Here is a 41117-nt window from a genome sequence, read left to right as displayed (position 1 = left end):
GCCCATCGCGCCGCCGCCGACCGGAGCGGCGCCGCCACCCGCGGGGGCACCGCCTCCCGCCGCGGCGCCGCCACCGGCGGACGCAGCCGCCGCGGAACCGCCGCCCTCGGACCCGCCGACGCCGGCCAGCGCGGAGCCGCCTCCGCCTCCGCCGCCGTCGCCGCTCAGCAGTGCCGCGATCCGGTTGCCACCGCCGCCGCCTCCGCCGCCGTCGCCGCTACTGACGCTCTGGTACGGGCCGCCGCCGTCACCGCCGCCCCGAGGCAGGGCGCCGCCGCCATCGCCGCCGCCGGGGTTGGAGCCACCGCCCCCACCACCGGCCGTCTGCGAACCACCGCCGCCGCCAGAGTTGTTCCCCCCGCCGCCGCCGGGGTTGTTGCCGCCACCGGGGTCGTTGCCGCCGCCGGGGTTGTTCCCGCCGTACGGGCCGTTCCCGCCGCCCGGGTTGTTGCCTCCGACGGGGTCGTTTCCGCCACCGGGATTGTTGCCACCCGCAGGGTCGTTGCCGCCCCCAGGGTCGTTACCGCCGCCCGGGTCGTTACCGCCACCGGGGTCGTTCCCACCGCCGGGGTCGTTCCCACCGCCGGGGTCGTTGCCGCCGCCCGGGTCGTTGCCGCCGCCAGGGTTGTTCCCGCCCATGTTGGTGTCGGGCAGGTGCAGGTCGAGGCCGTTCTTGCCGCCGCCGACCGCGCCACCGAACGCGCCGGACGTCGCCGCCTTGGCGAGGCCCTCGGCCGTCAGGCCCTCGCCGGAGATGGCGGCCGAGGCGACCGCCGAGCCGACGCCGCTGATGGACTCCGCCAGGCCCTCGCGCAGCGCGCCGCGCCCCATCGCGCCCAGCGCCGAGTCGGCGGCGTTGTCGCCGAGGGCGCCGGTCTTGCCCAGGCCGTGCCCGATGCCGCCGGACAGGGCGCCGCCGATGGCGCCGTCCAGGGCGGCCATGCCGGTCTTCTTCCAGTCCACGCCGTCGCGGTTGCCCTGCGCGATCTGGAGGCCCTGGATCGCGAGGTCGAGGCCGACGCCCTCGATGACGCCCATCAGGATGCCCCGGGCGATGGCCTTGAGCAGCGTCTGGCCGATCGTACGGCTGGCGATCTGCGCCGCCACCTGCGTGGCCGGGATCGCGGCCGTGGACGCGCCGAACGTCGCGAACGCCGCGTTGATCAGCATGATGATCTCGATCGCCGTGATGATCAACAGGGCGATGAACATGTACTTGGCGTACTCGATCTCGAGCGCGCCGCCGTCGAGCGCCTCGGCGAGCTGGTCGCACGCCTCGATCAGCTTGGGGAAGATCATCGGGTCGACGTCGACGTACTTCTCCCAGTTGGACCGGAAGGAGTCCGCGCCGTCGCCCTCGACGGTGGACAGGACCTTGGTGGCCGCCACCGTCAGCTCGTCCACGATGCCGTCGATGTTCACACCGGCGTCGCGCCAGGCCTCCGCGCACCGGCGCATCGCCGTCTCGTCGCCCTCGGGCCAGTCCGAGCCGACGATCCAGGAGAGCCATTTGACCGAGTCGGGAATCTCCATTCCCATGGGTCATCGACCTCCGGAGGCGTCTTCGGCGTCCCCGAGGGTGCCGGCCATCCGGTCGATCCCCTCTTTCATCTGCCCGAGGTTCTCGACGATCGACGTGATCATCTTGAGCACGTCCTGGGCGTTCTTGGCGTAGTCCTTCTCGAACGCCTGGCCGGTCTCGTCCGCGCCCCAGCACTTGCCCTCGGCCGACAGCTTGCCCTCAAGGCTGCTGCCCGCCGCGGCCAGCGAATCCGCACCGGCCTTGAAGCCGTCGCCCGCGCGCTTGAGCGCGTCCCGCTCTACCCGGAGTTCGTTGCTCACTTGCCACGCAGCCCGTAGCGCTGGATCACCGCGTCGATGTTGGTGAGGTCCGCGGGCAGCAGCTTGTCGACGTCCCCGCCGAGCATCTCCTCGGGAACCGCTCCGGCCATCGCCTCGCGCCGCTGCTCTCCGACCTTCCGGAACGCGTCCTGCGAGGCGGCCAGCACCGCTTCGGCGAGTTCTTCGGAGGCGAGCTTGCGGTACACGCGGGGGTCGAGTTCGACGTTCGTCAGCTGGCCCTGTGCACCGACCGTGACCTTGACCATCCCGTCGGCCGCCTCGCCGGTCGCGCCAACCGACTCGATCCGCTCCTGGAGGTCCTTCAGCTGCTGCCGCTGCTCCTTGTACCGTTCGAGCAGCTCATCGATGTGCGCCTGCCATTCCTCGCGCATGCAGCCGAACCCCTCACAAGCCGATGTTCACCTTGAAGCCCGCAAGCCCCCGTGTCCACAGATGGTCAGCCATCTTCGCGTCAAGACCAATGGCACGCAACCTCTATGTCGCCATACGTCACGCTCTGATATCCGGCCTCACCGGCACACCGTCCGCGACGTGGGAGCCATGGCGTTCCAAGGGTGGGACGCAGCACGGACCGGACGAGTTCAGACGAGATCACTTCGCCGATGTGATCCCGGTCACGCCCCGGCCGCACCCGCCGGAACGGCTAGCGCGGAGGCCTGCGGTACCGCCCCGGAGGAGTGCCCGGACGCAGCCCGGTCTCCGGGTCCCGGCCCATGATCTCCCGAGCGCCGCGCTCGTACTCGGCGATGGCCTCGGGGGTGGCCTCGTCGTCATCGAGGTCGAAGCCGTGCCGCTCCACCCACTCGAAGTGCCACGCGCTCAACCGCCGGGACATCTCCGAGCGTTCGGGGTCTTCCGTGCTCATGGGTTCCCTTCACTCCTGCCGGGCCGCCCGCCGCGATCGAATGCGAGCGCCGTCGCCACCTTAGCTTTGATCATCGCGGGGCGTCCCACGCTAGGCGAAGCGGGCCGCCCGGAGAACCTCACGGAGGGGCCTCGCCGCACTACGACGGCTCTAGAGTTCTGACGTTGCCGCGCTGAACGATCTGGAGCCACCCGTGACCGATGACGGCTCGACCACCGAGAACGCCGAGCCCTCCGCACGGCCGCCGCGTCCCGCGCTCGTCGCCCCGGAGCAGGGCCTGGACGGGTCCCCCCGCGAACCGGCGGCCCCGGAAGCGCCCGAGGCGCTGGACGAGGCGGCGCCACCGGAGCGGTCCCGGCGCCGTCTCCTGCAAGCCGGGATCGCGGCGGGCGCGGTGCTGCTCGTCGGCGCGCTTCTGCTGGGGTTGGCCGTTCGCTCCGGTTCTGAGGCCGCACCGCAGTACGCCTCCCTGCCCGACGTGTGCTCGACGCTCTCCAAGAACACCCTGCAAAGGCACGCTCCCCGAGCCGGCGCCGGTGAGCCCTCCGGGGGGAAGGCGGCCGCGGGCGAGCGGCAGGGCTCCTGCGAGTGGAAGGAGCCTCTGACCGGCGAGCCCGATGGGGCGCTCTCGTCCCACCGTTTCGCCGTCGGCATGCGCCTGATGCTCGATGGCGGCGGCAAGGCCGGGACCGCTCTCGCCGAGGGCGCGTACCAGACCGAATGGGATGCGGCGCGTTCCGGGTCGGGCCGCAGCACGCAGAGCCCGGTGAGACTCGAGTTCGACCGGCCGTTCCCCCTCAAGGGCTTCGGCGACCAGGCGTTCGCCCGGCCGATCCAGTCGAGCGGCGCGTCCGTCGGGACGAGCAAGGTCGTCGTGACGGCGCGCGTTCGCAACGTGCTGGTCACCGTCGAGTACGCGCACACGGTCCAGCCGGCGGAGAAGAAGGGCGACGAGGCCGGCCCGATCGACACGCCGACGGCTCGTGCCGGGGCGGAGGTGGCCGCGCGGGACGTGCTGGCCGCCCTCAAGGCATGCGCGCGGTGCGCCGGGTGACGCCGCTCTAGAGGAACGTGCCGTTCTCGGTCCGCTCGATCAGGTGGTCGACGACCGCCGACAGGGTGCCGCGCTCGGACCGGACGCGGCGCTGCCGTGCCGCCCCATCGCCGGACTCGTCGAGGCGTCGCAGCCAGGACGTGACGAGCCGGAGTTCGCCGTTCCGCTCCAGTGCGGGCGCGGCCACGTCCAGCGTGCGCCGAACGAGTTCGCCGAACGGTACGAGCTCTCCGGTGCGCACGTCGACGCCGGACCCCGAGCAGCCGTCCCGGGCGGCGCGCCAGTAGGCCAGGCGCATCGACTCGGGCTCCAGCCGCGGCCCGGGCTCGCCCCGCTCCACCGCGGGCAGCAGGCTCTGGGCCAAGGCCCGTACGAGCGCGGCGTACGAGGCCGACTCATCGGCGGTGATGGGGACGTCGGCGACCCGGACCTCCAGGGTCGGATGCCGCCGCGAAGGACGGATGTCCCAATGGACGGCCCCCTCGTCGGTGAGCGCCTCCGCTTCGAGCATCTTCGCCACAAGGTCGTCGTAGTGCCGTTCCGACCGGAAGTAAGGAGGAGGTCCCGCGACCGGCCAGCGGCTCCAGAGGAGCGGCCGCCAGCTCGCATAGCCGGTGTCCCGCTCGGACCAGTACGGGGAGTTCGCCATGAGGGCGAGCAGCACGGGCAGGTGAGGGCGCATGTGGTTGCTCAGCAGCAGCGCCCGTTCCCGGTCCGGCACCTCCACATGAACATGCACCGCGCAGAACACGCTCTCGTCCAGGAGCCCCCGGACGGTGGCGCGCGCGGCCTCCAGCCGCTCCCCTTCGTTCAGCGGAGCGGGAAGGGCATCGCCCAGGACGGGCGTACCGCTGGCGACGACGGCGAGCCCTTTGCCTGCGGCCGCGGAGGCCAGCCATGAACGCCCCTCCCGGAGCTGGGCGGCGACGTCGGCAGCGGCGGTACGGGGTCGTGTCCGGCTCTCCACCTGCAGGAGGGTGTCCTCGCCGTCCACCCGGGAGCCGAGCGGCTTCCTCGCCTCGGCGACCACCTCCATGGCGCGGGGCGCCACGCTCCGGGTCGCCCGGTCGACGACGAAGAACTCCTCTTCGACCCCGAATCGCACGGTCCGTCCCTTCACTGGGCTCTGTCGGCGGGTCACCGGCACGCCGCGGCCCGGCCCCCGATTCGATCGCGGGCCGGGCCGGTACGCGCGGTTCAGCTAGCTCTGCGGAGGCGTTCCACCAGGGGGAGCACCCTGCGGCGGGCCCTGCGGGCCGCCTGCGGGGGCCTGCCCGTACGGCGGCTGCGGCGCTCCCTGGCCGGGAACGGGCGGCTGCTGGCCGTGCGGCTGCGGCGGTGCCATGCCGGGAGCGGGCGGCTGCACGTGCCCCGCGTTGAAGTAGCCCTGGCCGCCGGGACCGCCGAAGCCCGGCGGCGGCGGAGCCTGCGGCCCCGACTTCTTGCCCCGGCGCAGGAAGAGGAAGAGCACCACGCCGACCACCGCGAGCACGACGACGATGCCGCCGATGATGAGCAGCGGGCTCGTCCCCGACGACTCCTCCGCCGCCGCGGGCTTGGTCTTCGCCGGCTTCGTGTCCGCCAGCGCCTTGTCCAGCCGCTCGTACACGGGGTTGGGGGCGCTCGCGGGCACCTGCTGGGTCAGTGCGGTGCGCAGGCTCAGCGTGCCGTAGCCGAACCTGTTGTCCTTCCCTGGCGGGCCGAAGTCCTTGGCCGTGTTGGTGGCCAGCTGGACGATCTCGCGGGCCGACTTCTGCGGGAACTCGCTGCGCAGCAGCGCGAACGCTCCCGCGGCCAGGGCCGACGCGTGGCTGGTGCCGTTGCCGTTCGGCCAGACCCTGCCGTCCTGGCTCAGCGCGGGAATGTTCACCCCGGGAGCGGAGAGGGTCACGTAGTCCTGGCGCTGGGTGCTCGCCCAGGCCTGCCCCTTGTTGTCCATGGCGCCGATCGCCACGACACCCGGGCACGACGCGGGGAAGACCGGGCGGTTGCCGGTGGAGCCCTCGTTGCCCGCGGAGGCGACGATGATGACGTCCTTCTTCGCCGCGTGGCCGATGGCCTCCAGCATGTCCGGAGGGCACTGGTGCGGGTAGTTCCCCGCCGACGACCCGAGCGAGATGCTGACGATCTTGGCGCCGTTGTCGGCCGCGTACTTGATCGCGTCCGGCGAGGACGAGTCGGAGATGCCCGGGGTCGCCAGCGGCATGATCTTCGCCTCGGGGGCGACGCCCATGAAACCGGTCTTGGTGCCCCGCGACGCGATGAGGCTGGCCATCCCGGTGCCGTGGCCGAAGTCGCCGGCGTCCTCGGTGTCGGTGCTGCCGTCACCGCTCGTCCGGAACGCCTTGCCGGGGACCATCGCCCCGCTCATGTCCGGGAGCCTGGCCTCGACCCCGGTGTCGAGCACCGCGACGGTCACGCCGGCGCCCTTGGTCTTCGGCCACACCAGTTTCTCGATGGCCCAGGAGTCGAACCACCACTGGCGCGCGCTCACCGGTGAGGCGTGGGCCGCAGTGACCGGGGCCGTGCCCAGAGCCAGAGCCACCGCCGACGCCGCTGAGGCGAACCGAATCAGCCGTCGCACCTTGAAACCTTCCCTGCCGCGATCTGAACGCGAAACGCTCTCCGCCACGTGCGTTCGACACCGTACCGTCAGCCGCTGCCGCGAGTCAGCCGCCCCGGTGACTCCGCGGAGTCACCGGGGCGGGACGGCCCGTCGCGAAACGGCCGCCGTTCAGCCGATCACGGGCGGCGCGGTGTCATCGTCCGCGCCCCAGACGTCCTCGTCCTCGGTGAGCCATGTCTCGCGCTCGCGCTCCTGGTCGCCCTGGTTGCCCTGGCCGCCCATACCGCCCATCGGCATGCCGCCCATCGGCATGCCCGCGCGGCCCGCGGCACCGGCCCCGGCGCCCCGGAAGCCTCCGGCGCCCATCCCGCCGGCGCCCATGCCCGCGGACCCGAGACCGCCGGGCGAACCTCCGGGGAAGTTGCCGCCGCCGCCACCGCCGCCGGGAAGGCCGCCGCCACCGCCGCCTCCCATGCCCGTCGGGTCGCCCATGCTCGACAGGTTGCTCCCGCCGCCGGCGCCGGCGCCGAACGACGGCGAGCCCGCGTCGCTGCCGATGCCCGCCAGGTTGCTGCGGTCGGGCATGGCGCCCGGGTCGAGGTGCGGGTTCCGGTTGTTGTCGGCCGCGGAGAACGGGCTGCTGTCGCCGCCGGGGAACTTCCCGCCGTCGGGCATGCCGCCCGGCCCGCCACCGGGCATTCCGCCGGGACCGCCGCCGGGCATGTTGCCACCGCCACCGGGCAGATTGCCGCCGCCACCGGGCGGCGGCTCATTGCCGCCCTTCAGGTTCGGCAGGTCCTCCTCGACCTCCTGCGGAGTGTTGTTGTGCGACTCCGCGGTCCGCATGTAGAGCTTTTCAATTTTCTCTTTGGCCCAGCGGTTGTCGTCGGAGTCGTCGTCGTCCCAGCCGTCTTCCATCGTCTCGCCGACGGACTTGTACCAGGGCAGGATCTCGGTGCCGTACCAGCCGAAGGAGTTCGAGGTCCGGAGGCTGATGTCGGACATCTTGCGGGCGGTGCGGTGCACCTGCTCCAGCTGGTCGAGCGCCTTCTGGGCGTTCTCGCCCTTCCAGTGCTTGATGATCTTGTCCGCGTAGCCCTCGAGCGTCGTGGTGTAGGCCGCCAGGGCGTTCGCCGCCTTCAGGTACGCGTCGGAGGCGTCCGTGACGGGCTTGGGGTCGATCTTCTTCAGGATCTCTTTGACCTGGCTGAACTTGATGTCCCCGGGGGCCTGGGGATTAGTCTCCGCCTTGTCGTGGTAGACGTTCGTAGTACGCCACTGCTCACCCATCGTCTTTGCCCTTTCGCAGTAACACCCGCACTTGCCCAGAGCCCGCGAAAACGCAGGGCGGGGAGTCGAGATTCGCCCTCGATCTGGGAAGTTCGCCCCGTCCGGTCTCCTACCGACAAAGCGATCGTGCCTACCCGCGCTGGATCCCGCGCTAGATCTGCACGTTCCCCGTCGACTGCTGTGTCTTGTTGTGGGCTTCCTCGTAGGCGTCGGCGGTGGTCCGCAGCCTTTCCGCGACCGCCTCGATGCTGCCCATGATGTTGTCGAAGTTCGTCCCGAAGACCGTGCCGGCGTTGGTGGCCATGCCCACCCAGGTCGCCCCGATGTCACCGCCGCCGACCTTGTCCGCCGTGAACCCCTTGGCGTTCTTCACCGCGTTCAGCTGGCCCTTGAGGTCGTCCAGCTCGTTGAGGATCGTCGTCCGCAGGGTGCGCAGCTCGTCGGGGTCGACGTCGTAGCCGTCCTCGGCCTTCTTGCCCCACTTGTCGCTCGGCTCGGTCTCGCGCTTCTGGCCGTTGTAGTCCTCGACCTTCGGCGGCTCGCCCGAGTTCTGGACGATGTTGTACTGGTGCTGGAGCTTCGGGTGGTCGCCGAGCGTCCCCGCCGCCTTGTAGTGGTCGTAGAGCTCCCTGATCCGCTCGTCCGAGTAGCTGGCGAGGCTGCTCTCGCTGTACGTGTACGTGTCCTGGTACTGCCCGCTGCTGTGGTAACCCACGGCTCACCTTCCGGTATCCGTCTGACCGATGAACCTTCTGGGACGCGACGTCGTGCGGCCCTCGGAGGACCGCACGACGTCACACCACCAGGTCGGCTATCAGGCGCCCCAGAGGCCGGCGTTGCGGCGCTCGGCGTCGGAGTAGTTGCTGTGCGCGTCGCCGATGACGACGCCCAGCTGGTTGAGGACGGTGCCGATGTGGTTGGCGGCCTTGTCCCACTCGGCCTTGTGCTGCCAGTACGCCTGGACGGCCGAGCCTTCCCACTGGCTCAGCTTGCTCTCGAGGCTCTTCTCGAGGTCGTTCAGGGTGTCCTGCAGGGCGCGGTAGGCGAGCGTGAAGTCCGCCTGGGCCTGCTGCAGGGCACCGAAGTTCGCCTTGGTGTAGCTCATTCGAGTCCTCCGGTGTCAGATCCAGTCAGGGGGCGATCAGGTCGTGCCGTTGAGCAGGCTCGCGATCTTGTTGGCCGCGTCCTCCTGCTCCTGCTCGGTCGCCTCGTACTGGATCTTGGTGTCCACGAGCTTGCCGTGCATCGACTCCAGCTCGCCGAGCACCTTGCGCATCTGCGTCTGGAACTCGTTGAACACGCGGTCGAACGAGCCGGCGGCCGCGCCCTGCCAGCCCGACATCAGCTGCGACTTCTGGCCGTCGAGCTTGGTCTGCAGGCCCTTGATGATGCCGGCGGAGTTCTCGATCTCCTGGGCCGCCTGGCCCATGGCCTCTCTGTCCTGTGCGGACTGCTGGCCCATGGTTCACCTCCGTTGCGATGTGCGAATCACGCGGTCCTGTAATGCCCCCGTACACAACCAGCCGCGCAAGCCTCGGCGGGGAGAGGCCGCTGGGGGACGCCTCCGGTGACCCAAATTACTCACATACGATAGGGGGTCACCCACGCATTGTCGAGAGAAATGGTCATCACAGGTCCCTAACCTTCCGGCACGCACGTCCCACCTCATGGGCCGTCACGGTCATGAACTGGACCTTTGTACGGGCATCGCGGCGGCCTTCGGATCCAGGGCCGGACCTGCGGGGATGAGATGTAGGACACTCGCGGGAACCGGAGCGGCCTTCGCTGCGTCATAACCTAGATTGGCCGCAATTTCGGCCGACGGAATGGCGAAACGAATGCCTTGGTCGTTGATGATGGACAACGACCCGGCGGCACCCGCGGTATTCGTTTGTCCGCCGCTCTGGGTGAGGCGTACGAGGGACGCGCCGCCGGGCGGCAGCACCAGCTGGTCGACGGACGCGCCGCCGCCGGCCGAGCCCGCGCCGAGGGCGGTCTGGGACGGGGCCGGGAGGGTGCCGCCGATGGTGAGCTGGGCGGTCGCGGAGTTCCCGCCGGAGTAGACCGCGCACAGCGGGTCGGTCGTGGTCCAGGAGGCGAACTTCGGCATGGTCGCCGGCAGGGCGTCGCTGAACAGGCGCGTCCGGGACTGCATCGAGGTGGCCGACGGGAGGTCGGTCGGGAGCGCCTCGGCGAGCCGGCCGGGGTACGCGGCCTTGGTCGCGGGGTCGATGAGGAGCATCCGGCCCTGCGTCTCGGAGATCTGCGACATGCCGTCCTCGAGCATGACGTACCAGTTGACGCCGCCGCCGGTGTTGGCCTTGAAGACCTGGCCGACCCGGGCGGGCTGGCCGCCGGGGCCGCTGACCGCCTTGCCGCGCTGGCCGGTGATCTGCGGGGCGGCGAAGTCGCCGGTCGCCGGGATGGAGTTGAGCCAGACGGGCGCGACCTGGGCGGGCTGGGCGCCGCCGGTGAGCGCGGAGACCTGCGCCGCCGGGATCTTCAGGCTCATCCGGCGGTCCTTCCAGATGACCCAGTTCTGGCCGCCGGCCTGGACGGCGAGCGCCTCGTTCGCCGGGAGGGCGCGGCCGCCGATGTTCCGGCCGGCCGCGAGCGCGGTCATCGGGCGCTTCACGCCGTTGCCCGCGTCGGCCTCGCGCACGCACACCGACCACGGGCCGCGCAGCAGCTGCTTGGCGGCCGGCAGCGAGTCGGGGGCGCCCTGGATGCCGATCATCGGGCCGCGCTCGAACTTGGTGAGCGAGTTGCGCGACACCGTACGGGTCTGCGCGCCCTTCTTGTTGACGGCCAGCAGCGCGGACGCGTAGTTGGCGACCGGCAGCAGCTTCCTGGAGTTGGTGTCGAAGACGTACTTGGTGCCGGTCTCCTTCTCGATGATGACCATGCCGCCCTGGTCGAGGCCCTTGGCGCCGCCGGGGCGCAGGATGCCCCAGATGCCGAAGACGCCGGCCAGCACGACCGCGATCACCACGCCGATCAGCACGCCGACGGAGAGCCGGCGCATGGGGGACTCGGCGACGTCGGGCTCGCCGTTCAGCAGGGCGAGCCCGACGCGCTGCATCATCAGGCGGTGCGCCTGATAGAGGTCTCGGCGGTTCTGCATCGGGTCAGCCCGCCAGACCGCGGACGCGGGAGTAGATGTCCAGGACCCAGAGCGCCAGCGGGATCAGCGTGATGACGACGATCATGTCGATGATGTCGCCGGCCCGGCCCCAGAACGGGGTGGGACGGTTGTCCGGCAGCCACATCACCATCCCGACGACGATGCCGCTGATCAGCAGCAGCGGGACGAGCGCGGCGGCCAGCGAGACGGCCTGCCCGTAGTCCAGCGCGGTGCCGATGGTCAGCAGGGCGAGCCCGGTGAGCCCGGAGACCATCAGCCAGCTCCGCTGGGCGACGCTGCGGAACACCCGCGAGCGCAGCAGCAGCGACAGCGACATGGCGGCGGTGGTGGCCGCGGCGGCCCAGCCGTCGGCGGTGAAGAGGAAGAACAGGGCGCCGAGGGCGGTGATGCAGATGCAGGCGACCAGGCCGGTCGCGAACGCGTCGGCCGCGCCGGTACGGGACAGCACGCTGCGGCCGTCCACGGTCTCGGTGTCGTTCTTGAGGTCCTCGGCGCTGGTGGGGATGGGCGGCAGCGGGAGCCGGGCCAGCCGGAACGCCAGCGCCGGGATGGCCGCGGTGAACGCCATGGCGATGACGGCGGCGACGGCCGCTATCCCGGCGGGCTCCAGCCCGTCGACGAAGAACGCGACGACCGAGCCGATCGCGCCGAGCATCGCGGCGATGGCCACGCCGAGGAACGTCGGGAGCCCGTCGACGATCAGGAACGCGGCGATGATGGCGGTCAGGGCGAGCGCGCCGCAGCCGGCGAGCATGTGCGGGGCACCGAGATCGGTGATCTCCAGCGTCTTGCGGGCCGGCGCCAGCAGCCCGGCGAGGAACGCGTACGGGAGCGCCGCGTACCCGAGGATCTTGCCGGCCCCGGCGTCGCCGAACGCGCGGGACAGCGCGCCGGACGCGACCACTGTGATGAGCGCCACAATGCCGGCGGCGATCGCGGGGACGATCCACGGCGGCCCGGACAGCGCGATGATGACGGCGCCGACCAGCAGCGCCGCCGCGGCGACGCCCATCCCGAACGAGCGGGTGGTGGTCGGCCGCCACCGGTCGGAGCGCTCCTTGATACCGCTGGCGATCACGTCGGCGACGTCGTCGAACGCCAGCTCGGGCAGCTGCGCCGACCGCGGCCGGAAGTAGAGGATCTCCCCGTCCCGCACGCCCAGCGCGCTCAGGTCGCGCGCGGGGTCGAAGGGGGCGTCGTCCAGACGCTGCAAGACCCAGCCGGAGTGGGCGAGCCCGGCGTCGGCGAGGTTCTCGCCCGCGGCGCGCAGCAGCGTGGGGAGCATGTACGACAGGGGCACATCGGTCGGCATGGACAGGTCGACACGGCGTCGCGGCGCGACGATCGTCACCCTGCACAGCGGGGGGGCAGCCGGCGAGTTCACGAGTGGTCCAGTCCTCCCTGATGGTGACACCGGGCGGTCACAGCGCGGAGCCTAGAATGTTCGCTCCGATCATGCGAAATCAACCGCTAGATTCATTCGGATACGCATGTGGCGTGCCCGAATCGCCGAACGGTCAGATGAGGCCCCCGGAGGAACCCCCACGTGAGTACCGTCCTCGTACGGCGGCAGCAGCGCAGACAGGCCCCGCCGACACCCAAGGGTGAGATCCTACTGGAGTCGCCCCCGGAGCTTCCGGAGGCCCAGAGCGGCGGCTTCCAGCAGGTGCTGATGTACGTCCCGATGATCGTGATGCCGGTCATGATGGGGCTGATGTTCCTGGGCGGCGGCGCCCGGAACCCGATGATGATGATCAGCAGCGGCGGCATGGCGATCGCCATGGGCGTCATGATGATCGGGCAGATGGGCCGCGGCGCGGGCGAGCGCAAGTTCAAGCTGAACGGCGAGCGGCGCGACTACTACCGCTACCTGTCGCAGGCGCGGCGCAAGGTCCGGCGGGCCGCCGAGCAGCAGCGCGAGGCGCTGGAGTGGAACAGCCCGCCGCCGGAGTCGCTGTGGTCGCTGGTGATGAGCGCCCGGCTGTGGGAGCGCCGCCCGACCGACAAGGACTTCGGCAACATCCGGATCGGCGCGGGCCCGCAGAAGCTGGCCGTGCAGGTCGTCCCGCCGGAGACCAAGCCGATCGAGGACCTGGAGCCGATGACGGCGGGCGCGCTGCGCCGGTTCGTGCGGGCGCACTCGACGGTGCCGAACCTGCCGATCGCCGCGTCGATGCCGTCGTTCGCGCGGATCATGCCGATGGGCGACCCGGACGTGATCCGCGGCATGGTGCGGGCGATGATCGTCCAGATCGCGACGTTCCACTCCCCCGACGACGTGCGGATCTCGGTGTGCGCGTCGCGGGACGCGGTGCCGCAGTGGGACTGGGTGAAGTGGCTGCCGCACGCGATGCACCCCACCGAGAACGACGCGGCCGGCCCGGTCCGGCTGATCGCGCCCAGCCTGTCGATGCTGGAGGCGATGCTCGCGGGCGAGCTGAAGGACCGGCCGCGGTTCACGCCGGGGCTGTCGCCGAACGACCTGCCGTACCACGTGATCGTGGTGGACGGCGGGCAGGTGACGCCCGACTCGCAGATCGGCGCGGACGGCATCGAGGGCGTCTGCGTGATCGACATCGGCGGCGACTCGGTGAACCCGACGGCCGACAACACGATGCTGCGGCTGCGGGTCGCCGCCGACAAGATGGCGATGCTGCGCCGGGACCGTACCGGCAAGGACGTGCCGACCATGCTGGGCCGGCCCGACCAGCTCACCGTGATCCAGGCGGACGGCCTGGCCCGCCAGCTGGCGCCGCTGCGCGCCAGCGCGGCGGCGGGCGGCGGCGTCGAGGAGATGGACGTGCTGTCGGCGTCCACGACGCTCACGACGCTGATGCAGGTCGGCGACCCGCGCGCGATCGAGCCGCGGACGGCGTGGCAGCCGCGGGCGCCGCGGAACCGGCTGCGCGTCCCGGTCGGCGTGGACCCCGACGGCCGGCCGGTCGAGCTGGACATCAAGGAGGCCGCGCAGGGCGGGTTCGGCCCGCACGGCCTGTGCATCGGCGCGACCGGTGCCGGTAAGTCGGAGTTCCTGCGGACGCTGGTGCTCGGGCTGGTGATGACGCACTCGTCCGAGACGCTGAACTTCGTGCTCGTCGACTTCAAGGGCGGCGCGACGTTCCTCGGCATGGACGGCCTCAAGCACGTCTCGGCGATCATCACGAACCTGGAGGACGAGCTCCCCCTGGTCGACCGCATGTACGACGCGCTGCACGGCGAGATGGTGCGCCGCCAGGAGTGGCTGCGGGCGGCCGGCAACTACGCCTCGCTGCGCGACTACGAGAAGGCCCGCGAGCAGGGCGCGCCGCTCAAGCCGATGCCGACGCTGTTCATCGTGCTGGACGAGTTCTCCGAGCTGCTGTCGGCCAAGCCGGACTTCGCCGAGCTGTTCGTCATGATCGGCCGGCTGGGCCGGTCGCTGGGCGTGCACCTGCTGCTGGCCTCGCAGCGCCTCGAGGAGGGCAAGCTGCGCGGCCTGGACACGCACCTGTCGTACCGGATCGGCCTGCGGACGTTCTCCGCGGCCGAGTCGCGGGTCGTGCTGGGCGTGCCGGACGCGTACGAGCTGCCGCAGGCCCCCGGCCACGGCTACCTCAAGGTCGGTACGGAGACGATGACGCGGTTCCGCGCCGCGTACGTGTCGGGCCCGTACGAGCCGGAGCCGGAGAACGGGCAGCGCGGCCAGAACGGCCAGGCCGCCCAGCGCACGGCGCCGCCGCAGATCGTGGCGTTCGGCCCCGACTACATCCGGCCGCAGCAGCCGCAGCAGCCCGACCAGCCGCAGCAGCAGGCCAAGCCGGCCGACGAGGGCCCGAAGGAGAGCCTGTTCGACCTGGTCGTCGGGCGGCTCGTCAACGCCGGGCCGGAGCCGCACCAGATCTGGCTGCCGCCGCTGGACGAGCCGGGCACGCTGGACCAGGTGCTGCCCAACCTCCAGCACACCGAGGAGTTCGGCTTCACCACCGCGGGCTGGGACGGCCGCGGCCGGCTGCACGCGTTCGCGGGCATCGTCGACCGGCCGTTCGACCAGCGCCGCGACCCGATGTGGCTGGACCTGTCCGGCGCCGCCGGGCACGTGGGCGTCGCGGGCCAGCCGCAGAGCGGCAAGTCGACCGCGCTGCGGACGCTGATCACCTCGCTGGCCCTCATGCACACGCCGCAGGAGGTGCAGTTCTACTGCCTCGACTTCGGCGGCGGCTCGCTGGCCGGGCTGGAGGGGCTGCCGCACGTCGGCAGCGTCGCCACCCGCCTCGACCCCGACCGGGTCCGCCGTACGGTCGCCGAGGTGTCGGCGCTGATCGAGGCCCGCGAGCGGTACTTCACCGAGCGCAACATCGAGGGCATCGCCGCGTACCGCCGGATGCGGGCCGCCGGGGAGATCTCCGGCGACGGGTTCGGGGACGTCTTCCTCGTGGTGGACAACTGGCTGACGGTGCGGTCGGAGTTCGAGCAGGTCGAGTCGGCCATCACCGACCTGGCCGCGCGCGGCCTCGGCTTCGGCATCCACATCATGGCGGCCACGAACAAGTGGTCGGAGTTCCGCACGACGATCCGCGACCTGTTCGGCACCCGGCTGGAGCTCAAGCTCGGCGACCCGTACGAGTCGGAGATCAACCGCAAGATGGCGGTGAACGTGCCGGAGGGCCGGCCGGGCCGCGGGCTGAGCCGCGAGTCGCTGCACTTCCTGACCTCGCTGCCCCGTATCGACGGCCGCGCCACCACCGAGGACGTCGCCGACGGCATGCGGCAGCTGGTCGAGACCGTCCAGGCGGGCTGGCGCGGCCGGCCGGGCGCGCCGCCGGTGCGGATGCTGCCCGACGTGCTGCCCGCCGCGCAGCTCCCGCAGGCCGCCGACACGGGCAAGCGCATCCCGATCGGCATCGACGAGGACACGCTGTCGCCCGTCCTGCTCAACATGGAGAACGACCCGCACTTCGTGGTCGTCGGCGACAACGAGTGTGGCAAGTCCAACCTGCTGCAGCTGCTCGTCCAGTCGATCAAGGCGCGGAACACCCCGAACGAGGCCCGCCTGATCATGGTCGACTACCGCCGGGCGCTGCTCGACGTGGCCGAGGGCGACCACGTCATCGGGTACGCCGCGTCGTCCACGGCGGCGAACGGCCTGCTCAAGGACATCAACGGGGCGCTCGTGGCCCGGCTCCCACCGTCCGACCTGACGCCCGAGCAGCTGCGCAACCGCTCGTGGTGGACGGGTTCGGACCTCTACCTGGTCATCGACGACTACGACCTGGTGGCGACCCCGTCGGGCAACCCGATCGCGCAGATCGCCGAGCTGCTGCCGCAGGCCCGCGACATCGGCCTGCACGTGATCCTGTCCCGTTCGATGGGCGGCGCGGGCCGGGCCATGTTCGACCCGGTCATCCAGCGGATGAAGGACATGGCCAGCCCGGCGCTGGTCATGTCGGGCAGCAAGGACGAGGGCGCGCTGTTCGGCGACGTGCGGCCCAAGCCGCTGCCGCAGGGCCGCGGCATGTTCGTCGACCGCCGTACCGGCAAGCGCCTGATCCAGACGGCCTACGTCGGCGACCCCGACAACCGGCCGCAGCGCTAGCGGGGCGTACGGGGCGTACGGCCCGTCAGAACGGCGAGGGCCTCCACCGGGAACGATCTCCGGTGGAGGCCCTCGCCGTTTCGCCGTGCCGCCGTGCGGCCGTCAGTCCTGGTCGCCGGCGGCGACGCGGGCGCGGCCCGGGCGCCAGCCGCGGCGGCGGCCCAGGGGGACGACCGCGCCGCCGAACGCGACGAGCACGGCCAGGATGATGGTCGCGGCGGCGATGGTGCCGGCGATGCCGCGGGTGCGGCCGTCCTCGGGGATCTCGCCGCCGATGTCGATCGGCCCGGCCGCCCGGCGGGCGCCGCCGCCGGCCTGGCCCGGGTTCACCAGTCCGGTGACCGCCTGCATCGGGCTGATCATGCCGCTGCCGCTGCCGGTCCCGTTGCCGCCCTCGGCGGTGGCCTTGATCCGGTCGATGACCTGCTGGTACGTGAGGTTCTTGTGCCGGGAGCGGACCAGCGCGGCCACCCCGGACGCGTACGGCGCCCCGAAACTCGTACCGCCCAGGCCGCCGATGTAGCCGGTCGGGCCGGTGGAGATGATCCCCTCGCCGGGCGCGGACACGTCCACGCGCGTCTTGAGGTTGGAGAAGTTGGCGATCGTGCCGTTCACGTCGGCGGCGGCGACCGACAGCACGCCCGGGTAGCTGGCGGGGAACGCCTTCTGCTCCTGGCCCTTCTGCTGGTCGGTCACGTTCCCGGCGGCGGCCACGATCAGCGCGTCCTTCCGCTGCGCGTACAGGACGGCCTTGCGCAGCGCCGGGGTGTCGGGCGCCGCCACGGACACGTTGATGACCTCGGCCCGGTCGGCGGCCCACTGGATCGCCTTGGGCAGCAGCGTGTTGTCCTGGGTGCTCTCGCCCGCGGTGAACTTGGCGTTGACCAGCTTCGCGCCCGGCGCCACCCCGACGAACGGCACCCCGCGCGACTGCCGCTGGTCGGCGGCGGCGATGATGCCGGCGACCTCCGTGCCGTGCTGGAAGCAGTCGTTCGGGGTGGTCTTGGTGGCGTCGAAGCTCGCGACGACCCGGCCGCGCAGCTGCGGGTGGCTCGCGCTCACGCCGCTGTCGACGACCGCGACCGTCACGCCCTCGCCGCGGGTGACCTTCCACGCCTCCTGGAAGTCGAGGCGCTGCTGCGGCCACGGCTGCTGCGTGATCTGGTTCGCCGGCTGGCCCTGCGCCGGATTGCACTGCACCGGCGCGGCCGCCGGCGCCGCCAGCACCGGCGGCGCGAGCGCCGTGGTCAGCACGACACATCCGGCGCCGGCCACGAGTCCCGCTACGCGCATGCTTGTACTCTCCTGATGCCCCTCTGGAACGGCAACACGACTCTAAAGGATCGCGACCACCCGTACCGGCCGGGTCACCGGCCGCCGCCGATCTTGGCGAGCGCGTCGTTGATCGCCTGGGTGATCTGCTCCATCTGCTGGAGCCCCTGCTCGGCCGAATCCGGCCCGGCCGCCGTGCTCTTGGCCGCCGTGTCCTTGGCCGCCGTGTCCTTGGCCTGGGCGCTCTTCGCCGCCGTGCTCTTCGCGGCGGCCTTCTTCGCCGGCTTCTTCTTGGCGGCCTTCGGCGTCCCGGCGCCGCCGGCCTTGGGACGCAGGTCGTCCAGCGCCGCGTTCACGGCCGTGACCAGGCGCTCGCCCAGCTCCGCCGGAGCCAGCTCCAGCGCCCCGGGCTCCAGGACGACGCTCCGCAGCCGCCCGCGCTCGGCGGTGACCGTGATCTGCCCGGCGGCGTCCGTGCCGACCCCCTCGGTGGTCATCTCCCCGTCGGCGCGCATCGCCGCCAGCGTCTCGCGGGCGTCGGCCAGGACCCGGTCCAGGTCCGCACTAGAGAACTCGGTCAAACCGGCCTTCCCCTCCGTGGTCGTTCCGCGTCTGTGGAGCATAGTGACCAGTCGTGGCCGTACCGGGGCGTACGCGGCGGCCGTTGCAGACATTTGTCCCCGTTCGTTCCGGAGGTCGGTAAGGCGGGCGTTACCATCTGGCGGGTGCACGCACCCTCTCCCGCGTTCGCGCCGCCCCCGCCGGGGCCTCCGCCCGAGGACCGGCCGCGGCGGCGCTTCGCCGTGCCGCTGGCGGTCGCGGGCGGGGTGTCGCTGCTGGTCGCGGTGCTATGGATCACCGGCGGCCTCAAGGAGGCGCCGCGGCAGCCGGTCAAGGCCGCCGGGAAGCCGATCGACCAGGGGCGCTTCACGGTGACCGTACGGGACGCGCGGATGGCGACGGTCGAGGCCGGCCTGGGCACGAGCCGGCAGCGTTACATCGTCGTGAGAATGCGCGTGGTCAACACCGGCAAGGACACCGCGTCCCTGGGCGGCGGCGGGCTGGGCGGCGGCATCGCCGCCCGCACGAAGGCCGGCAAGTGGGTCAAGCCGGACGAGGTCGAGGGCCTGGTCTCCGGCTCGAAGACCACCTACGTCCAGCCGGGCCTGCCGGTCGAGGCGTCCGTCATGTGGAAGGCGGGCCCCGCGGACGCGCCGAAGCAGTTCACGATCGGGCTCCGGAACTGGGAGTACGAGCCCGGCTTCTCCGACAGCACGTACCAGTGGCGGGTCCAGACGGAGCGCGGCGAGATGGCCGGGCGCCTCACGCTTCCGGTGGCGGCCGGATGAAGGCGCGGATGATCCTCGTACGGGGCGGCGCCGCGATCACCGGCACCGCGCTGCTGGCGGCCGCGATGTGGCTGTACGCGGTACGCCCCGGCGTGCAGGCGAAGGAGCTGGATCCGATCCGCACCGAGGGCCGGGTCGGCGCGGTCGTCTCCACCGGCGACTTCCGCGTCCGGGTGGACAGCGTCACCGCCGCCCGCTCGCTCAAGTCCACCCTCGGCGCCCCCGAACGCACCGAGGGGATCTTCCTGATCGTCGGGTTCCAGGCGATGGCCCGGAAGGAGCCGGTCAAGCTGCAATCGGTCGTGCTGGAGACGCCGGACGGGTTCACGTTCCGGCCGGGACCGCGGCTCGGGGTGAGCGCGCCGACCGCCAACGACTACCAGCCGCTGCTGTGGTCCAGGTCGTCGTACGTCTTCGAGGTGCCGCGGGACGCCGTGGCGGGCGCGCGGCTCGTGGTCGGCACGGGCGGGCTGCTCCCCCAGCTCTCCGCCGCCGCGGACATCGACCTGGGCCTCACCGGCGCGAAGGCGGCCGAGCTGCTCGGCGGCGCGGCCGAGTCGTACGACCCGAGGGCGCGGCCATGACGGGCCGCCACGCGTACCGGCCGCCCGAGCCGGCCGAAGAGGACCCGTTCGAGCGGACCCGTCCCGACCCCGCCGGCGAGGAACCCGCGCGGGAGGAGGCGGAGGAGCGGCGGCAGGTCCTCTCCCCGCGGGACCGGCGCGTGCTGGAGGCGATCGCGCTGATCACGCTGGTCCCCGTCCTGCTGAGCCTGCGCTGGATCGTGGACGACAACCTCGCCGACAGGGTCGCCCAGGACCGGCCCGAGAAGGTCACGACCGTTCCGCGCGGAACGGTCGCCACCTGGAACGACGTGCGGTGGCGGCTGTACGCGCAGTCCGTCGCCGGGCCCCCGCTCGGCCAGGGCCCCGAGGTCGCGGAGCTGCGGCTGGCCGTCGCCGTCAAGCCGATGAACGACGCCGGCGCCAAGCTGCTGACCTCGTACGGCCTCGGCTACCGGGTGACCGACGCCGAAGGGCACGTGTGGACGGGACGCGGCTCCACGCTCACCCCGCCGCGTCCGGGCGCGGCGACCAAGCTGACCGTCACGGTCGCGCTGCCCCGCTCCAAGGCGAACTCCGTGGCCCTTGAGGTGCGGCCGCCGGAGCAGCCCCGGCAGAAGGGCCCACTGCCTTTGCTGCGTTTCGCGCGTTGACCCTGGCCATCACCAGGTTGAACGTCGCGGCCAGCAGGCAGATCCGGAGGATCTCGAAGACCATCCCGGTGCCGAACCCGACCATCCCCTGGCGGGGCAGCCACCACTCCAGCGGATGAGCCCCGATGAGCTCGAACACCTGCCGCTTGACGAGGTCCTCCGCGACGTACAGGCCCATGAACAGCGCGCAGAACGCCCCGAACGGCACCACTCCCGAGCGGCGTACCAGGCGCAGCCCGTACCAGGCGGGGACGACCAGGTCGCGGATGCCGCGGGTGAGGATCTCGCGGGGGCTGTTGTGCCGCTCGATCCCCGCCTCCCGGGTGAACCGGCGCGCGGCGCGGCCGCTGCCCAGCACGACCCGCTCGTCGCCGGCGTCCAGCCCCAGGACCACCCCGGCGATCACCAGCCAGAGCAGGCCGCCCAGCACCGCGTACCGGAACGGGGGCCACAGGTCCAGCAGGGGGCCGGTCGCGTCCGCCAGCGCCCGCCACGCCTCCCGGCCGGTGATCCAGTCACCCGCCGCCTTGCGCAGCTCGTCGATCGTGAAGATGCCGAACAGCGCGAAGTTGACCTCGAAGAACGCCAGCACCGCGCCGCCGGACGTCGGCAGCCGGTCCTGCAGCAGCCATTCGGCGAGCAGCTTGAGCGCCAGGAACCCGACCGTGAGCCCGATGGCCAGGGCGAGGTGGCGTTCCAGCTCCAGGAGCATCCCCAGCCCCTCGATGTGCCCCTGCAGCCCGCCCTCGGCGAACCCTTCGCTCTGCGCCGTCGCCGCGAACTCCTTGGCGTCCTCGCTCTGCATCCCCCAGGCCAGGTAGAAGATCACGAACGGCAGGACGGCCCGGCTCATCGCACCGCTCACGCGCTCGTCGTTCCCGACGGCCCAGGGGGTGAGCTCCCCGTCGTCCTCCCGCGCGTGCACGACCGCCAGGCCCTCGCGGACGCAGTGCACCATCGCCACCGTGACGCCCAGCGTGATCATCACCAGCAGGCTGACGGTGAGCAGCGGAGCGACGTTCGCGGCGAGGCCCTTCACCTCGCTGAGCCGGTAGCCCCCCTGCAGCACCCCGAAGCGCAGCAGCTCCCCGACGGTGAACCACAGCGCGAGCGGCAGCACGAACCGCCCCGCGAGCACGAGCGTGGCCCACGGCAGCACGAGCGGCGAACGCGCCGACAGTCCCAGCACCAGCCAGATGGTACAGACCTACCGCCGCCCGACACCCAGCACATGGCCGAACACCCGCACAAAGCAGCCGAAAACGCTCGCGCGGAGGACGGTGAGCACGTCCCGGCCCTGCCGGATGATCAGTCGTCGAAGTAGGCCCTGGCGACGGCGTAGGTGTCCTCGTAGAGGTGGTAGCGGGTGATCCGCCCGTCCCGGACCGTGGTGTGCAGGGCGAACCCGGTGTCGATGTCCCGGCCCGTCCTCTTGACCTCCGAGACCATGCGCCCGATGAGCACCACGTCGTCGCCCTCGGCGATGACGTGGCGGAGGTCGAACTCCTTGGCCCGCACATGGGTCCGCAGCAGGTCGAAGAACGTCCGCATGCCCTCCGCCGAGTCGACCTCCGGGACCCACGGGATGCCCGGCGGATGCGGGATCGAGAACGACACCGAGTCGGCGAACAGCGCCGCCGCCTCCGCGCTCTTCCCCTCGGCGAGCAGCGGGAACAGGCGTTGCACAGTCTGAGCCGGTGACTCTGCCGTCATGTGTGCCGACCTTACGCGATGCGAGACGGCCCCTGCCCGGTGAGGGCAGGGGCCGGATCCGGTCGGCGCGGTCAGTCCGTCACTCCGATGGCTCGGGACCGACGAAGAGGAGGACCTGGTTCTTCGCCCACGGGACCGCGTCGTGGACGTACCACGCCGGCGGGACCTCGGCGGGGGCCATGGCCTTGCTCACGTTGCCGTCCATGTAGCGGTACTCGGGTACGGTCACGTCCCGCTTCTTGAGCGCGGCCAGCACCTGGCTCACGCGCTGCTTCCGGAACGTCATCCCGTGCATGACCTCGCCCGGGGCCGTCACCGGCGCGGTGCTGTTGTACTGCTCGCCCGGACGGGCCGCCCTTCCGAAGACGACGGTGGCCTCGCCCTTGAACGCGGTCGACACCCGTACGCCGACCGGGCAGGCGTCGCCTCCGCCGCCGGTCTCGCACTCGCCCTTGGCGGTGATCGCCGTGATGTCGCGCTCGCGCGTGCCCTCGCTCGTGTCCATCATCACCACGGTGCCGACGATGGACGGGGAGACCGGCACCAGGGACAGTTCGACCTTGAGGCCGTGGGCCGCGAGTTCCTTCTCGTAGCGCTTCGGGTCGGCGAGGGGGTCGCGGACGCGCACGTCGATGTGGTCGCCCTCGCGCTCGATGGTCAGTGCCGAGGCCAGCCGGACGTTCGGGCCCTGCGCCGTCGCGGTCGGGTTGGGCCGCGGCTGGACGGCGGGATCCTGCGCCACCGCGGCCACCGCCACGGCCGCGCAGGCCAGGCCGGCGGCCAGCGGCAGGCCGATGGCGAGGCCCCGCGAGCGGCGCCTGCGGGGCGCCGGGGGCTCCACCGCCGTACGGGTGATGCGGTCGGCCAGGTCGGCGGCCGACTCGTCCGACATCAGCTCGGCGGCTCGGGCGTCGGTGACGGGGGCGAGCCCGCCGATCAGGGTGTCGATGTCGCGGTTCATGGGTGCTCTCCGTTCGGGATCCGCGCGGCGGTGGGAAGGGGGCGGCCGACGGGGCCGGCGTTCGCCCGTTCGAGCGCGCGGGCGAAGCGGCGGCGGGCCCGGTGCAGGCGGATCCGCACCGCGTTGCGGGAGCAGCCGAGGACCGTCGCGATCTCGCCGTGGTCCAGCCCCTCCCACCCGACCAGGGTCAGCAGCTCGCGGTCGGCCTCGGACAGGCTCCGGAACGCGGGGCCTACGTCCGCGAGGTTCCGCTCGGGCTCGGCCGCCCCGGTACGCAGCCGCAGGCCGAGATCGGCGGCCAGCGCGGAGCGGCGGCGCTCGCCGCGGTGGTGGTTGGCCAGCACCCGGCGGGCCACCCCGTACAGCCAGAGCCGCGCGGCCCCGTCCCGTGGCACGTCGTCCAGGCGCCGCCAGGCCGTCAGGAACGTCTCGGCCAGGACGTCGGCCGCGTCCTGCGCGTCGGCGGTACGGCGCAGCGCGTACCCCAGGATCTGGACGCGGTTGGCCTCGTAGATCTCCTCGAAGCGGCGGCGCCTGTCATCGGGTGGATGGGGGTCCTCCACGGCGGGTGGCACGCTCTCTCCTCTCGTCTCACGCCCCTGGGGCGCGGCGAACTGACCAGACGGAGATCACATGTCCGCACATCGCGCAGCATTTCACCCCGATGTCGCGGGCGCGGCCGGTCCCGAACGCGCGAGACCCCGCCGCCCGGACGGGGCGACGGGGTCTCAGCGGAGCCGGTCAGGCGCGGGGCCTGCTCAGATCGCGACCTCCAGGGCGGCGACCTCGCCGGTCTTGGCGCTGACGGTGCTGTCGACGCTCACACCGCCGGCGGCCAGGACGCGGACGGTCCAGTCGCCGTCCGCGGCGAAGAACCGGAACACGCCCTCGTCGCCGGTGACGACCTCGGCGGTGAACTCGCCGGACGAGTCGAGCAGCCGGGCGTAGGCGCTGGACACGGGCTGCCCGTCACGGGTGACGGTGCCCTGGATGACGGCCTCGTTGGTCAGGTCGACGGTCGCCGGCAGGTGCGCCGTCTGCGCGGGCGCTGCGCAGCCCTGGGTCATGGTCTTCTCTCCTTCTCCGCCGGTGCGCGGCGGGATGATGCTCCGGTACGGGCGGAAGGTGTGTTACTTGGGCTCGCCGAGCTCGACCGGCACGCCGACCAGCGAGCCGTACTCGGTCCAGGAACCGTCGTAGTTCTTGACGTCGGGCAGGCCGAGCAGCTCGCGCAGGGCGAACCAGGTGTGCGACGACCGCTCGCCGATCCGGCAGTAGGCGATGATCGGCTTGTTCAGGTCGACGCCGGCCTCGGTGTAGAGCTCGCGGAGCTCCTCGTCGGACTTGAACGTGCCGTCGTCGTTCGCCGCCTTCGACCACGGGATGCTGCGCGCGGTCGGCACGTGGCCTGCCCGCTGCGCCTGCTCCTGCGGCAGGTGCGCCGGCGCCAGCAGCTTGCCGCTGAACTCGTCGGGCGAACGCACGTCGATCAGGCCCTTGTTGCCGATCGCGTCCACGACCTCGTCGCGGAACGCGCGGATCGACAGGTCCTGCTCGGTGGCCTTGTAGTCGGTGGCCGGCCGCTCGGGCACGTCGGTGACCAGCTCGCGGGAGTCCAGCTCCCACTTCTTGCGGCCGCCGTCGAGCAGCTTGACCTTGTCGTGGCCGTACAGCTTGAAGTACCAGTAGGCGTACGCGGCGAACCAGTTGTTGTTGCCGCCGTACAGGATGACCAGGTCGTCGTTGGCGATGCCCTTGGACGACAGCAGCTGCTCGAAGCCGGTCTTGTCGACGAAGTCGCGGCGGACCGGGTCCTGCAGCTCGGTCTTCCAGTCGATCTTCACGGCGCCACGGATGTGGCCCTTGTCATAGGCGGAGACGTCTTCGTCGACCTCGACGAGAACGAGGCCGGGGGCGTCCAGGTTGGACTCCACCCATTCGGCGTCAACCAGGACGTCGGAGCGGCTCATGCGGGAACCTCCCTGTCGGAGCGGATCTTCGTGGTGAAGCGGCGGATCGGCGGAGGCATCTGACGGCCGAGGCGGTTTCCGGGCCCGTTCAGCACGGCGTACAGGATGACCGGCGCGTCGGCCGCGGCCGGACGCTGATCAGCCTGCATCGGATTGCTCCTGGCGGAGAGAACGTGCGCGTACGAGCGGAAGTCGGATTGCTCGGGAACGGCGGGCTCGATGCCTCAGGCCATGCGACAGAGCGAAGCCGAGACGCGGCAGAAGTCGACCGCGCGACGCTTCGTGAGCAGCTGCTCTGTCCAGTAACGCACGGTCCGATGGTAAGCCGACAGGCGTGGCGCTGTCACATCCGTCTCGGCTTTCGAGACAGTGACATTCGCCTTGGCGCAGGTCAACGGGTCCCCGCTCACGAGATGGCCGCGCCGAGAGCGGCGATGACGTCGGCCTTGCGGGGCTGCCCGGCGGCCTTCCGGACGACCGTTCCGGCGGCGTCCAGGACCAGCACCGTCGGGGTGCTCACCACGTCCAGCACGCGAACGAGATCGAGCCGCGCCTCCGCGTCGATCTCGACATGGGCCACCCCGTCGATCATCGCGGCGACCTCGCCGAGCACCCGCCGCGTGGCCCGGCACGGCGCGCAGAACGCGGTGGAGAACTGCACCAGCGTGGCCCGTTCGCCGAGCCCGGCCCCCAGGTCACCGCTGTCCAGCCGCACGTACCGTCCCTTTCCGCGAGCGCCGTCGTCCCATGCCAACACTCCCCGCGCCCCGGGACTTCCCGGGATCGCCGACTCAGGCGGGAATGGTGAGGAGGGGCTGGCCGCCGAGCGTGACGATCTCGAACGAGAAGAGCTGGTCGCGCTGGAACATCGTGGAGCCCGCGTACTGGCCGTACCCCCTGCGGTACGCGACGTGCCAGCTCCCCAGCATGTCGCGCTGCCCGTCGCGGGCCACCGCGTAGAAGCGGCAGCTCTCCCCGTACGGGGCGCCGGACAGATGCAGCTCGACCTTCGTCCCCCATTTCTTCCGGTAGAGGATCATCTCCGCCCGGACCTTGTTACCGGGATCGCTGGCCCGCAGCCGCTCCGCCCCCGCACTCGTGGAGATCGACGGCGCCGGCGCGGCCACCGGTGCCCCCTCCCGCGCGGAGACGAACAGGGCCCCCGTCAGAACCCCCACGGCCACCAGCGCGCACGCGGCCAGCACGCCCGGCCCCCACCACAGCCGCCCGCCGCCGGGAGGCCGCCGCCACAGCGCGAAGCGCCGCCGCCGCGCCGCCCGCGCCAGCAGCGAGTCCAGGAGTTCGGGCGGGGGCCCCGCCATCTGCTCGATCTGCCGTTCGGTCACCCGTCCGAGCAGCGCGGGCAGCCCCGCCAGCCCGGCCAGCTCGTCCCGGCACGCGGGGCACCCCTCCAGATGCGCCTCCAGCCGGGACCGTTCCCCCGGATCGATCGCGCCCAGCACGTACACGCCCAGCGCCGCGCGCATCTCCCCGCAGTCGTTCATGGCGCCAGCCCCCGCTCCTCCAGGGCGAGCTTGAGCGCCCGCAGGGCGTAGTAGCTGCGGGACTTCACCGTCCCGGCCGGGATCCCCAGCGCCTTGGCCGCCTCGGCCACCGACCTCCCTCGGTAGTACGTCTCCACCAGCACGGCCCGATGCTGCGGGCTCAGATCGGCCATGGCCTCGGCCACGGTCCACGACTCCAGCGCCCGGTCGATGTCGTCCGACCCGGCCGCCGTCATCAGCGCCTGCTCGTCGATCCCCGTCTCCGGCGGCCGCGACCGCTTCGCCCGGTGCGCGTCCACCACCAGGTTCCGCGCCACCGTGAACAGCCACGGCCGTACGGGCCGCCCGCCCAGGGCCTCGGGATGCCGCCAGGCCCGCAGCAGCGTCTCCTGCACCACGTCCTCGGCCTGGGCCCGATCACCCCCCGTCAGCCGCAGGACGTACCCGAGAAGCGGACCACCGTGCTCGTCGAACAGAGCACGCAGCAACTCCTCATCAGCGGTCGGCCCCACACCACAAACACGTACGCCCCCCGCCCCCGGTTCACAACCCCGCCGGCTCACTCGCCAGGGCGCAACGCCTCTATGAGAAGCACGCGGGCATAGCCAGGCACGGCCCCGCCGGTGATCATCCGACGCTCGCGCGCCTGGCCTACCGCCCCCGTCGGGTCAGGCCCCGCCACGGAACGGCCCGAAGCCACACGGCCCCGGGCCGGGCGTGCTCACGCTTGGGGTGCCGGATGACGGCGGGGAGTGGGTTCTCGGGTGGTCGCGGCCCAGGACAGGAGCGAGAGCACGAGAAGCGCCGTCCACAGGCTGTGGACTTCGGACCAGTTGGAGTGCCCCAGGGGAACCAGAGGAGTCTGGTCGGGAGGTATCAGCGCGGATGCGATGAAGAGGACCAGAAGGATGCCGCCCACCGCGAGCCCCGGCGCCGCGCTAGCGGTGAAGCGCAGCGCCGCACCGGCCATGGCCCAGGCCAGGGCGCACAGGGCGACCGCTTCCAAGGTCAGAGCCGCCCAAGGAAGCCGATGGCCGGGATCTCCCACATAGAGGAGCGCCATCCACCAGGCCGCCAGAGCGGGGAGCACCACTGCCACCCGCAGGGCCTGACGCAGCGCGCGACTCGCGGGAACGACCTCGGTCGTCTCGCGGGACGGATCGTCCAGGACGAACGCGGCCCCCAGCGCACCGGCAAGCGCCGCCATGCGCAGCAGGTAGAGGATGACGCCCGCTTCGAGGTCCGCGAAGCGCGGCACGGCGGCGAGCGCCAAACCCAGCGCTCCGGCGGCGGCCAGATTCCTCCAGGGAAGCGATCTCGCCAGCGGCCGCACCAGCGCCCGCGCGATCAGCCCACTCATGTCCGTTCCCGACGATCGCCCGACGCCCAGATCACAAGCGCCTCCATTCGCAGACAGCGACGCGTTCCGCTGGTCACGTGCAGTTCCAGTTGCGGTCGGTGGGGGTTTCCGGGGGGACGGGGATGCCGAGGAGGGTGGCGGCACGGTCGGTGGTGGTCTTGGGGCTTGTCAGTTCGGGCCAGGAGGCCTTGAGCGTGCGGGTCACTTCGGGCTTGGGCTTTTTCAGGAGGGCCTTCACGGCTGCGTATTCGCGGTCGCGGAGGACGATCGGGTTGACCGGGGCGAGGATCGAGCCGCCGCCACCGGTGATGTGGGTACGAGCTTCGGCGTAGCGGGCCTCGCCGTCGGGGATGCCGCTGATCGCGAGCCACATGGTGACGATGCCGCGGGCGTCGCACTTGACGCCGCGGTCCGATTCGTCGTCGAGGACGAGACCGCGGGCGACGCTCCCGGCGAATTCCAGGCGGCGCGTGCCGTCCCAGGCCGTGCCCACCGTGACCTCGCCGCGCGGGGCCGGGGGCAGGTCGCGCAGGCTTGAGGGGCCGTCGGCCGCGTGGACGCGCTGCCGTACGGTGATCTTCCGCTGTACCGGGGTCAGGGCGCGGACGCCCTCGGCGACCTTGCGCCACTCGGCGAGCCAGGGTTCGAACTCGGGGAACGCGCAGTAGGTGGTCGGGCCGGCGTCTTCGCAGACCTGCATGGAGGACGGGTCGTTGGTGGCGCGGTCCCGGGCCGCCGCGAGGGCGTCGGACGGGCCCTGTGCCTGGAGGACGGCGGCAGCGACGGTGGTGGCGAGCGCGGCCGCGGCGGTGGCCGTGATCGCGGGGGTACGGGCGCCGCCGGCGAGGACGGCGGCGAGCACGGCCAGGACGGCGAGGGCCGCGAGGTACAGGGCGTGCCAGGCGGCGGGGCGGCCGATCAGGTCGGCCGGCAGCGGGCGGGCGCCCTCGTCGGCGACGAGCGGGACGAGCCAGCGCAGGGGGCCGGAGTCGACGGGGATCACGAACGTGATCGCGATGATCACGATCGCGGCCATCGGTGCCGCGAGGACGGAGCGGATCAGGCGGGCGAGGACGACGCCGAGCGAGCCGAGCAGGGCGACCAGGAGCGGGCCGGTGACCAGTTCGGCGATCGGGACGTGGCCCGCCGCGCCCGGGCGGACGGCCTCGCGGGCGAACTGGCCGGCCACCAGGAGGGCCGCGATCAGGACGACGGGGGTGATCGAGAGGGCGTGCGCGATCGTACGGCGCCAGGCCGGCAGGACCAGGACGTCGAAATGCGCGTCCGTGCCGTGCCGCCGGGAGCGCAGGACCGCGCCGTTCACCGCGAGGAGGGTGGCGAGCCCGACCAGGAGCGGGCCCAGCTGGGTCTCCCGTGCCACTTCCTGAAGGACGGGGAAGTCCTGGCCGGTCGCGCCGCCGGGCCACAGCACCACCGCGAGGTGGCCGAGCACGGCGACAGCGACCAGCGGGTGCAGGAGGAGCCTGCGCGCCTCCGCCCTCGCCAGCGCCAGGACGGATCGGTCGGTCACCGATCGGGGCAGTGGCGTTCGGGTGGGGCGTTCCGTCTCAAGGGTGCTCATGCGTTCTCCTCGCGGGCCGCCGCGCTCCACGATGGGTGTGCCGTGGTCGTGCCGCTCATGTCTTCTTCTCGCTCGGCGGGTGTGGGGTGGGCTCGGTCGGTCATGCCGCCACTTCCACGCCGTCGAGGGCCAGGAGGTAGCCGTCCTCGAGGGTCGGTTCGACCAGGTGGGCGGCGGCGGGCGGGTCGCCGATGTTGCGGTACTCGCCGGTGCCGGTGCGCCAGCCGGCCAGGGTGCCGGGGGCGCGTTCGGCGCTGGTCCAGACGCGGCCCTCGGCGAGGGCGGCCAGCTCTTGCGGGGTGCCGTCGAAGCGGATCCGGCCCTGTTTCATGACCACGACGCGGCGGCACAGCATCGCCACGTCCTCGGTCTGGTGGGTGGACAGCAGGACGGTGCGGCCCTCGCCGGCCTCGGCGATCAGCTCCCGGAAGCGCATCCGCTGCTCGGGGTCCAGGCCCACGGTGGGCTCGTCGAGGACGAGGAAGCCGGGGTCGCCGACCAGGGCGGCGGCGAGCGCGACCCGCTGGCGCATGCCGCCCGAGAGGGCGCGGATCCGCTTGCCGCGGACCTCGGCGAGGCCGACGGAGTCGAGGACGCGCCGGACCTCGGCATGCCGGGCGCCGCGGTGCGTCATCTCCTTGAGGATGGCGACGTAGTCGACGAACTCGAAGGCCGTGAAGCCGGGGTGGAAGCCCGGGTTCTGCGGGAGGTAGCCGAGCACCCGCCTGGCCTCGGTACGGCCGCGTACCGAGCCCGGGTCGTGGCCCAGCACCGACAGCGTGCCGCGGTCAGGACGCACGGCGGTGGCGAGGATCCGCAGCAGCGTCGTCTTGCCGGCGCCGTTCGGGCCGAGCAGGCCGGTCACGCCGCGTTCGAGGCGGAGCGAGACGTCGTCCACCGCGCGGGTGCCGCGGTACGAGAAGCGCAGTTCCGAAGCCGAGATCGTCATAGAGCCTCCTGGCGGCGAATTGGAAGGGGGAGTCGAGGTGGCGGTCGCTCTCGAAGCGGTCGCGGACCGCCAGCAGGAGCGCCGCGGCGGCGACGGCGGCCGCCAGGCCGCCGGCGCGGCCGGCCGTCGTGAACGGGAAGAGCGTGTGCTGGGCGATGAGGTGGTTGGCGCCGAGCGCCGCGGTCCAGCCGGTGCCGATCAGGGCGGGGCCGCCGATCGGGCCGAGCCAGGGCATCAGTGCCAGCCCGAGCGCGGTGAGCGCCAGGGCGGGCAGCAGCCAGCCCGCCGTGACCACGGCGAACGACGGCATCGCGAGGCTGCCGGCGAGGGCGAGCGGCACCGTGGTCGCCAGCACCGCGACCGTCCGCAGCATCAGCAGGCGGAACGTGTGCAGCGGCGCGACCACCGAGATCTCGTGCGCGGGGTCGAGCCCCGGGCCGAAGGACAGCGCCACCCCCGCAAGCGGCAGCAGCGGCGCGGTCGCGAGCAGCACGAGCGGGGTCGCCGAACGGCCCACGATCACGCCGATCACCAGGACCGTCACCACCGACAGCAGCCAGGAGCGGCGCAGTACGGCGGTGGCGGCCAGCAGCCGGGCGGTGTGCTCGGGAACGCGCAGCCGCAGCAGGAGCGACTCGACCGGGCCGGGGCGGGGCGCGTCCATCTCGTCGGTGATGCGCGCCCAGCCGGCCTCCACCACGGCGGGGTCGGTCGCCTCGGCCAGGACCGCGCGGCAGCGGGCGCACGCGACCAGATGCTCGTCGGCCGACCAGAGCCGCGGCGGGGCGAGCCGCCCGGCGGCGTAGGCCCGCAGGTCGTCGTCGGGCACGTGCCACGTCATGCCAGCTCCTGCCGCAGTTGCCGGCGGGCCCGCTGGGCCCGCGTCTTGACCGTGCCGGGAGGGATGCCGAGCAGGATCGACGCCTCCCGCGTGGTGAGGCCGTCGATCACCGTGGCCTGGATGACGGCGCGCAGCTCGGGCGACAGGCGCTCCAGCGAGCCGCCGAGGTCGCCGTGCTCGACACCGGCCAGCACGCGCTCCTCGGCCGACTCCTCGGGCCGGTGCCGCAGCCGCCCGAGGGCGTTCCGCAGCCGGCCGCGCGCGCCGTCGCCGCGCAGCGCGTCGATCAGGCGCCGCGAGCCGATCCGCCACAGCCATCCGGCGACGTCGCCGTCATGCCGGTAGCGGGCGCCGCCGCGCCACACGTCCAGGAACGTCTCCTGGACGACGTCGTCGACGACGGCCTGGTCGGCGCACCGCGCCCGCAGGCGCGCCACCAGCCACGGCGCGTACCGCCGGTACAACTCCTCGAAGGCCCGCCGGTCGCCGTCGGCGGCGGCTCTCACCAGCTCGCCGTCGGCGGCCCGGCCCGCCTCGCTCACTCCGGTCACACCCCTTCATCGGAACGGCCCCTCGTTCCGGTTCACGGGCGGAGCGGTGGATTTCTACGACTGCGAGAGCTTGCTCAGCTGCACGTTGTCGGCGGTGGCGCCGATCCGCAGGCCGTCCGGGGTGGGCTGGACCTGGCTGATGCGGGAGCCGACGGGCAGCTCGGTGACCGGCACGTTCCAGGCGAGCTGCCGCTGGAGGAGGTTCAGCGGGATCCGGACGCCGCCGGAGCCGACCGAGACGGGGGTGATGGCCAGGCCCTTGCCGGTGGGCTTGACCGCCAGCTCCGCGGTGCCGCCGACCGGGAAGCCCATGATCGTGCCGTTGAGGTCGACCTCCAGGTTGTCGCCCTTGGGCCGGATGTCCTTGACCTCCTTGGGCGCCCGCGCCTTGATCAGGCTGTACGGGACGACGGCGGAGGCGGTGGCGGTGCGCACCGTGACGCCCTCGGCGTTCCCGGCGGCGATGTCGCTCAGCGGCGCCTGGACGCCGCGCAGCTCGATCCGCACGTCGCTCACCCGGACGTCGTCCTGCGTCCAGTTGCCGATGGCGACGTCGATGCGGTCGTACTCGCCGCCGATCGCCTGGGTCAGGAACGGAAAGCCGTGGATCTTCACGTCCGGCTGCTGGAGCAGGTTGTACTGCGTCTGGACCTGCTGCCCGATCTGGTCCTGGGCGATCCGGACGCCGATCCGGTCCGCGGCGACGACACCGCCGATCACCAGGATCAGCAGCACCAGCAAGGCCTTCCGCATGGACTCTCCTCAAGGCGTCGGTGTCGCGGGGGACGACGGCACGGCACGCGCGGGACGCGCGGAGGGCTCACGATAGCCGGGAGCCGCCGCGCGCCGAGTCGCTCCCTGGGATGACTTCGTGAACGTCCCGTGCGGATCTTGTGAGATCAGCCACCCGCGAAGGGCGGCAGCACCTCGACGACACCGCCCTCGGGAAGCACGACGGCCACGTGCGGCCGGGCGCCGACGGGGTCGCCGTCGACCAGGAACGAGCTGCGCTCCACGACCCGCCCGAAATCGGCCGACCGGCCCGGTCGCCGGGACGCCGCGGCCAGCGCCTCGGCCAGGTTCGCGGCGTCGTACGGCTCCTCGTGGACCCCCGCCGCGGCCTTCGCCGCCGCCCAGTACCTCATCGTCCCCTTCGCCATGGCCCCAGCGTCTCATCCCCCTCGCCGTGTGGACCCGCCCCGGTCACCCCATTGTCCCGAGAGGCACCTCGGATATGCTTTGCGGAGAGGGATCCGGGCGATGGGGCCAGGAAGTTCATCCGAACAGTCCAGCGTGGCACCGCGTCGCTAGCCCTGTGCAGAGGTGCCGTCCCGCCGGGCGAGGACGATGGGCCGCCTGGATCCTGAAGACTTGGGAGGCGGCACTTGAGCAGCTTGCTCTTGCTGACCAACGCTTTGGAACCTTCCGACGAGATCCTGCCCGCGCTCGGCCTCCTGCTGCATTCGGTACGGGTCGCGCCCGCGGAGGCGTCCGCGCTGATCGACGCGCCGCCGGCCGACGTGGTGCTCGTCGACGGCCGCCGCGACCTGGTCCAGGCCAAGAGCCTGTGCCGGCTGCTGCGGACGACGGGGCTCGACTGCCCGCTGCTGGGCATCGTCACCGAGGGCGGCCTGGCCGCGCTCAGCCCCGAATGGGGGCTGGACGACGTGCTGCTGCAGACGGCGGGGCCGGCCGAGGTGGAGGCGCGGCTGCGGCTGGCCGTCGGCCGGGCGGCCGCGGTGGCGGAGGCCGAGGACGTTCCGGGCGAGATCCGCAGCGGGGAGCTGACGATCGACGAGGCGACCTACACCGCGCGGCTGCGCGGCCGCGTCCTCGATCTGACGTTCAAGGAGTTCGAGCTGCTGAAGTACCTCGCCCAGCACCCGGGCCGCGTCTTCACGCGCGCCCAGCTGCTCCAGGAGGTCTGGGGGTACGACTACTTCGGCGGCACCCGGACCGTGGACGTCCACGTGCGGCGGCTGCGCGCCAAGCTCGGCGCCGAGTACGAGTCGCTGATCGGCACGGTCCGCAACGTCGGCTACCGCTTCGTCCCCGACCACCGCCCCGGCGGCGAGACCGAGGACGCCAAGCCCGTCCCGACCGGCTAGCCCCGGCCAGACCCAGGCCCGACCAGGCGGAGAGAGGGCCCCGCGGCCGCACGGCCGCGGGGCCCTCTCCGTTCAGCCGAAGCGTCCGGTGATGTAGTCCTCGGTGGCCTTCATCTCCGGGTTGGTGAAGATGTTGCTGGTGTCGTCGATCTCGATCAGCTTGCCGGGCTGGCCGGTGCCGGCGATGTTGAAGAACGCCGTGCGGTCGCTGACCCGGGCGGCCTGCTGCATGTTGTGCGTGACGATCACGATCGTGTACTGGCTCTTCAGCTTGGCGATCAGGTCCTCGATCGCGAGCGTGGAGATCGGGTCCAGCGCCGAGCAGGGCTCGTCCATCAGCAGGACCTGCGGCTGGACGGCGATGGCGCGGGCGATGCACAGCCGCTGCTGCTGGCCGCCGGACAGGCCGGCGCCGGGCTTGGAGAGCCGGTCCTTGACCTCGTTCCAGAGGTTGGCGCCCTGCAGCGACTCCTCGACGATCTCGTCGAGCCGCGCCTTCTTGCGGACGCCGTTCAGCTTCAGGCCCGCGGCCACGTTGTCGTAGATCGACATCGTGGGGAACGGGTTGGGCCGCTGGAAGACCATCCCGACGACGCGGCGCACCGCGACCGGGTCCACGGACGCGCCGTACAGGTCCTCGTCGTCCAGCATGACCTTGCCCTCGACGCGGGCGCCGGGGATGACCTCGTGCATCCGGTTGAGGGTGCGCAGGAACGTGGACTTGCCGCAGCCGGAGGGCCCGATGAACGCCGTCACCGAGCGGGGCTCGATCGTCATCGAGATGTCCTCGATGGCGTGGACGCCGCCGTAGTAGGCGTGCAGCCCGGAGACTTCGATCCGCTTGGCCATGGGGTGAATGCTCCTTGTCGGGGTGTGTCGCGGAACGGCGTGGGGCGGGGGGTCGGCGGGGCGACCGCGAGGGTCAGTGCCCGCCGGCCGGGCGCCACAGCCGGGCGATCAGCCGGGCCCCCAGGTTGAGCAGCATGATGATCAGGATCAGCACCAGGGCGCCGGCCCAGGCCCGGTCGATGGAGTTCTGGTTGGGGTCGGCGGCCTGCTCCCAGATGAACGTGGGGAGCGAGCCCTGCGGTCCCTCGAACGGGTTGGTGTTGATCGCCTTGGTGAAGAAGATCGTCAGCAGCAGCGGCGCGGTCTCGCCCATGACGCGGGCGACGGCGAGCATGACGCCGGTGACGATGCCGCTGAGCGCGGTGGGCAGCACCACGAACACGACGGTCCGCCAGCGCGGCACGCCCAGCGCGTACGAGGCCTCGCGCAGGTCGTTCGGGACGAGCTTGAGCATCTCCTCGGTGGCGCGGACCACCGTCGGGATCATCAGGATGGTCAGCGCGAGCGCGCCGGCGAAGCCGGAGTACTCGAACCCGAAGGTCAGCAGCCACAGCGCCAGCACGAACAGGCCCGCCACGATGGACGGGATGCCGGTCATGACGTCGACGAAGAAGCTGATGGTGCGGGCCAGCCGGCTGTTGCCGCCGTACTCGACCAGGTAGATGGCGGTGAGCACGGCGATCGGCACCGCGATCACGCTGGTGATCGCGACCTGCTCCAGGGTGCCGATGATGGCGTGGTACGCGCCGCCGCCGGCGTCCATGCCGCTGAGGCCGTTCATCGAGAACGCGAAGAAGTCGGCGTCCAGCCGCTCGATCCCGTTGACGACCACGGTCCACAGCACCGAGATCAGCGGGATGACGGCCAGCGCGAACGCGCCGTACACCAGCACCTGGACGGCCCGGTCCTTGACCTTGCGGCCGGTGGCGACCGAGGTCAGCGAGGGCCCGGTCCCCTCCGGGGCGGGGTTCTTGCGGACGGAGACGGTGGTCACACGAACTCCTTGCGGCGGGCGACGACGGCGCGCGCGGCCATGTTGACGAGCAGGGTGATCACGAACAGCACCAGGCCGGAGGCGATCAGGGCGCCCTGCCCGGTCCGGGTGGCCTCGGCGAAGCTGTTGGCGATGTTGGCGGCGAAGGTGCTGCCGCCGTCCTCGAGGAGGTGCCAGTTGATGCCGGGCACGAAGGTCAGCACCATGGCGACCGCGATGGTCTCGCCCATGGCGCGGCCGAGGCCGAGCATGGAGGCGCCGATCATGCCGGAGCGGCCGTACGGCAGCACCGACATCCGGATCATCTCCCAGCGGGTGGCGCCCAGCGCCAGCGACGCCTCGATGTGCGAGCGCGGGACCTGGAGGAAGACCTCGCGGGAGATCGACGAGATGATCGGCAGGATCATGATCGCCAGCACCACCGAGGCGGTGAAGATCGAGTTCTTGCCGGGGCTGTCACCGCCGAACAGCGGGATCCAGCCGAGCACGGAGTTCAGGAACGCGCTGATCCCCTCCATGTGCGGCGCGAGGAAGATCAGGCCCCACAGGCCGTACACGATGCTGGGCACCGCGGCGAGCAGGTCCACCAGGTAGCCGAGGCCGCTGGCCAGCCGGCGCGGCGAGTAGAACGAGATGAACAGCGCGATCCCGATCGCCACCGGCGTCGCGATCAGCATCGCGAGCAGCGACGACACGATGGTGCCGAAGGCCAGCTGGGCGATCCCGAACCGCGGCGGGAGCGCGTTGGGGTCCCAGGTCTGCGAGGTGAGGAAGGACGCCTCGTTGTCGCGCAGCGCCGGGATCGCCTTCCAGATCAGGAAGACGGCGATGGCGGCCATGATGGCCAGCACGGCGATCCCCGAGCCGCGCGCCGCGGAGACGAAGATCTTGTCACCGGCGCGGCCGGTGCTCATACGGCGGCCGGTGGCGCGGTGTCTGGCTCCGGCGGCCGTCTCGACGCCGGTGTCGGTGGTCACGAGGGGCCCTCCTCGGATGGCTGCGGCTGGGGCGGCTGTGCTCTGGTCTGCGGGAGGGGCGGCCGGTCGGGCCGCCCCGGCGGAACCCGCGGTGGCCCCGCCACCGAGGTCGTCGGTGGCGGGGCTGCCGTGGTCGGGTCCGTGGGTCAGGACAGGGCCTTCACGGCGCCCTGGACCTTGGTCAGCACGGCGGCCGGGACCGGGGCGTAGCCGATGTTGGTCAGGATCTTCTGGCCGTCGGCGCTGGAGGTGTAGGTGAGGAAGGACTTGACGAACTGGGCCTGCTCGGCCGGCAGCCCCTTCTCACAGGCGATCTCGTACGTCACCAGGACGATCGGGTACGCGCCCGGCTCCTTGGTGGCGTAGTCGATCTCCAGCGCGACGTCGTTGCCGGTGCCGACGACCTTGGCGCCCTGGACGGCCTTGGAGGCGCTCTCGGGGGTCAGCTCGGTGTACTCGCCGGCGCCGTTCTTGACCTTGGCCGTCTTCAGGCCGTTGGTCTTGGCGTAGGACATCTCGACGTAGGAGATCGTCCCGGTGGTGTTCTTCACCTGGGCGGTCACGCCGTCGGACTTGTTGGCGCCCTGGCCGGCCTTGGCGGGCCACTTCTTCGCCGGCTCCCAGGTCCACGCCTTGGGCGCGGTGGCCTTCAGGTAGCTGGTGAAGTTGTCGGTGGTGCCCGACTCGTCGGCGCGGTAGACCGGCTTGATCGGGGTGTTGGGCAGCTGGGCGCCCGAGTTCTCCTTGGCGATCGCGGGATCGTTCCAGTTCTTGATCTTGCCGGAGAAGATGTTCGCGATCAGCTCGGGCGAGAGCTGGAGCGAGTCCGCGCCCTCCACGTTGTAGATCACCGCGACCGGGCCGACGACCATCGGCAGGTTGAGGGCCTTGCCGCCCTGGCAGCGCTTCTGGGCGGCGGCGACCTCGTCGTCCTTGAGCGCCGAGTCCGAGCCGGCGAAGGCCACCTGCCCCTGGGTGAACGCCTGGATGCCCGCGCCCGAGCCGCTCGGCTGGTAGTTGAGGTTGGCGCCCGCGCACTTCTGCGCGTAGATCTTGGTCCACTCCTCGATGGCGTTCTTCTGCGCGCTGGAGCCGGCGGCGTTCACCGTGGCCTTGGCGCAGTCGATGTCGCCCGTGGGAACGGCGCTGGCGTTCGTTCCCTGGTTGTTGTCGCTGCCGCAGGCGCTCAGGGTCAGCGCGCCCGCCACGACCAGGCCGCCGAGCGCGGCGAGCCGAGAACCGTTCTTCACCGGGAGGTCTCCTCTTAGGTCCGTTAAGCGGTGTCCTACCGGGGGCTGGAGCTTTGTCCAGGTAGGGGGTCACCGTCGGATGCGACGCTAAGCAGGAGAGGTGACCAGGCACCCCGATCCAGGTGAACGGAACATGAACGCCGTCGGCCGGTGTCGCTAAGAATGTCCCGCTTTGCCATGGCCGGTGGGTTAACAGGCCAGGTCAGCCGTCCAAAAAGCCTGAAATGCCCGACCTCAGGGCGGGTCTCAGGAGGGGCCCGGTGTCTCGTACATCACGTCCACCGCGTGCCTGGTGAAGCCCAGCGACTCGTACAGCCGGACGGCCGCCGTGTTGGACTCGTCCACGTACAGGAGGATGTACGGCACGCCGCGCCCCCGCAGGTGGTGCAGCCCCGCCAGGGTGAGCGTGCGGCCGAGCCCGAGGCCCTGGGCGGACGGGTCCACGCCGACGACGTAGACCTCGCCGGCGCCGTCCGGGTGGGTCTTGGTCCAGTGGAACCCGACGACCTTCCCGTCCTTCTCCGCGAGGAAGAAGCCCTCGGGGTCGAACCACGGCTCGGCCTCGCGCGCGCGGACGTCGTCCAGCGTCCAGGCGCCCTGCTCGGGGTGGTCGGCGAACGCGCGGGCGTTGACGTCCAGCCACGCCCGCTCGTCCTGCCCGGGAACGAACGCCCGCAGCCGCACGCCGTCGGCGATCGTGAGCTCCGGAAGCGGCTCGGCGGCGGGACGGCGCAGCTGGAAGAGGACGCGGACCCGCGCCATGCCCTCCGCGCCGGCCAGCTTCGCGGCGGCGGGAAGATCGCCGTGCGCCCACACCCGCAGCGGGCCCGCGGCCTCGGCGACGGCGGCGCGCAGCAGGGCGCGGCCGTGGCCGCGGCGGCGGTGGGACGGGTGGACGACGAGTTCGGCGGCGGCGCTCTCGTCCGCGGTGGCCGGGTCCAGGTGGGCGTACGCCACGACGTCCCCGGCGTCGGCGATCGTCAGGCCGTGCCCGCCGTTGCGCAGCCGCAGCAGCGCGTGCTCCGACAGCGGCCCCACCCCGTCGGCCGCGGCGGCGGCCTCGGCCAGGGCGAGCACCGCGGCGATCTCCGACTCGGTCAGCCGTGCCTCACTCATGATCGCCAGCCTATGCGGCCGGACCGGACGCCGCGGCCCGGCACCCCTGATGAAACCGTCACATAAACGTCATGAGGCCGCAGGGAACCGTACGCCCGGCCGTCTTAGCGTTCCGGCCATGACTCGACGACGCCCCATCCTGGCGTGCGGCATCGCGGTGGCCGCCGTGATGGCGGTGGCCGCGCAGCCGGCCGCCGCCCGGCCCGCGCCCACCGCGTCCGTACGGCTGCTGTCACTCAACGACTTCCACGGCAACCTGGAGCCGCCGAGCGGCAGCTCGGGCACCGCCATCGACGAGCACGGCACGGCCGTACCGGCCGGCGGCGCGGCGTACGTGGCGACCCATCTCAAGCGCCTGGCCAACCGCGACACGCTGCGAGTCGCGCAGGGCGACATGATCGGCGCCTCGCCGCTGATCTCCGCCGCGTACCACGACGAGCCCTCGGTGGAGTTCCTCGGCAACGTGGGGGTGACCGCGTCGGCGGTCGGCAACCACGAGTTCGACGAGGGCTACCGGGAGCTCCAGCGGATCCAGCACGGCGGCTGCCACCCGGTCGACGGCTGCACCCCGGCCGGGAAGTGGCGGGGCGCGAAGTTCGACTACCTCGCCGCGAACGTGGTGCATGAGCACAGCGAACGGCACGTCATGAAGCCCTGGACGATCCGGAAGGTCAACGGGGTGCGGGTCGGGTTCATCGGCGTCGTCACCAAGACCACGCCCGGCATCGTCAGCGCGGACGGCATCAAGGGCCTGGCGTTCCAGGACGAGGTGGACGCCGCCAACCGCGCGGCCCGCGAGCTGAAGCGGCGCGGCGTACGGTCGATGGTCCTGCTCGTCCACGAGGGCGACCAGGTCCAGTCCGGGCAGCGGCCCGACGCGTGCGGGGTCGTGCCCGGCGCCGGGACGCGCATCGCCAAGGACGCCGACCCCGAGATCGACATGGTGCTGGCCGGGCACACCCACCAGCAGTACGTGTGCTCGGTGACGGACCCGGCGGGACGGCCGCGGCTCTACTCCTCCGGGTCGTCGTTCGGCCGCGTCATCACCCAGATCGACTTCAGGGTGGACCGGCGGTCCGGCGACGTCGTGCGCTCGTCCATGAAGGGCGACAACCACGTCGTCACCCGGGACGTGCCCGCGGACCCGGCCACCGAACGGTTCGTGCAGACCTGGAAGGACCGGGTCGCCGAGGTCGCGAACAAGCCGGTCGGCAACATCACCGCCGACCTCACCCGGGCGCCCTCGCCGGCCGGCGAGACCGCGCTCGGCGACGTCATCGCCGACGCGCAGCTCGCCTCGATGAAGGAGCACGGCGCGCAAGTCGCGCTGATGAACCCCGGCGGCGTCCGCACCGACCTGGTGCACAAGGCGTCCGGCTCCGAGGGCGACGGCGTCGTGACGTACGGCGAGGCGTTCGCGGTGCAGCCGTTCAGCAACGTCATGGGCGTGGTCTCGCTGACCGGTGCCCAGCTCGACGCGCTGCTGGAGCAGCAGTGGACGGGCACCGGCGAGAAGATCCTGCAGCCGTCGGCGTCGCTGCGCTTCACCATCGACCGGACCCGCGCCGTCGGCGACCGCGTCTCCGGCATCACCGTCGGCGGCCAGGCCGTCGACCCGGCCGCCACCTACAAGGTCGCCGCCAACAACTTCCTGCTCGGCGGCGGGGACGGCTTCACCACGTTCACCCAGGGCACCGACCAGGTGCTCGGCCCGATCGACCTGGACGCGTTCGTCGCCTACCTCGGGGCCAACTCCCCGGTCGCGCCGCCTCCGCTGGACCGGATCTCCGGGCGGTAGGCCGCGGGCTCAGGGCGCGGTCTTGGTGACCCGTACGCTGTCGGCCTCGCGGCATCCGGCCGGCAGCGTGCGGAACCAGATGTTGTTCTCGGCGTCGCGCGGCGTCGTCCGCAGCGTCGCCTGGCAGCGGCGGTCGGCGATGACGGCGGTCAGCACGAACGGCTGCCCGACGTCCCGGTCGCCGGCCCCGATCGTCCCGTTGCGGAACGTCCAGCGCCCGCCGTCCACCGGGACGGGTCCCTCGTCGGCCAGGTAGTAGACGCCGTTCGGAGCGAAGTCGAAGATCCGCAACTGGTGCCCGCCGAGATCGCGCGCGGTGCCGCGCATCAGCACGCCGATGCCGCCCGCCACCCGCGCGCCGGCGCCCGGCGCGGTGATCCGCGCGGTGGGCGGCCCGGCCG

The 41117-nt window shown here is 72.1% G+C and carries 42 protein-coding genes and 1 pseudogene; 7 read left to right on the top strand and 36 right to left on the bottom strand.

The annotated features are described in order from the left end of the window. The 4 genes and pseudogenes from AB0881_RS34480 to AB0881_RS34465 all read right to left on the bottom strand — a co-directional run. Positions 1 to 1539, bottom strand: a pseudogene (locus AB0881_RS34480) (hypothetical protein); the annotation flags it as partial. A 3-nt stretch (positions 1540 to 1542) separates the two neighbouring features. Further along, the gene (locus tag AB0881_RS34475; protein ID WP_366623890.1) at positions 1543 to 1842 is read right to left on the bottom strand and encodes a hypothetical protein; all 300 of its coding nucleotides are present in this window, start codon (positions 1840 to 1842) and stop codon (positions 1543 to 1545) included. Beyond that, the gene (locus AB0881_RS34470) at positions 1839 to 2234 is read right to left on the bottom strand and encodes a YbaB/EbfC family nucleoid-associated protein (RefSeq protein WP_366623888.1); all 396 of its coding nucleotides are present in this window, start codon (positions 2232 to 2234) and stop codon (positions 1839 to 1841) included. The genes AB0881_RS34475 and AB0881_RS34470 overlap by 4 nt, the downstream gene beginning before the upstream one ends. Before the next feature lie 272 nt (positions 2235 to 2506). Beyond that, complete coding sequence (locus AB0881_RS34465; RefSeq protein WP_366623886.1) at positions 2507 to 2728, bottom strand: hypothetical protein; 222 nt, start codon at positions 2726 to 2728, stop codon at positions 2507 to 2509. A 193-nt stretch (positions 2729 to 2921) separates the two neighbouring features. Between AB0881_RS34465 and AB0881_RS34460 the strand changes: the two genes are divergently transcribed. Then, positions 2922 to 3782, top strand: coding sequence for a hypothetical protein (locus AB0881_RS34460; protein ID WP_366623884.1), 861 nt, complete (start codon positions 2922 to 2924; stop codon positions 3780 to 3782). Positions 3783 to 3789: 7 nt separating this feature from the next. On the opposite strand, the gene AB0881_RS34455 is transcribed toward AB0881_RS34460, so the two are convergent. From AB0881_RS34455 to eccD, 8 genes are all read right to left on the bottom strand, one after another. Beyond that, positions 3790 to 4887 carry a glutamate--cysteine ligase gene (locus tag AB0881_RS34455; RefSeq protein ID WP_366623882.1) on the bottom strand — a complete coding sequence of 366 codons (1098 nt, stop codon included), beginning with the start codon at positions 4885 to 4887 and terminating at the stop codon, positions 3790 to 3792. A gap of 96 nt (positions 4888 to 4983) precedes the next feature. After that, positions 4984 to 6276 (bottom strand): S8 family serine peptidase, encoded by a 1293-nt coding sequence (locus tag AB0881_RS34450; protein WP_366623880.1) that lies wholly within the window; start codon positions 6274 to 6276, stop codon positions 4984 to 4986. Between the two features lie 240 nt (positions 6277 to 6516). Beyond that, positions 6517 to 7638 carry a hypothetical protein gene (locus tag AB0881_RS34445; protein WP_366623878.1) on the bottom strand — a complete coding sequence of 374 codons (1122 nt, stop codon included), beginning with the start codon at positions 7636 to 7638 and terminating at the stop codon, positions 6517 to 6519. A gap of 151 nt (positions 7639 to 7789) precedes the next feature. Further along, positions 7790 to 8353: a hypothetical protein gene (locus AB0881_RS34440; protein ID WP_366623876.1), complete on the bottom strand. Its 564-nt coding sequence runs from the start codon at positions 8351 to 8353 to the stop codon at positions 7790 to 7792. Between the two features lie 99 nt (positions 8354 to 8452). Continuing rightward, positions 8453 to 8743: a WXG100 family type VII secretion target gene (locus tag AB0881_RS34435; RefSeq protein WP_366623875.1), complete on the bottom strand. Its 291-nt coding sequence runs from the start codon at positions 8741 to 8743 to the stop codon at positions 8453 to 8455. Positions 8744 to 8779: 36 nt separating this feature from the next. Further along, positions 8780 to 9100 (bottom strand): WXG100 family type VII secretion target, encoded by a 321-nt coding sequence (locus tag AB0881_RS34430; RefSeq protein ID WP_366623874.1) that lies wholly within the window; start codon positions 9098 to 9100, stop codon positions 8780 to 8782. 219 nt (positions 9101 to 9319) lie between these two features. Then, positions 9320 to 10762: a type VII secretion protein EccB gene (eccB, locus tag AB0881_RS34425; RefSeq protein ID WP_366623872.1), complete on the bottom strand. Its 1443-nt coding sequence runs from the start codon at positions 10760 to 10762 to the stop codon at positions 9320 to 9322. A gap of 4 nt (positions 10763 to 10766) precedes the next feature. Further along, the gene (eccD, locus tag AB0881_RS34420; protein WP_366623870.1) at positions 10767 to 12134 is read right to left on the bottom strand and encodes a type VII secretion integral membrane protein EccD; all 1368 of its coding nucleotides are present in this window, start codon (positions 12132 to 12134) and stop codon (positions 10767 to 10769) included. A 195-nt stretch (positions 12135 to 12329) separates the two neighbouring features. Between eccD and eccCa the strand changes: the two genes are divergently transcribed. Next, the gene (eccCa, locus tag AB0881_RS34415; protein ID WP_366623868.1) at positions 12330 to 16355 is read left to right on the top strand and encodes a type VII secretion protein EccCa; all 4026 of its coding nucleotides are present in this window, start codon (positions 12330 to 12332) and stop codon (positions 16353 to 16355) included. A 102-nt stretch (positions 16356 to 16457) separates the two neighbouring features. Here eccCa and AB0881_RS34410 read toward each other — a convergent pair whose 3' ends face one another. Continuing rightward, entirely contained in the window at positions 16458 to 17648 is a 1191-nt protein-coding gene (locus AB0881_RS34410) for a S8 family serine peptidase (protein WP_366623866.1), read from the bottom strand. Positions 17649 to 17722: 74 nt separating this feature from the next. Continuing rightward, positions 17723 to 18208 carry a hypothetical protein gene (locus AB0881_RS34405; protein ID WP_366623864.1) on the bottom strand — a complete coding sequence of 162 codons (486 nt, stop codon included), beginning with the start codon at positions 18206 to 18208 and terminating at the stop codon, positions 17723 to 17725. A 144-nt stretch (positions 18209 to 18352) separates the two neighbouring features. Between AB0881_RS34405 and AB0881_RS34400 the strand changes: the two genes are divergently transcribed. From AB0881_RS34400 to AB0881_RS34390, 3 genes are read left to right on the top strand one after another with little or no spacing between them, the layout of a single operon-like run. Next, positions 18353 to 18976 (top strand): hypothetical protein, encoded by a 624-nt coding sequence (locus tag AB0881_RS34400; RefSeq protein WP_366623862.1) that lies wholly within the window; start codon positions 18353 to 18355, stop codon positions 18974 to 18976. 8 nt (positions 18977 to 18984) lie between these two features. Then, positions 18985 to 19560 carry a hypothetical protein gene (locus AB0881_RS34395; RefSeq protein WP_366623860.1) on the top strand — a complete coding sequence of 192 codons (576 nt, stop codon included), beginning with the start codon at positions 18985 to 18987 and terminating at the stop codon, positions 19558 to 19560. Then, complete coding sequence (locus AB0881_RS34390) at positions 19557 to 20192, top strand: hypothetical protein (RefSeq protein ID WP_366623858.1); 636 nt, start codon at positions 19557 to 19559, stop codon at positions 20190 to 20192. The genes AB0881_RS34395 and AB0881_RS34390 overlap by 4 nt, the downstream gene beginning before the upstream one ends. Here the strand turns inward: AB0881_RS34390 and AB0881_RS34385 are convergent. From AB0881_RS34385 to AB0881_RS34310, 16 genes are all read right to left on the bottom strand, one after another. Then, positions 20083 to 21381 (bottom strand): hypothetical protein, encoded by a 1299-nt coding sequence (locus AB0881_RS34385; RefSeq protein ID WP_366623856.1) that lies wholly within the window; start codon positions 21379 to 21381, stop codon positions 20083 to 20085. The genes AB0881_RS34390 and AB0881_RS34385 overlap by 110 nt on opposite strands. 119 nt (positions 21382 to 21500) lie before the next feature. Continuing rightward, positions 21501 to 21878, bottom strand: a complete 378-nt coding sequence (locus AB0881_RS34380) for a nuclear transport factor 2 family protein (RefSeq protein WP_366623854.1) — start codon at positions 21876 to 21878, stop codon at positions 21501 to 21503. A gap of 106 nt (positions 21879 to 21984) precedes the next feature. Then, on the bottom strand, positions 21985 to 22866 hold the full coding sequence (locus AB0881_RS34375; RefSeq protein WP_366623852.1) for a hypothetical protein: 882 nt from the start codon (positions 22864 to 22866) through the stop codon (positions 21985 to 21987). Further along, positions 22863 to 23441 (bottom strand): RNA polymerase sigma factor, encoded by a 579-nt coding sequence (locus tag AB0881_RS34370; RefSeq protein WP_366623851.1) that lies wholly within the window; start codon positions 23439 to 23441, stop codon positions 22863 to 22865. The genes AB0881_RS34375 and AB0881_RS34370 overlap by 4 nt, the downstream gene beginning before the upstream one ends. Before the next feature lie 183 nt (positions 23442 to 23624). Beyond that, entirely contained in the window at positions 23625 to 23933 is a 309-nt protein-coding gene (locus AB0881_RS34365) for a DUF1416 domain-containing protein (RefSeq protein WP_366623850.1), read from the bottom strand. Between the two features lie 63 nt (positions 23934 to 23996). Next, a complete protein-coding gene (locus AB0881_RS34360; RefSeq protein WP_366623849.1) occupies positions 23997 to 24836 on the bottom strand; it encodes a sulfurtransferase in 840 nt (279 codons plus the stop codon). A gap of 406 nt (positions 24837 to 25242) precedes the next feature. Then, a complete protein-coding gene (locus AB0881_RS34355; protein WP_366623847.1) occupies positions 25243 to 25593 on the bottom strand; it encodes a thioredoxin family protein in 351 nt (116 codons plus the stop codon). Between the two features lie 34 nt (positions 25594 to 25627). Next, positions 25628 to 26341, bottom strand: coding sequence for a zf-HC2 domain-containing protein (locus AB0881_RS34350; protein ID WP_366623845.1), 714 nt, complete (start codon positions 26339 to 26341; stop codon positions 25628 to 25630). Continuing rightward, positions 26338 to 26853, bottom strand: a complete 516-nt coding sequence (locus AB0881_RS34345; protein WP_366623843.1) for a sigma-70 family RNA polymerase sigma factor — start codon at positions 26851 to 26853, stop codon at positions 26338 to 26340. Before AB0881_RS34345 ends, AB0881_RS34350 begins: the two co-directional genes overlap by 4 nt. Before the next feature lie 209 nt (positions 26854 to 27062). Further along, positions 27063 to 27701: a hypothetical protein gene (locus tag AB0881_RS34340; RefSeq protein ID WP_366623841.1), complete on the bottom strand. Its 639-nt coding sequence runs from the start codon at positions 27699 to 27701 to the stop codon at positions 27063 to 27065. Between the two features lie 73 nt (positions 27702 to 27774). Further along, the gene (locus tag AB0881_RS34335) at positions 27775 to 29283 is read right to left on the bottom strand and encodes a hypothetical protein (protein WP_366623839.1); all 1509 of its coding nucleotides are present in this window, start codon (positions 29281 to 29283) and stop codon (positions 27775 to 27777) included. Between the two features lie 100 nt (positions 29284 to 29383). Beyond that, complete coding sequence (locus AB0881_RS34330; protein ID WP_366623837.1) at positions 29384 to 30148, bottom strand: ATP-binding cassette domain-containing protein; 765 nt, start codon at positions 30146 to 30148, stop codon at positions 29384 to 29386. Then, positions 30072 to 31073, bottom strand: a complete 1002-nt coding sequence (locus AB0881_RS34325) for a zf-HC2 domain-containing protein (protein WP_366623835.1) — start codon at positions 31071 to 31073, stop codon at positions 30072 to 30074. Before AB0881_RS34325 ends, AB0881_RS34330 begins: the two co-directional genes overlap by 77 nt. Continuing rightward, the gene (locus AB0881_RS34320) at positions 31070 to 31624 is read right to left on the bottom strand and encodes an RNA polymerase sigma factor (protein WP_366623833.1); all 555 of its coding nucleotides are present in this window, start codon (positions 31622 to 31624) and stop codon (positions 31070 to 31072) included. Before AB0881_RS34320 ends, AB0881_RS34325 begins: the two co-directional genes overlap by 4 nt. Before the next feature lie 54 nt (positions 31625 to 31678). Further along, positions 31679 to 32377: a DUF2993 domain-containing protein gene (locus AB0881_RS34315; protein ID WP_366623831.1), complete on the bottom strand. Its 699-nt coding sequence runs from the start codon at positions 32375 to 32377 to the stop codon at positions 31679 to 31681. A 146-nt stretch (positions 32378 to 32523) separates the two neighbouring features. After that, a complete protein-coding gene (locus AB0881_RS34310) occupies positions 32524 to 32784 on the bottom strand; it encodes a MoaD/ThiS family protein (RefSeq protein ID WP_366623829.1) in 261 nt (86 codons plus the stop codon). 225 nt (positions 32785 to 33009) lie between these two features. Between AB0881_RS34310 and AB0881_RS34305 the strand changes: the two genes are divergently transcribed. Further along, on the top strand, positions 33010 to 33732 hold the full coding sequence (locus AB0881_RS34305; protein ID WP_366623827.1) for a response regulator transcription factor: 723 nt from the start codon (positions 33010 to 33012) through the stop codon (positions 33730 to 33732). A 72-nt stretch (positions 33733 to 33804) separates the two neighbouring features. Here the strand turns inward: AB0881_RS34305 and pstB are convergent, their stop codons facing one another. From pstB to mshD, 5 genes are all read right to left on the bottom strand, one after another. Further along, positions 33805 to 34581, bottom strand: coding sequence for a phosphate ABC transporter ATP-binding protein PstB (gene pstB / locus AB0881_RS34300; protein WP_366623825.1), 777 nt, complete (start codon positions 34579 to 34581; stop codon positions 33805 to 33807). A gap of 73 nt (positions 34582 to 34654) precedes the next feature. Beyond that, a complete protein-coding gene (gene pstA, locus AB0881_RS34295) occupies positions 34655 to 35521 on the bottom strand; it encodes a phosphate ABC transporter permease PstA (RefSeq protein ID WP_366623894.1) in 867 nt (288 codons plus the stop codon). Positions 35522 to 35571: 50 nt separating this feature from the next. Continuing rightward, a complete protein-coding gene (gene pstC, locus AB0881_RS34290; RefSeq protein ID WP_366623892.1) occupies positions 35572 to 36489 on the bottom strand; it encodes a phosphate ABC transporter permease subunit PstC in 918 nt (305 codons plus the stop codon). Positions 36490 to 36698: 209 nt separating this feature from the next. Continuing rightward, positions 36699 to 37802, bottom strand: coding sequence for a phosphate ABC transporter substrate-binding protein PstS (pstS, locus tag AB0881_RS34285; RefSeq protein WP_366623823.1), 1104 nt, complete (start codon positions 37800 to 37802; stop codon positions 36699 to 36701). 246 nt (positions 37803 to 38048) lie between these two features. After that, positions 38049 to 38918 (bottom strand): mycothiol synthase, encoded by an 870-nt coding sequence (gene mshD / locus AB0881_RS34280; protein ID WP_366623821.1) that lies wholly within the window; start codon positions 38916 to 38918, stop codon positions 38049 to 38051. 118 nt (positions 38919 to 39036) lie between these two features. Between mshD and AB0881_RS34275 the strand changes: the two genes are divergently transcribed. Then, positions 39037 to 40716 carry a bifunctional metallophosphatase/5'-nucleotidase gene (locus AB0881_RS34275; protein WP_366623819.1) on the top strand — a complete coding sequence of 560 codons (1680 nt, stop codon included), beginning with the start codon at positions 39037 to 39039 and terminating at the stop codon, positions 40714 to 40716. Between the two features lie 9 nt (positions 40717 to 40725). Here AB0881_RS34275 and AB0881_RS34270 read toward each other — a convergent pair. Next, on the bottom strand, positions 40726 to 41117 hold a 392-nt coding region (locus AB0881_RS34270), incomplete at its 5' end, for a hypothetical protein (RefSeq protein ID WP_366623817.1).

The organism is Spirillospora sp. NPDC029432 (genome assembly GCF_040703975.1).
In the GTDB taxonomy this organism is placed as follows: domain Bacteria; phylum Actinomycetota; class Actinomycetes; order Streptosporangiales; family Streptosporangiaceae; genus Spirillospora.
The sequence above is the reverse complement of the archived record's forward strand: the minus strand, read 5'-3'. Positions and strand labels throughout refer to the sequence as shown.

Coding starts and splice junctions, on each gene's coding strand:
- AB0881_RS34470 (WP_366623888.1), bottom strand. CDS start 2,234: ATGCGCGAGGAATGGCAGGCGCACATCGATGAGCTGCTCGAACGGTAC.
- AB0881_RS34465 (WP_366623886.1), bottom strand. CDS start 2,728: ATGAGCACGGAAGACCCCGAACGCTCGGAGATGTCCCGGCGGTTGAGC.
- AB0881_RS34445 (WP_366623878.1), bottom strand. CDS start 7,638: ATGGGTGAGCAGTGGCGTACTACGAACGTCTACCACGACAAGGCGGAG.
- AB0881_RS34435 (WP_366623875.1), bottom strand. CDS start 8,743: ATGAGCTACACCAAGGCGAACTTCGGTGCCCTGCAGCAGGCCCAGGCG.
- AB0881_RS34430 (WP_366623874.1), bottom strand. CDS start 9,100: ATGGGCCAGCAGTCCGCACAGGACAGAGAGGCCATGGGCCAGGCGGCC.
- eccB (WP_366623872.1), bottom strand. CDS start 10,762: ATGCAGAACCGCCGAGACCTCTATCAGGCGCACCGCCTGATGATGCAG.
- AB0881_RS34410 (WP_366623866.1), bottom strand. CDS start 17,648: ATGCGCGTAGCGGGACTCGTGGCCGGCGCCGGATGTGTCGTGCTGACC.
- AB0881_RS34395 (WP_366623860.1), top strand. CDS start 18,985: ATGATCCTCGTACGGGGCGGCGCCGCGATCACCGGCACCGCGCTGCTG.
- AB0881_RS34390 (WP_366623858.1), top strand. CDS start 19,557: ATGACGGGCCGCCACGCGTACCGGCCGCCCGAGCCGGCCGAAGAGGAC.
- AB0881_RS34375 (WP_366623852.1), bottom strand. CDS start 22,866: ATGAACCGCGACATCGACACCCTGATCGGCGGGCTCGCCCCCGTCACC.
- AB0881_RS34365 (WP_366623850.1), bottom strand. CDS start 23,933: ATGACCCAGGGCTGCGCAGCGCCCGCGCAGACGGCGCACCTGCCGGCG.
- AB0881_RS34360 (WP_366623849.1), bottom strand. CDS start 24,836: ATGAGCCGCTCCGACGTCCTGGTTGACGCCGAATGGGTGGAGTCCAAC.
- AB0881_RS34350 (WP_366623845.1), bottom strand. CDS start 26,341: ATGAACGACTGCGGGGAGATGCGCGCGGCGCTGGGCGTGTACGTGCTG.
- AB0881_RS34340 (WP_366623841.1), bottom strand. CDS start 27,701: ATGAGTGGGCTGATCGCGCGGGCGCTGGTGCGGCCGCTGGCGAGATCG.
- AB0881_RS34335 (WP_366623839.1), bottom strand. CDS start 29,283: ATGAGCACCCTTGAGACGGAACGCCCCACCCGAACGCCACTGCCCCGA.
- AB0881_RS34325 (WP_366623835.1), bottom strand. CDS start 31,073: ATGACGTGGCACGTGCCCGACGACGACCTGCGGGCCTACGCCGCCGGG.
- AB0881_RS34315 (WP_366623831.1), bottom strand. CDS start 32,377: ATGCGGAAGGCCTTGCTGGTGCTGCTGATCCTGGTGATCGGCGGTGTC.
- AB0881_RS34310 (WP_366623829.1), bottom strand. CDS start 32,784: ATGGCGAAGGGGACGATGAGGTACTGGGCGGCGGCGAAGGCCGCGGCG.
- pstB (WP_366623825.1), bottom strand. CDS start 34,581: ATGGCCAAGCGGATCGAAGTCTCCGGGCTGCACGCCTACTACGGCGGC.
- pstC (WP_366623892.1), bottom strand. CDS start 36,489: ATGAGCACCGGCCGCGCCGGTGACAAGATCTTCGTCTCCGCGGCGCGC.
- mshD (WP_366623821.1), bottom strand. CDS start 38,918: ATGAGTGAGGCACGGCTGACCGAGTCGGAGATCGCCGCGGTGCTCGCC.
- AB0881_RS34275 (WP_366623819.1), top strand. CDS start 39,037: ATGACTCGACGACGCCCCATCCTGGCGTGCGGCATCGCGGTGGCCGCC.